Origin of the sequence: Halomonas sp. A020 (assembly GCF_027943625.1) — a bacterium.
GTDB classification, from domain to species: Bacteria; Pseudomonadota; Gammaproteobacteria; order Pseudomonadales; family Halomonadaceae; genus Vreelandella; species Vreelandella piezotolerans.
Genome location: NZ_AP022850.1, coordinates 1,492,676 through 1,545,040, shown reverse-complemented (window position 1 = coordinate 1,545,040; position 52,365 = coordinate 1,492,676). Strand labels below are relative to the sequence as shown.

Annotated in this window: 70 protein-coding genes and 1 riboswitch (2 of these 71 only partly in view); of the genes, 26 read left to right on the top strand and 44 right to left on the bottom strand. The window is 57.4% G+C overall.

Annotated elements, in window-relative coordinates; translation table 11 throughout:
* Together ugpE and FRH_RS07205 are read left to right on the top strand one after the other, a co-directional pair.
* Nucleotides 1-7 carry the final stretch of a sn-glycerol-3-phosphate ABC transporter permease UgpE gene (ugpE, locus tag FRH_RS07210; protein ID WP_139527907.1) on the top strand. 836 nt of this gene lie to the left of the window's left edge, so 7 of the gene's 843 nt are visible here — the last part of the coding sequence; its start codon lies beyond the left edge, outside the window; it ends in the stop codon at nt 5-7.
* A gap of 2 nt (nt 8-9) precedes the next feature.
* Nucleotides 10-1,065 (top strand): sn-glycerol-3-phosphate import ATP-binding protein UgpC, encoded by a 1,056-nt coding sequence (locus FRH_RS07205; RefSeq protein WP_239286498.1) that lies wholly within the window; start codon nt 10-12, stop codon nt 1,063-1,065.
* Nucleotides 1,066-1,101: 36 nt separating this feature from the next.
* On the opposite strand, the gene FRH_RS07200 is transcribed toward FRH_RS07205, so the two are convergent.
* The gene (locus FRH_RS07200; RefSeq protein ID WP_281998009.1) at nt 1,102-2,736 is read right to left on the bottom strand and encodes a 5'-nucleotidase C-terminal domain-containing protein; all 1,635 of its coding nucleotides are present in this window, start codon (nt 2,734-2,736) and stop codon (nt 1,102-1,104) included.
* Nucleotides 2,737-2,913: 177 nt separating this feature from the next.
* Between FRH_RS07200 and phnD the strand changes: the two genes are divergently transcribed.
* The 3 genes from phnD (at nt 2,914) to phnE (ending at nt 5,541) form a co-directional block, all read left to right on the top strand.
* Nucleotides 2,914-3,789, top strand: a complete 876-nt coding sequence (phnD, locus tag FRH_RS07195) for a phosphate/phosphite/phosphonate ABC transporter substrate-binding protein (protein ID WP_281998008.1) — start codon at nt 2,914-2,916, stop codon at nt 3,787-3,789.
* A gap of 143 nt (nt 3,790-3,932) precedes the next feature.
* Nucleotides 3,933-4,736: a phosphonate ABC transporter ATP-binding protein gene (locus FRH_RS07190; protein ID WP_239286501.1), complete on the top strand. Its 804-nt coding sequence runs from the start codon at nt 3,933-3,935 to the stop codon at nt 4,734-4,736.
* Nucleotide 4,737: 1 nt separating this feature from the next.
* Entirely contained in the window at nt 4,738-5,541 is an 804-nt protein-coding gene (gene phnE, locus FRH_RS07185; protein ID WP_281998007.1) for a phosphonate ABC transporter, permease protein PhnE, read from the top strand.
* 27 nt (nt 5,542-5,568) lie between these two features.
* Here the strand turns inward: phnE and FRH_RS07180 are convergent, their stop codons facing one another.
* Nucleotides 5,569-6,234, bottom strand: a complete 666-nt coding sequence (locus tag FRH_RS07180; protein WP_139527901.1) for an SDR family oxidoreductase — start codon at nt 6,232-6,234, stop codon at nt 5,569-5,571.
* A 141-nt stretch (nt 6,235-6,375) separates the two neighbouring features.
* Nucleotides 6,376-7,383: a porin gene (locus FRH_RS07175; protein ID WP_153843218.1), complete on the bottom strand. Its 1,008-nt coding sequence runs from the start codon at nt 7,381-7,383 to the stop codon at nt 6,376-6,378.
* Nucleotides 7,384-7,787: 404 nt separating this feature from the next.
* On the opposite strand from FRH_RS07175, the gene FRH_RS07170 reads away from it, so the two are divergent.
* Together FRH_RS07170 and FRH_RS07165 are read left to right on the top strand one after the other, a co-directional pair.
* Nucleotides 7,788-8,951, top strand: a complete 1,164-nt coding sequence (locus tag FRH_RS07170) for a glycosyltransferase family 1 protein (protein WP_281998006.1) — start codon at nt 7,788-7,790, stop codon at nt 8,949-8,951.
* A complete protein-coding gene (locus FRH_RS07165) occupies nt 8,914-9,453 on the top strand; it encodes a phosphatase PAP2 family protein (protein ID WP_219862417.1) in 540 nt (179 codons plus the stop codon). Before FRH_RS07170 ends, FRH_RS07165 begins: the two co-directional genes overlap by 38 nt.
* 131 nt (nt 9,454-9,584) lie before the next feature.
* On the opposite strand, the gene FRH_RS07160 is transcribed toward FRH_RS07165, so the two are convergent.
* On the bottom strand, nt 9,585-9,716 hold the full coding sequence (locus tag FRH_RS07160; protein ID WP_255303963.1) for a hypothetical protein: 132 nt from the start codon (nt 9,714-9,716) through the stop codon (nt 9,585-9,587).
* A gap of 693 nt (nt 9,717-10,409) precedes the next feature.
* On the opposite strand from FRH_RS07160, the gene FRH_RS07155 reads away from it, so the two are divergent.
* From FRH_RS07155 to FRH_RS07140, 4 genes are all read left to right on the top strand, one after another.
* Nucleotides 10,410-10,541, top strand: coding sequence for an entericidin A/B family lipoprotein (locus FRH_RS07155; RefSeq protein ID WP_139527897.1), 132 nt, complete (start codon nt 10,410-10,412; stop codon nt 10,539-10,541).
* 5 nt (nt 10,542-10,546) lie between these two features.
* Nucleotides 10,547-11,077: a YqiA/YcfP family alpha/beta fold hydrolase gene (locus FRH_RS07150; protein ID WP_139528004.1), complete on the top strand. Its 531-nt coding sequence runs from the start codon at nt 10,547-10,549 to the stop codon at nt 11,075-11,077.
* Between the two features lie 74 nt (nt 11,078-11,151).
* Nucleotides 11,152-11,328, top strand: coding sequence for a DUF6435 family protein (locus tag FRH_RS07145; RefSeq protein WP_139527896.1), 177 nt, complete (start codon nt 11,152-11,154; stop codon nt 11,326-11,328).
* A 4-nt stretch (nt 11,329-11,332) separates the two neighbouring features.
* Nucleotides 11,333-12,202, top strand: coding sequence for a ChaN family lipoprotein (locus tag FRH_RS07140; RefSeq protein ID WP_281998005.1), 870 nt, complete (start codon nt 11,333-11,335; stop codon nt 12,200-12,202).
* On the opposite strand, the gene ntrC is transcribed toward FRH_RS07140, so the two are convergent.
* The 4 genes from ntrC to glnA all read right to left on the bottom strand — a co-directional run bounded on the left by ntrC (nt 12,199) and on the right by glnA (nt 16,929).
* Nucleotides 12,199-13,629 carry a nitrogen regulation protein NR(I) gene (gene ntrC / locus FRH_RS07135; protein WP_281998004.1) on the bottom strand — a complete coding sequence of 477 codons (1,431 nt, stop codon included), beginning with the start codon at nt 13,627-13,629 and terminating at the stop codon, nt 12,199-12,201. The genes FRH_RS07140 and ntrC overlap by 4 nt on opposite strands.
* Nucleotides 13,626-14,684, bottom strand: coding sequence for a nitrogen regulation protein NR(II) (gene glnL, locus FRH_RS07130; protein ID WP_139528002.1), 1,059 nt, complete (start codon nt 14,682-14,684; stop codon nt 13,626-13,628). The genes ntrC and glnL overlap by 4 nt, the downstream gene beginning before the upstream one ends.
* Nucleotides 14,685-14,890: 206 nt before the next feature.
* On the bottom strand, nt 14,891-15,433 hold the full coding sequence (locus tag FRH_RS07125; protein WP_281998003.1) for a DUF4124 domain-containing protein: 543 nt from the start codon (nt 15,431-15,433) through the stop codon (nt 14,891-14,893).
* Nucleotides 15,434-15,522: 89 nt separating this feature from the next.
* Entirely contained in the window at nt 15,523-16,929 is a 1,407-nt protein-coding gene (gene glnA, locus FRH_RS07120) for a glutamate--ammonia ligase (RefSeq protein WP_139527893.1), read from the bottom strand.
* Nucleotides 16,930-17,483: 554 nt separating this feature from the next.
* Here glnA and FRH_RS07115 point away from each other — a divergent pair.
* Nucleotides 17,484-18,077: a hypothetical protein gene (locus FRH_RS07115; protein ID WP_153843223.1), complete on the top strand. Its 594-nt coding sequence runs from the start codon at nt 17,484-17,486 to the stop codon at nt 18,075-18,077.
* Nucleotides 18,078-18,136: 59 nt separating this feature from the next.
* Here FRH_RS07115 and FRH_RS07110 read toward each other — a convergent pair whose 3' ends face one another.
* Nucleotides 18,137-19,162 carry an acyltransferase gene (locus FRH_RS07110; RefSeq protein WP_153843224.1) on the bottom strand — a complete coding sequence of 342 codons (1,026 nt, stop codon included), beginning with the start codon at nt 19,160-19,162 and terminating at the stop codon, nt 18,137-18,139.
* 199 nt (nt 19,163-19,361) lie between these two features.
* Here FRH_RS07110 and FRH_RS07105 point away from each other — a divergent pair, with 199 nt between their 5' ends.
* Nucleotides 19,362-20,261, top strand: coding sequence for an alpha/beta hydrolase-fold protein (locus FRH_RS07105; protein WP_281998002.1), 900 nt, complete (start codon nt 19,362-19,364; stop codon nt 20,259-20,261).
* On the opposite strand, the gene FRH_RS07100 is transcribed toward FRH_RS07105, so the two are convergent.
* Nucleotides 20,210-21,844, bottom strand: a complete 1,635-nt coding sequence (locus FRH_RS07100; protein WP_281998001.1) for a sensor domain-containing diguanylate cyclase — start codon at nt 21,842-21,844, stop codon at nt 20,210-20,212. The genes FRH_RS07105 and FRH_RS07100 overlap by 52 nt on opposite strands.
* 146 nt (nt 21,845-21,990) lie before the next feature.
* On the opposite strand from FRH_RS07100, the gene FRH_RS07095 reads away from it, so the two are divergent.
* The 6 genes from FRH_RS07095 (at nt 21,991) to FRH_RS07070 (ending at nt 27,117) form a co-directional block, all read left to right on the top strand.
* Nucleotides 21,991-22,302 (top strand): hypothetical protein, encoded by a 312-nt coding sequence (locus FRH_RS07095; protein ID WP_139527890.1) that lies wholly within the window; start codon nt 21,991-21,993, stop codon nt 22,300-22,302.
* A gap of 289 nt (nt 22,303-22,591) precedes the next feature.
* Nucleotides 22,592-23,257 (top strand): hypothetical protein, encoded by a 666-nt coding sequence (locus tag FRH_RS07090; protein ID WP_281998000.1) that lies wholly within the window; start codon nt 22,592-22,594, stop codon nt 23,255-23,257.
* Between the two features lie 282 nt (nt 23,258-23,539).
* A complete protein-coding gene (locus tag FRH_RS07085; RefSeq protein WP_281998155.1) occupies nt 23,540-24,274 on the top strand; it encodes an ABC transporter ATP-binding protein in 735 nt (244 codons plus the stop codon).
* Complete coding sequence (locus FRH_RS07080) at nt 24,258-25,148, top strand: metal ABC transporter permease (protein WP_281997999.1); 891 nt, start codon at nt 24,258-24,260, stop codon at nt 25,146-25,148. Before FRH_RS07085 ends, FRH_RS07080 begins: the two co-directional genes overlap by 17 nt.
* Nucleotides 25,149-25,190: 42 nt before the next feature.
* Complete coding sequence (locus FRH_RS07075; protein WP_281997998.1) at nt 25,191-26,300, top strand: zinc ABC transporter substrate-binding protein; 1,110 nt, start codon at nt 25,191-25,193, stop codon at nt 26,298-26,300.
* Nucleotides 26,301-26,439: 139 nt separating this feature from the next.
* Nucleotides 26,440-27,117 carry a cupin domain-containing protein gene (locus FRH_RS07070; RefSeq protein WP_153843228.1) on the top strand — a complete coding sequence of 226 codons (678 nt, stop codon included), beginning with the start codon at nt 26,440-26,442 and terminating at the stop codon, nt 27,115-27,117.
* Here the strand turns inward: FRH_RS07070 and FRH_RS07065 are convergent.
* Both FRH_RS07065 and gloA read right to left on the bottom strand, forming a co-directional pair.
* Nucleotides 27,114-27,479 (bottom strand): DUF6164 family protein, encoded by a 366-nt coding sequence (locus FRH_RS07065; RefSeq protein WP_153843229.1) that lies wholly within the window; start codon nt 27,477-27,479, stop codon nt 27,114-27,116. The two genes, FRH_RS07070 and FRH_RS07065, sit on opposite strands and share 4 nt — an antisense overlap.
* 2 nt (nt 27,480-27,481) lie before the next feature.
* Entirely contained in the window at nt 27,482-28,015 is a 534-nt protein-coding gene (gene gloA / locus FRH_RS07060; RefSeq protein ID WP_139527884.1) for a lactoylglutathione lyase, read from the bottom strand.
* 191 nt (nt 28,016-28,206) lie between these two features.
* Here gloA and FRH_RS07055 point away from each other — a divergent pair, with 191 nt between their 5' ends.
* From FRH_RS07055 to FRH_RS07025, 7 genes are all read left to right on the top strand, one after another.
* Nucleotides 28,207-28,581 carry a DUF2237 domain-containing protein gene (locus tag FRH_RS07055; RefSeq protein WP_139527883.1) on the top strand — a complete coding sequence of 125 codons (375 nt, stop codon included), beginning with the start codon at nt 28,207-28,209 and terminating at the stop codon, nt 28,579-28,581.
* 124 nt (nt 28,582-28,705) lie between these two features.
* Nucleotides 28,706-29,050: a hypothetical protein gene (locus tag FRH_RS07050; protein WP_281997997.1), complete on the top strand. Its 345-nt coding sequence runs from the start codon at nt 28,706-28,708 to the stop codon at nt 29,048-29,050.
* Nucleotides 29,051-29,099: 49 nt separating this feature from the next.
* A riboswitch (TPP riboswitch) is annotated at nt 29,100-29,191 on the top strand.
* Between the two features lie 24 nt (nt 29,192-29,215).
* Nucleotides 29,216-30,025, top strand: coding sequence for a hydroxyethylthiazole kinase (gene thiM / locus FRH_RS07045; protein ID WP_153843232.1), 810 nt, complete (start codon nt 29,216-29,218; stop codon nt 30,023-30,025).
* The gene (gene thiE / locus FRH_RS07040; RefSeq protein WP_281997996.1) at nt 30,015-30,629 is read left to right on the top strand and encodes a thiamine phosphate synthase; all 615 of its coding nucleotides are present in this window, start codon (nt 30,015-30,017) and stop codon (nt 30,627-30,629) included. The genes thiM and thiE overlap by 11 nt, the downstream gene beginning before the upstream one ends.
* Nucleotides 30,626-31,546 (top strand): LysR family transcriptional regulator, encoded by a 921-nt coding sequence (locus FRH_RS07035; protein ID WP_281997995.1) that lies wholly within the window; start codon nt 30,626-30,628, stop codon nt 31,544-31,546. Before thiE ends, FRH_RS07035 begins: the two co-directional genes overlap by 4 nt.
* Nucleotides 31,547-31,636: 90 nt before the next feature.
* Nucleotides 31,637-32,044: a DoxX family protein gene (locus tag FRH_RS07030; protein ID WP_281997994.1), complete on the top strand. Its 408-nt coding sequence runs from the start codon at nt 31,637-31,639 to the stop codon at nt 32,042-32,044.
* Nucleotides 32,045-32,100: 56 nt separating this feature from the next.
* Entirely contained in the window at nt 32,101-32,838 is a 738-nt protein-coding gene (locus tag FRH_RS07025) for a class III extradiol ring-cleavage dioxygenase (protein ID WP_281997993.1), read from the top strand.
* A 3-nt stretch (nt 32,839-32,841) separates the two neighbouring features.
* On the opposite strand, the gene FRH_RS07020 is transcribed toward FRH_RS07025, so the two are convergent.
* The 32 genes from FRH_RS07020 to fusA all read right to left on the bottom strand — a co-directional run.
* Entirely contained in the window at nt 32,842-33,717 is an 876-nt protein-coding gene (locus FRH_RS07020) for a DMT family transporter (protein WP_153843237.1), read from the bottom strand.
* A gap of 104 nt (nt 33,718-33,821) precedes the next feature.
* Complete coding sequence (locus tag FRH_RS07015; RefSeq protein WP_281997992.1) at nt 33,822-35,213, bottom strand: serine hydrolase; 1,392 nt, start codon at nt 35,211-35,213, stop codon at nt 33,822-33,824.
* Between the two features lie 196 nt (nt 35,214-35,409).
* Nucleotides 35,410-35,796, bottom strand: coding sequence for a 50S ribosomal protein L17 (rplQ, locus tag FRH_RS07010; protein WP_044628819.1), 387 nt, complete (start codon nt 35,794-35,796; stop codon nt 35,410-35,412).
* Nucleotides 35,797-35,835: 39 nt separating this feature from the next.
* The gene (gene rpoA, locus FRH_RS07005) at nt 35,836-36,831 is read right to left on the bottom strand and encodes a DNA-directed RNA polymerase subunit alpha (RefSeq protein WP_016915790.1); all 996 of its coding nucleotides are present in this window, start codon (nt 36,829-36,831) and stop codon (nt 35,836-35,838) included.
* Nucleotides 36,832-36,956: 125 nt separating this feature from the next.
* Nucleotides 36,957-37,577: a 30S ribosomal protein S4 gene (rpsD, locus tag FRH_RS07000; RefSeq protein ID WP_044628820.1), complete on the bottom strand. Its 621-nt coding sequence runs from the start codon at nt 37,575-37,577 to the stop codon at nt 36,957-36,959.
* A gap of 12 nt (nt 37,578-37,589) precedes the next feature.
* Nucleotides 37,590-37,976, bottom strand: a complete 387-nt coding sequence (gene rpsK / locus FRH_RS06995; RefSeq protein WP_009099028.1) for a 30S ribosomal protein S11 — start codon at nt 37,974-37,976, stop codon at nt 37,590-37,592.
* Between the two features lie 52 nt (nt 37,977-38,028).
* On the bottom strand, nt 38,029-38,385 hold the full coding sequence (gene rpsM / locus FRH_RS06990) for a 30S ribosomal protein S13 (protein WP_062363022.1): 357 nt from the start codon (nt 38,383-38,385) through the stop codon (nt 38,029-38,031).
* A gap of 121 nt (nt 38,386-38,506) precedes the next feature.
* Nucleotides 38,507-38,620 carry a 50S ribosomal protein L36 gene (rpmJ, locus tag FRH_RS06985; RefSeq protein WP_009099023.1) on the bottom strand — a complete coding sequence of 38 codons (114 nt, stop codon included), beginning with the start codon at nt 38,618-38,620 and terminating at the stop codon, nt 38,507-38,509.
* 28 nt (nt 38,621-38,648) lie between these two features.
* On the bottom strand, nt 38,649-39,980 hold the full coding sequence (gene secY / locus FRH_RS06980) for a preprotein translocase subunit SecY (RefSeq protein ID WP_054640906.1): 1,332 nt from the start codon (nt 39,978-39,980) through the stop codon (nt 38,649-38,651).
* Complete coding sequence (gene rplO, locus FRH_RS06975) at nt 39,981-40,415, bottom strand: 50S ribosomal protein L15 (protein ID WP_089674586.1); 435 nt, start codon at nt 40,413-40,415, stop codon at nt 39,981-39,983.
* 3 nt (nt 40,416-40,418) lie between these two features.
* Entirely contained in the window at nt 40,419-40,601 is a 183-nt protein-coding gene (rpmD, locus tag FRH_RS06970; protein WP_139527875.1) for a 50S ribosomal protein L30, read from the bottom strand.
* A 6-nt stretch (nt 40,602-40,607) separates the two neighbouring features.
* Nucleotides 40,608-41,108, bottom strand: coding sequence for a 30S ribosomal protein S5 (gene rpsE, locus FRH_RS06965; protein ID WP_044628824.1), 501 nt, complete (start codon nt 41,106-41,108; stop codon nt 40,608-40,610).
* Nucleotides 41,109-41,119: 11 nt separating this feature from the next.
* Nucleotides 41,120-41,470 carry a 50S ribosomal protein L18 gene (gene rplR, locus FRH_RS06960; RefSeq protein WP_139527874.1) on the bottom strand — a complete coding sequence of 117 codons (351 nt, stop codon included), beginning with the start codon at nt 41,468-41,470 and terminating at the stop codon, nt 41,120-41,122.
* Nucleotides 41,471-41,479: 9 nt separating this feature from the next.
* Nucleotides 41,480-42,010, bottom strand: a complete 531-nt coding sequence (gene rplF / locus FRH_RS06955) for a 50S ribosomal protein L6 (RefSeq protein WP_139527873.1) — start codon at nt 42,008-42,010, stop codon at nt 41,480-41,482.
* 9 nt (nt 42,011-42,019) lie between these two features.
* Nucleotides 42,020-42,412, bottom strand: coding sequence for a 30S ribosomal protein S8 (rpsH, locus tag FRH_RS06950; protein WP_009723892.1), 393 nt, complete (start codon nt 42,410-42,412; stop codon nt 42,020-42,022).
* 32 nt (nt 42,413-42,444) lie between these two features.
* Nucleotides 42,445-42,750 (bottom strand): 30S ribosomal protein S14, encoded by a 306-nt coding sequence (rpsN, locus tag FRH_RS06945; RefSeq protein WP_044628827.1) that lies wholly within the window; start codon nt 42,748-42,750, stop codon nt 42,445-42,447.
* A 10-nt stretch (nt 42,751-42,760) separates the two neighbouring features.
* Entirely contained in the window at nt 42,761-43,300 is a 540-nt protein-coding gene (gene rplE / locus FRH_RS06940; RefSeq protein WP_139527872.1) for a 50S ribosomal protein L5, read from the bottom strand.
* 18 nt (nt 43,301-43,318) lie between these two features.
* Nucleotides 43,319-43,633: a 50S ribosomal protein L24 gene (rplX, locus tag FRH_RS06935; RefSeq protein ID WP_009723895.1), complete on the bottom strand. Its 315-nt coding sequence runs from the start codon at nt 43,631-43,633 to the stop codon at nt 43,319-43,321.
* A gap of 14 nt (nt 43,634-43,647) precedes the next feature.
* The gene (gene rplN, locus FRH_RS06930) at nt 43,648-44,019 is read right to left on the bottom strand and encodes a 50S ribosomal protein L14 (RefSeq protein WP_009723896.1); all 372 of its coding nucleotides are present in this window, start codon (nt 44,017-44,019) and stop codon (nt 43,648-43,650) included.
* A 50-nt stretch (nt 44,020-44,069) separates the two neighbouring features.
* The gene (gene rpsQ, locus FRH_RS06925) at nt 44,070-44,330 is read right to left on the bottom strand and encodes a 30S ribosomal protein S17 (RefSeq protein ID WP_009723897.1); all 261 of its coding nucleotides are present in this window, start codon (nt 44,328-44,330) and stop codon (nt 44,070-44,072) included.
* 1 nt (nt 44,331) lies between these two features.
* The gene (gene rpmC, locus FRH_RS06920) at nt 44,332-44,523 is read right to left on the bottom strand and encodes a 50S ribosomal protein L29 (RefSeq protein ID WP_027337514.1); all 192 of its coding nucleotides are present in this window, start codon (nt 44,521-44,523) and stop codon (nt 44,332-44,334) included.
* Nucleotides 44,523-44,936, bottom strand: coding sequence for a 50S ribosomal protein L16 (rplP, locus tag FRH_RS06915; protein WP_007112000.1), 414 nt, complete (start codon nt 44,934-44,936; stop codon nt 44,523-44,525). Before rplP ends, rpmC begins: the two co-directional genes overlap by 1 nt.
* 15 nt (nt 44,937-44,951) lie before the next feature.
* A complete protein-coding gene (gene rpsC, locus FRH_RS06910; RefSeq protein WP_018917731.1) occupies nt 44,952-45,656 on the bottom strand; it encodes a 30S ribosomal protein S3 in 705 nt (234 codons plus the stop codon).
* 11 nt (nt 45,657-45,667) lie between these two features.
* A complete protein-coding gene (rplV, locus tag FRH_RS06905; protein ID WP_044628831.1) occupies nt 45,668-46,000 on the bottom strand; it encodes a 50S ribosomal protein L22 in 333 nt (110 codons plus the stop codon).
* Between the two features lie 18 nt (nt 46,001-46,018).
* Nucleotides 46,019-46,294, bottom strand: coding sequence for a 30S ribosomal protein S19 (gene rpsS, locus FRH_RS06900; RefSeq protein ID WP_009098993.1), 276 nt, complete (start codon nt 46,292-46,294; stop codon nt 46,019-46,021).
* 33 nt (nt 46,295-46,327) lie between these two features.
* Nucleotides 46,328-47,158 (bottom strand): 50S ribosomal protein L2, encoded by an 831-nt coding sequence (rplB, locus tag FRH_RS06895; RefSeq protein WP_044628832.1) that lies wholly within the window; start codon nt 47,156-47,158, stop codon nt 46,328-46,330.
* A 17-nt stretch (nt 47,159-47,175) separates the two neighbouring features.
* Nucleotides 47,176-47,472: a 50S ribosomal protein L23 gene (gene rplW / locus FRH_RS06890; RefSeq protein WP_009723902.1), complete on the bottom strand. Its 297-nt coding sequence runs from the start codon at nt 47,470-47,472 to the stop codon at nt 47,176-47,178.
* Entirely contained in the window at nt 47,469-48,074 is a 606-nt protein-coding gene (gene rplD, locus FRH_RS06885; RefSeq protein ID WP_139527871.1) for a 50S ribosomal protein L4, read from the bottom strand. The genes rplW and rplD overlap by 4 nt, the downstream gene beginning before the upstream one ends.
* A 15-nt stretch (nt 48,075-48,089) precedes the next feature.
* A complete protein-coding gene (gene rplC / locus FRH_RS06880; protein ID WP_044628835.1) occupies nt 48,090-48,728 on the bottom strand; it encodes a 50S ribosomal protein L3 in 639 nt (212 codons plus the stop codon).
* Between the two features lie 148 nt (nt 48,729-48,876).
* Nucleotides 48,877-49,188, bottom strand: a complete 312-nt coding sequence (gene rpsJ / locus FRH_RS06875) for a 30S ribosomal protein S10 (RefSeq protein ID WP_009098983.1) — start codon at nt 49,186-49,188, stop codon at nt 48,877-48,879.
* Between the two features lie 159 nt (nt 49,189-49,347).
* The gene (gene tuf, locus FRH_RS06870; protein WP_139527870.1) at nt 49,348-50,541 is read right to left on the bottom strand and encodes an elongation factor Tu; all 1,194 of its coding nucleotides are present in this window, start codon (nt 50,539-50,541) and stop codon (nt 49,348-49,350) included.
* Between the two features lie 29 nt (nt 50,542-50,570).
* Nucleotides 50,571-52,365, bottom strand: the 3' portion of a protein-coding gene (fusA, locus tag FRH_RS06865; RefSeq protein ID WP_139527869.1) for an elongation factor G. Its footprint extends 329 nt past the window's final position; the window shows 1,795 of its 2,124 coding nt (coding positions 330-2,124); its start codon lies off the right edge, out of view; its stop codon occupies nt 50,571-50,573.

Genomic DNA, 52,365 nt, shown 5'->3' with positions numbered 1-52,365 from the left:
GAAATAACCATGGCCAGCATTACCTTGGAAGGGCTAAAAAAAACCTACGCGGGCAACGTGGCAGCGGTCAAAGGCGTCGATTTACATATCCAAGATGGCGAGTTCGTGGTGCTGGTGGGGCCTTCTGGCTGCGGTAAATCCACGCTGCTGCGCATGGTGGCAGGCCTGGAGAGCATCACTGAAGGCACGTTAAAGATCGGCGAGCGAGTGGTGAACCAACTTGAGCCCGCCGAGCGGGATATCGCCATGGTGTTCCAAAACTATGCCCTCTACCCCCACATGACGGTGTACAACAACTTGGCCTATGGCCTGAAAAATCGCGGCTTCAAGAAAGACGCTATTGAACAGCGGGTGCGCGCAGCGGCCAAGATGCTGGAAATTGAGGATTTTTTAGAACGCAAGCCGCGCAAACTTTCTGGCGGCCAGCGCCAGCGTGTGGCCATGGGCCGTGCATTAGTGCGCGAGCCCGCCGCGTTTCTGTTTGACGAGCCGCTCTCTAACCTGGATGCCAAGCTGCGCGTCCAGATGCGCGTCGAGATCAAGCAGCTTCAGCGGCGGTTAAAAACCACCAGCCTCTACGTGACCCACGACCAGCTCGAAGCAATGACGCTGGGGGACCGGCTCGTGGTGCTCAATGCCGGACAGATCGAGCAGGTAGGCACCCCGATGGAGATCTACGCCCGACCCGCCACCATGTTCGTGGCGGAGTTCATCGGCTCCCCCGCCATGAACATGCTGCCGCTGGCCTACCTGCAGCAGCAGGACACCCAAGGCGTGCTAAGCCAGTTGCCAAAAGAGACCGATACCGTCGGCATACGCCCAGACGATATGCAGCTCACCCTACCAACAGTGCCTTACGTCACACTAGACACGACCTTGATGCTGTTCGAGGCTGCTGGTGCAGAGAGCCATCTCTACGTTAACTTGGCGGGTAGCGAACAGCCTACGGTGATTCGCACGGCAGGCCAGCCGCCGGTGCGTGAAGGCGAAACGCTGCAGGTATATGTTACCGGTGATGCGCTGCATCCGTTCAACAGCACCACTGGCAAGCGCACCTTTCATTAGTACGTAAGTACCTAGCGCCTTCGGCGGGTGGCCAAGCTACTCGCCCTGGGCAAGATCGGTAATGCGTCCTTCAGGTTGGTAAAACACCTCACCAAGTGCCGCGATGTGGTCACGCAGCATTTCCCAGTCCGTATTGCCCACGATGGTGTTACGACCATCATCATAGGCGGCCCCTAACGCCGCGTGGCTGTCGCCGCCCGCTGCAGTAAAGTTATTGGTTGCCACGGTATAGGTGGTATCGGGATCAATGGTCTGCATCGCGCCCTCTCGATTCACCTTCAAGCTCACCACCCGCTTCCCCACCGGCAAGCGACTGTCGAAGACCAACTCTGTCCCAGCGGAGACCTGCAAAAAGCCACCGTTCTCTTCTGGGACGTTGGCGAGCGCAATTTCAAAAGTCTCCAGCAGTTCAGCGCCCGTCACCTCTAGCAGCGCGAGGCGATTGCCAAACGGCTGCACGGCAATCAGATCGCCCACCGTGACCTCGCCTTTGGGCAGCGCTTCACGGATACCGCCGCTATTTTGAAACGCCATGATGGTGTCTGGCGCCACCCGCTGTGCGGCGTAAAGCTGACCATCGGCAATCAAGTTACCCAGCGCCGTTTCATTTGCACGCACGCTCATGGCATCGCCCTGACCGTGACGAGGGTTCGGCAACGCAAGGATAGCCGTTGCGCCCACCTGCTGATCACGCAGGGTTTCAATCGCTTCCGTAAACGGGGCGAGCTGTGCCAACGCAGCCTCATCCGGCGTGCGCTCTTCGGTGGCAAGTAATTCACCGCTTACCGTTTGAACCACGCCTTCTGCATCGAACGTCACCTGCATCACACCTAGATACTTTCCATACTCACCCGCTTGGCCGATGGCCGTCGGTGCTTTCGCATCACCCGCTGAGGAGTGGCTCACCAGCGTCGGCGGCGTTACCTGCGTGTGACTATGGCCGCCGATGATGATATCGATACCCTCAACATGCCGAGCCAACAGACGATCATTGCCGACGCTGGGGTCGCTGTCATAGCCTAAGTGCGTGAGGGCAATAATCTTATTGACCCCTTGCGCTTCAAAGGCCGCCACCATGGCGTCCGCCGCTTCACGGTAATCGCTAATGGTGACCTCACCAGGGCTGGAAATCGTTTCACTGTCCTGTGTGCTCAAGCCGAAAATGCCGATCTGCTCGCCATCTTGTTCCACAATGATGCCGTCATAGAGATAGCCCGCCTGCGGTGAAGCACTGACCGATTCACCCAACCGCTCAGCGAACTCAGGGGCAGCAGTAAAATCCAGGTTCGCGCCCAGAATGGGGAAATCAGCCTCCGCGAAAAAGGCCGCCAGCGCCTGATGGCCGCCCTCGGGGCTCCCTAAATCAAACTCATGGTTACCGGGCACAAAGGCGTCGTAACCCATTGCGTTCATAAAGGCCAATGCGTCTTGGCCCTGGAACTCGTTGAAATAGAGCGTGCCGGAAAAAATATCGCCTGCGTCCAGCAGTAGGCCATCGCCATAGGTGGCTTTCGCCTCATTGAGCGTGGTAATCAGTGACGGATAAGCATCGGTGCGACCATGCAAATCGTTAGTATGGTAAAGGGTGAGGGTAAACGACTGCGCCAATGCTGCTGGGGTAACTGCCCACAGCGCTGTCCCTAGCGTGATACCTGTTCGTAACGCATCCATAACCATGCTCCTTGTCGAGTGAGGGGGCTAGGCCATTAGTCTGTCATCTGCACGTGATCATACCGTCACCTTGACTACACCTAAGTGTCACAGTGAACTGCCACCCTACTGCTGATCATAACGAGCGACTACCGCTAGGTAGTCACCGCAAAAAAAACAGCTGAAGGGAACATGACCATGACGAGAACACTGTTAACGATGGCGATAGCCGCCGCAACCTTTACCGTGTCTACCGCCCACGCCAATAGCGATTTAAGCAACGTATGCCCCACTCCTATCCGCATGGCCGATACCGGCATTGAAGGAATGGGCCCGCTCGCAGAAGCGTTTGGCCCCTTTGCTGAAGCGTTTGAGGAGACCACCGGCCTCACGCTTGAGATGTTTAGTCTGAGCAACCGCACCGCCGCAGGCACTGCGCTGCAGTATGATGACGTAGACCTCGTATTTGCAGGTCCGTCTGAGTTCGTCTTGTTCGACCGCGAAAGCGACATTGAAATTCTGTTTGCGATTGAACGCCCCCACTACGGCAGCAGCTTTTATGTTCCCGCCGATAGCGATATTCAGTCGCTGGAAGACCTGGCAGGCCACCGGGTCGCTTTGAAAGACGTGGGCTCAACCAGCGGCCATATTTTCCCAAGCCAGATGCTGGTTGATGCGGGGCTGGATATTGATCGCGACCTTGAGATTATTATGGCTGGCGATGCCCGTATTGCAGCGCTGGTTAACGGCGATGTGGATGCCATGGGCGGCGGTAACCGCGATATCGAAGAGATTCAAGCGATGGACCCGAACGGCGAGTATCGCGTGATTGCCACCAGCGACGTACTGCCTGGCGACCCAGTGGTGATGCGCGGATCGCTAGACGACGCCTGCAAAACAGCACTGCGCAGCACTCTGGAAGAGAACAGCGAAACCCTGTGGAACGCGCTGATTGCCACCGACCGCAACGAAGATAAGTTTTTAAACCGCGACTCCTCGCTGGGCTTTGACCGCACCAATGAAGATTACGATGTCGTGCGCCAAGCCTACGAAGCAGCAGGCATTCCGCTCTAATTCGTTTTCCACCGCTCCCTTTATCGTGATCGCACAGGGACGTGCGTTGATCGAGCAAAGGCTCTTTGAGTACCAAGACACGGTAGGTCTCTCATGTCTGTCGTTCCACTCTCCCTCCTGGCATCTGCGCAGGAGGTTTTTGTATGAATGCCATCGATCTTTCTAACGTTCACAAACATTACGGCAGCTTACATGTCCTGCGTGGGCTAACGCTCAGCATCCCCAAAGGGGAGTGTGTCATTTTGCTGGGGGCCAACGGCTGCGGTAAGTCCACGCTGATGCGCTGTATCAATGGCTTAGCCCCCCACGATCAGGGCGACATTCACATTTTCAACGAATCGCTTTCGCAGATTTCCAAACCGCGTTTGCGCACACTGCGTCAAAAAGTTGGCGTGGTTTTTCAGCAGTTTAACTTGGTACAGAACGTCAGCGTGTTTCAAAACGTGCTGTATGGCGCACTGGGCCAGCAGCGTCTTGGCTTACTGTCGACGCTCTCTTGCACCGCGAGCCAAACGCTTCGCGAGCGCGCCATGCAGTCGCTGGACCGGGTGGGTTTGGCCCATAAGGCCCTGGCAAGCTGTCGCGAGCTATCAGGCGGTCAACAGCAGCGCGTCGCCATTGCCAGAACGCTGATGCAGGACGCCCACATCATCATCGCGGATGAGCCCATCGCCAGCCTGGACCCGAAAGCGGGCCGCGAGATTATGGATCTGCTGCTAGAGGTAGTGAGCGAACGTGGGCTCACTGTGCTGTGTACGCTGCATCAGCTAGAGCTAGCGCAACAGTACGGTGACCGTATTGTGGGCATGAAAGCGGGCACCGTAGTGCTTGATACGCCTCGCGAGGCGGCCACGCTGAGCGATATGCAGGCGCTCTATCAAGGTGACACCCGTGTCGAGCAAACGCCCTCATCCTCCACGACCCACCAACCGCTTAGGGCGATCTAACATGCCATCGAAGCTACCGCCAACTGGCAGCCTGCCTCCCCGTTTTCGCCGCCCTTCCCTGTTTGTTTGGGGCATCAGCCTCGGCTTTTTAGCGCTGTTTATACAAGGCGTCATGGCCACCAATGTCACACTCGAGCGTTTGATACGCGGGGCGACGAACCTAGGTCACTTCATAGGGCGGGCTTTCCCTCCGGATCTCAGCAATTTAGACGTACTGGCATGGTCGATGTATGAAACCCTCAACATTGCCATTGTCGGCGTAACGCTGGGCGTTATCCTCAGCGTGCCGTTTGCTCTGCTGGCGGCGCGCAATACCTCCCCCGCCCCATGGGTGCGCTCCATCACGCGGCTGATGATTGCCACCATGCGCACTATTCCCGACCTTATCTGGGCACTGATCTTTGTGGTCGCGGTGGGGTTAGGGCCAATGGCGGGCGTGCTGGCCATCGTGATGGATACGATTGGTTTTGCCGCCCGCTTTTTCTCAGAACGGATCGAGGAAGTCCACCCCGGTCCCTCCGATGCGCTAACCGCCACCGGGGCCAGCAGGCTATCCGTGATTGGGGGTGCGATTTTGCCAGAAACCCTCGCCTCCATGACGGCCACCAGCTTATACAGCGTCGAGAAAGCGCTGCGTTCAGCGGTCACGCTAGGGCTGGTGGGCGCAGGCGGCATTGGCGTCGAACTCGCCGCCGCCATGCGGCTGTTTAACTACGACCGCGCGCTCACCATTATTCTGGTGATCCTTGTGGTGGTGATTGGTTTTGAGCAGCTCTCGTCGCAAATCCGCAAGCGCGTGATTTAAGGCATGCCCAGTCGGCTCAAGGCACGTCTACCAAGGCAACTGTTCGCCATTGGAGTGCCAGAAGCCGCCGCTATTCTCTAAGTTGAGCGCTGTGATGCAGGCGGCAATGCCCGTTGCGGCTTCCTGGGGGCTGATGTGGCCGCCAAAGTTGACCATCCGGGTTTTCACATAGCCCGGATGCAGCTGTGCCACGGCGATGCCGCGAGGCTTAAGATCGATGGCCAGCGATTTACCAAAGGCGTTCAGCGCCGCTTTTGACGCGCGATAGCCGTAGCGGCCGCCTGAGTCGTTGTCCGCTAAAGAGCCCATCCGGCTGGTAATATTGGCGATTTTACTGCCCTTTTTCATCAGCGGCAGCAGCGCTTCGGATACTCGCAGCGGTGCATAGGCATTGATTTCCATTTGCTGGCGTAGGCTGTCGATCTCGATATCTCCCAGCACATCATCGCGCAGCAGACCCGCGTTGTTGATCAACAGATCAATGGTGTGCCCGGCTAACGCCGCAGAAAGGCGCGCGATATCGTCGTCCTGGGTCACATCAATGTCTTCTATCACGTTGACGGCGACACGATCTAACTCATCAGACGTTTGGCGACATACGCCGATGACTTTCCATCCCTCCTGTTGATAATGCTCAGCCAGGGCTAACCCTACGCCCCGATTTGCGCCTGTAATCACAACGATGGACGACATACTCTCTCCTTAAACACACGATTAAATAATAAAACAGCATAACGCAAAAAGCCGATGTGTCATGAACACATCGGCAAAAACGATCTTTCAAAGCTTAAAACATTAAGGAACCTAGGGCATGAATTAAACCCAGACGCTCACTTAAAAGTGATAACGCGCACCTACCGCGTAATACAGGTCATCTTCGTAGCTATTCACCGCATCTTCGTTGGCATCGTTCAACTCCACGAAGACATCGAAGTTGTTGGACAGATCGTAATGCGCGGCAGCGGCCCAGGCATCGCGGCTGTCGGAAACATTGTCCAGCTCGATGTTGTAGTAATCGAGGTAGAACGTCCATGCGCCAGTAGCGAAGGTGCCACCCAGACCAACGGTGTCAAAGCCGCCGCCCTGAGTGTCACTGTCACCGCGGGTTTCGTAACCCAGGCGTGCCGAGAAAGCGTCATTGATGGCGTATTCAGCGGTCGTACCCACGCGTGTTTCACCATTGCCACCGCCACGAACGGTATCTTCGACGTAACCCAGCGCCAGGCGCAGCGGGCCAGTGGCATAAGTTACGCCCCCTTGAGTAGCGATCACGTTCCCTTCGCTGGTTTGATCAGACGGCTCCAAACCACGCTCTGAAAAATGCTTAGCGGCAATGAATGCTTGGAACCCATTCAGGTCCGGCGTCATATACGCCAGAGAGTCACCCCGTGCTTGCAGGCCACCACCTGCAAACTCGTAGCCGCGCTCGACATACACGTCGAATACACCCATCACTTCGCTGTCGTAGAAGCTATCGAAGTTACCTGCAGTAAAAGTACCGTACTGCTCACTATCCAGCCCAATGTAGCTGTTACGCACTTCGTCAAAGCCAGACGCTTGATTCCGCTCATCGCCCGTGAAACGCCACTCTACGCGGGCAAACGCGCGCAGATCAGAGGTGATTTGATGGCCAGCAGTAATGCGTAAACGAGAGCCAAAGTTGCGAAACTCTTCACTATTATCAACGTTGTTTTCTTCTGCGCCGCCACCTTCGAACCCCATGGCAATACGGCCATAGATATCCAGCGTAGTGCCATCCTGATCGTAAACCATCGCCGCTTGGGCAGCAGAGGCACCCAGTAAACCACTAACGGCCAGAGCAAGTGTCGTTTTCTTAAACATGATGGATCCCTTTAGATTCGCCCGTGCTTGTTGTCAGCACTTATTGAGCTAGAGTAAAGCGTTAATTCGCCATTCAAGTCATTAAGACTATACATTGTAAAGTCACGACCGAAGCATTGACTGCTTCGTCATCGGCTACCTTAGAGAAGGTATATGTCATTCTTCTTAAAGTTTTATTTTATTTATGTCTACTTCATCAATAAAAACTTAAATAAAAATGTCCTCAAAAATTAACATTTATCTGTTATCCGAAATAAACGTTTCAACTTATAGTGAGACCTACAATTAAACGTCGAACACGCTGCGCCCAGCCGCGCTGTCATCGCTTGTTCACCTACCTGACTCGTCAATGTCATTGTGGCTGCGCACTATGTTCGCAAACGTGATAAAGGGATGAATCGCACATGCGGCTCTGTATCGTTAGCGAAACATGGTCACCAGAAATCAACGGCGTTGCCCACACGCTCAGCCGGTTGTGCCGTGAATTACAGCGCCTGGGGGTCACAGTGGATGTGATTCGACCGACGCCTAAAACCGCTGGCGCTGCCCAAGACGCCGGGCACGAGCTACAGGTGAATCGCTGTTCGATTCCCGGCTACCGTGACGTGCAGGTGGGCTTTGCTCGCCCCGCCACGGTGCGTCGCTTTTGGCAACAGCATCGACCCGACGTGGTCTACCTGGCCACCCAAGGCCCGCTTGGCTGGGCAGCACGGCAGGCCGCCTTGCAACTCCAGCTTCCGTTAGTCGCGGGATGGCACACCAATTTCGACCACTATTGCCACGATTACGGGGTTTCTTGGCTGTCGTCCGCCACACGCCGCTATTTGCGTTACTTTCATAACGGCTGCGCGCTGACGCTAGTCCCCACCCAGCAGCAGGCAACGTTACTGCGCCAGCAGGGCATCCGCGACGTGCAGGTGCTGTCTCGGGGTATCGATGGCGAACACTTCTCGCCCGCCTCTCGTGATGACGCACTCCGGCTGCAGTGGGGCGTTAGTGAACACCAGCCAGTGGCCCTCTACGTAGGGCGCATTGCACCAGAAAAAAATCTCACCTTACTTCAGGAAACACTGCAAGCCATGCGCGATGTGCGCCCCGACATGGCGCTTGTGGTGGTCGGCGATGGTCCAGGGAGATCACAGTTAGAAAAAGCACTACCTGACGCGTATTTCACAGGCTTCATCGATAAGCAGGCATTGGCTCGGCACTATGCCAGTGCGGATATGTTCGTGTTTCCATCACTGTCGGAAACCTGGGGAAATGTGATCACCGAAGCCATGGCCAGCGGGTTAGCGGTGGTGGCATACCGTCATGCCGCCAGCGCCGAACTGATCCAGAGCGGGCACAACGGTATCACGGTCGAACCCAACGATGCCGTGGCGTTTCAACAGGCGGCCGTCGCGCTTTGCCAGCATCCCGCCGAATACGCACGACTAGGAAGAATTGCCCGTTTACGCGCCCTAGAACAGAGCTGGTCGGGCATCGCGGAGCAATTTCTGCGCTACCTCAACGAGGCCCAGGAGGCTAATCATGCGAGCTCGCCCGCTTGTCGTATTCGATCGTCTTGATCTATGGGAGTGGCGGTTTTGCCAACGAGTCACTCACCTCTCGCTCTATCGCCCCTGGCGGCTGACCCTGCAAGCGGCCAGTAAACTGGGCGATTGGCCCGTTTGGGTGCTACTGATTACAGCGCAGCCCTGGCTACAACCCAATGGATGGGGGCGCATTTTGCAGTACACGCTGATCGCGCTCATAGCCATTACGGTCTACAAACTGGTCAAAACGAAACTGTGCCGCGAACGTCCTTTCATTACGTATTTGGGCGGCGTGCACTGCGGTGAGCCTGCCCGAGACCGCTACAGTTTTCCTAGCGGCCACACCATGCATGCCGTCATGTTTAGCGTCTTGGTGGCTGCCCATACGCCCTGGTTACTGCCCATCGTTTTACCACTTAGCCTGCTGATTGCCATTTCTCGCGTAGGACTTGGGCTGCACTACGTCAGTGACGTTCTGGTTGGCGGTGTCATGGGCTATGGCTTTGCACTGTTGAGCCTTTACTGGATGGGCTAGCCTCGGCCGGTACTACGACAAGACGCCATCACCGCTCTGGGGCTACGCACAAAAAAAGCCGCGCGCTCTATCGCTCATGAAATAGCGATGGAGCGCGCGGCTTTGTGATGCGAACGGTCAACGTGGCGGTACTACCTATCGGGCGGAATATCGTCACGTTCTTCGGTCGCCGCCATCAAGGATGTCTTGAACATCATGTATACGCCGACCCCGGAAAATCCCAGAAACAGGACGAACATGCCCAACATCAGTACCATCGCCATAGCGCTTGTCCCTGAAAGTACGCGGTTGCTACGTTGACGTCTTCTAACCGCTGAATTTTGGTTTAACCGAAAGGATAGACCAAAACCCCTTCTTCATCTGTACAAGTGCTGTTCAAATAACGCTGTAAATATTAAAAAATAGACAAATCAGAGAGTTACTCGTTAAAAAATTGACGCAAAAAAACCATCCCGCCGAAGCGAGATGGCTGTTTTGCACCGCTGCCACTCCCTGGCGTCGATGACCAACACATCCTGTGTTGATAAGAGTGAGCAGGCTGAGTGTCCTTTCACTTCCCTGGTGCTGATTGGGCGTCCTGCCCTCCTTGATTGCTTGTCAGCCTGCTCACGCTGTTAAAGGGTGATACTGACGTCATACTCTTCATAACACTCAATGTGTTGCAGACTCTAGGCCATCGTTCGAAAAAACAAAAATAAAAACATACAAAACAATAACTTAGAAAAAACACTCACTGCCAAGTTAAGCACAGAAGCGCCCACGAGGGCGAATCTTTATGTATCGAACTGACACATGCGACAAATTCGCACGAGCTGCCCCCATCCTTTGGCACATGAGACGTTAGCTCATCGTGACAAAATCCCTCGCTTCACGGTAGCGGTCGATGACAACAACGCTTATGTTACTTATCACACTCTCACGCTCGCATGGGCATACTTAGGCACGAGGAAAGGCCGATGAAACGTACCGTCGCACTGGGCATTTTGCTGCTGGCAACGCTGTTGGTGCTGGGTGGCTGCAATACCGTTCGCGGAATGGGGCAAGATATCGAACAAGGCGGTGAAGCCATTCAGCGGTCGGCGGATTGACCATGATGATGACTGTCTACCTTTCGCATGGCTTGGAAAGTGGCCCGGGCGCACTAAAGATGCAAGCGCTCAAGGGCATTGCCGAACAGCTAGATGACTGTGAGCCAGTCGTCATGGATTACCGGGGCATGGACGAGCCAGCCCAGCGGCTGGCTCATCTACAGCAGGCGCTTCAGAAGCGCGGCGATGATCCCTCACGTTGCGTCATGGCAGGGTCTAGCCTTGGTGGCTGGTTAAGCGCCGCCGTCAGTGCTCGGACACCAGTCCTGGGCTGTTTTTTGCTTGCCCCTGCGCTTGGCTTACCCAAATACCCCGAAACATCCCCCACCATTCAAGCGCGGCACACGCATATCATTCACGGTTGGCAGGATGATGTGGTACCTCCTGGCCCCGTTATTGAACGCGCCCAGGCACAGCGATTGTCACTCAGGATGATCGACGACGATCATCGTCTGCATAACAGTTTGGAGACGATCTTAGTTGATTTTCGTCGTTTTTTAACGCTATGCGCGACGAGTGAGCGCGGCGCTACATAAAATAAGAACGATTAAGAGTCGACATTGTCACCTCATGGCTATACAAATAGTGTACACACAAAAGGAGAGTGATCATGTTCGGTCTATTTAATCGCGACCCTCAAAAAAAGCTTCAGCAAGCCTATGAGCGTAAGCTTCAAGCGGCGATGGAGGCGTCCCGCAACGGTGATATGCGAGCCAACGCCACGCTGACCGAAGAAGCAGAAGCACTTTTGGCCGAGATCAACCGGCTCAAAGCTCAGAAGGGCTAACACAATGCGCCCCACGTGGCCATGGATTCTGCTGACGATGGCACTTGCCACGGGACACGCCTATGGCGATTGCCCGTCACCAGGACAGTGGTGGCAAGCAGACGGTGCCGTGGGCGCACCAACGCTGCTTGCCCAGGCCGCTCGACAGCAGGTCGTACTACTGGGCGAACAGCACGACGTCGAGGATCATCACCGCAGGCAGCTGCACACGCTCGCAGGGCTGCATGCTCTCCGCGAAGATATGGTGGTTGGCTTGGAGATGCTGCCAAGAAGCGCTCAGCCGGTGTTAGACCGCTGGGTAGCGGGCGAGCTGACCGAGACAGAGCTGCTGGCCGAAAGCCGCTGGGATGACGCGTGGGGATTCGATGCCGAGCTCTACTTGCCCATTCTTCACTTCGCGCGACTGCAAGCGATTCCGCTGGTGGCTCTCAACATCACGCCAGAATTGCGCCAACGGCTCGTTCAAGAAGGCTTTGATCGTGTCCCCGCTGACCAGCGCTACGGGATTCCTACCCCACTGCCCGCCAGTTCAGCCTATCAGCAGCGTTTGACCGAGGTATTCGAGCAGCATGGCATGGGGCAAGGGGACCCTGCCATGCTAGCCCGCTTCACCCAAGCGCAGCTCACCTGGGATACCGCCATGGCCCACGGGCTTGCAGGCGCCGTCAAAGAGGGTGCGTTAGCCGTTGGCTTAATGGGCCTTGGTCACGTCACCTATGGCCACGGCGTAGAGCACCAGCTCGAAGGGATGGGGATTCGACACACCCTCAGCCTACTGCCGTGGGATCAGGCAGAGTGTCGCCTCCCAGACCCCGCGCTTGCCGATGCCGTCTTTGTTCTACCTCCAGCCCTTACCCACGAGCCCACGAATTAGGCGTCATCCGCCAACGCAGGCAGCAGCGTTTTAAGCTTGCGTGTCAAGGTGTTGCGCCCCCAGCCCAGCAGCTCGGCGGCTTCGCCTTTACGCCCGCCGGTGTGCTTGAGCGCCGTCTCGATCAAAATGCGCTCGAAGTCAGGAACGGCCTCTTCTAGCAAATGGGTATGCCCTTCGGCCAGCGCATGATCGGCCCAATCACGGAACGCCGAGCGCCAGTCGCCATGGACGCTGCTCTCTGACGTGCCGACGGTGCGTAGCTCCGGAGGCAAATCTTCGACCAGAATCTCCCGACCGGAAGCCATCACCGTTAGCCATCGGCAAATGTTCTCGAGCTGACGGACGTTACCGGGCCACGGCAGGCGGGTCAGATGCGATTCTGCTTCGGGGGTCAATACTTTAATGTCGGTGGACAACTCCTTGGCGGCTTCGGCCAAAAAGTGCCGGGTGAGGCGTGGAATATCCTCGCGCCGCTCGGCCAAACGCGGAAGATGGACACGAATCACGTTCAGGCGGTGAAACAAGTCTTCACGAAAGCGCCCATCGTCGACGAGTGATTCAAGGTTCTGGTGCGTTGCCGCGATGATCCGTACATCGACGTTCACCGGCGTATGCCCGCCCACCCGATAAAACTCGCCATCGGCCAGCACGCGCAGTAGGCGGGTTTGCGTTTCGGCGGGCATGTCGCCGATCTCATCGAGAAACAGCGTGCCGCCATTGGCCTGCTCGAAACGCCCCTGGCGCTGCTGCGCAGCACCAGTAAACGCGCCTTTCTCGTGGCCGAACAGTTCTGATTCGATCAAATCGCGCGGAATCGCCGCCATATTCAAGGCAATGAACGGCTTTCCCGAGCGCGGACTATGCTGATGCAGCGCCTGGGCCACGCGCTCCTTGCCCGTACCCGACTCACCGTTGATCAGTACCGTGATATGCGAATGGGAGAGCCGTCCAATCGCCCGGAAGACCTCTTGCATAGCCGGCGCTTCACCGATGATCTCGGCGCTAAGACCTTCCGGCACACTCACCGGCCGCTGCCGTTCACGCGCATGGGCAACGGCCCGGCGCACCAGCGCGAGCGCTTCATCCACATCGAACGGCTTGGGCAAGTACTCGAATGCCCCGCCTTGATAGGAGGCGACAGCGCTGTCGAGATCGGAGTGCGCGGTCATGACGATCACAGGCAAATCCGGATGGGCATCACGCACCCGTGCCATTAAATCCAACCCGTCGATGCCCGGCATACGGATATCGGTGACCAGCACATCCGGCGGGCTCTCCAGCAAGCGTGCGAGCGCCGTATCGGCACGCTCGATACACTCGACCTCCAGATCGGGTTGCGCCAGAGCGCGCTCCAATACCCAGCGGATAGCGCGGTCATCATCGACAATAACCACTCGTGCAACATCGGTACGTGTCGCCTCAGTCATGACGCTTCTCCGGTGCAATTAATGACCAATGGAATCAGTAAACGAAATTCGGTGTGTCCGGGACGAGAGTCGCATTCGATCAATCCTTGATGTTGGTGCAGTATTGACTGGGCAATCGATAGCCCCAGACCGCTCCCTTCTGCGCGGCCGGAGACCATCGGGTAAAAAAGGGTGTCGCGTAGCGACTCGGGGATGCCAGGACCGTTATCGATGATGCCGACTTCGCTCACCAGGCGGTGCCGCTCGGCTCCCAAAGTGAATTGGCGGCGCGCACGGGTACGCAGTGTCAGTTCGGGCGCGGGCGTACCTGCATCGCTCATGGCTTGCACCGCGTTGCGGGCCACGTTGAGCACTGCTTGGATCATCTGCGCCTCATCACCGGACAGGTCCGGTAGGCTCGGGTCATAGTCGCGGCTGACGACCACATGAGGATGCTCGGCGATCAGCAGCGCCCTTACGCGCTCCAACACTTTATGAATGTTGACCGGCTCATGCTTGACGATACGGTTCGGCCCTAGCATGGAGTCGACCAAGTCACGCAAGCGGTCAACTTCTTCCACGATGATATGGGTAAACTCGCGCAGGGCCGGGTCATCCAGGTCTCGCTCTAACAGCTGCGCGGCACCGCGAATGCCCCCTAGCGGATTTTTCACCTCGTGGGCCAACCCCCGCGCCAGCACTTTGATGGTTTCTTGGCGGGTGGTAAGGGCCTCCTCTCGGGAGATTTGCATCAACCGATCCCGCGGCTCGACTTCCAACAGCAGCTCGTCGGCCGACAGCGGTGTCACGGTGTAATCGACGGTCAGCGGCTCGCTATTTAGCGGCGTGATACGCGCTTCACGCTGTGTATAGGGATGAAACGCATCGCGTGCTTTGGCCAGCACGTCGTCGATGCTTTCGTCACCGCCCAGCAGCGTATCGAGACTGATCCCCTGTACGCGGCTAAAGCTCACGGCCAGCAGCGCTTCCGCCGCTGGGTTCATCCAGCGAACGCGGAGCTCACCGTCGAGCAGCAGGACTGCTGTGGTGAGGTGTTCGAGTAAGCGCTGATACATGGCGTGTCCTGAAACGTCGCTTCGATCAATACACATGGCACTGATCCATCAAAAGAGGTATGCGAGAGGATCTGCAAAAAGCGCGCCAATTCGGCGCAAGCGGCCGCATGCACGGCTTGTGGGCAGATAGCGGGGGTATGGCGGGCGTTAATAGCGCAATGAACCGATAAACGCGCCGCCTCAATGCACCATTATAGTGCACTCGATTAGTCAGTGATAAAAATAGTCACCGGATCGGTGCGGTGCTGCACACGGCCCTGGCTATCCAACAGCTCCGCATGAATATGGTGCGCTCCCACAGGTAACCCCGCCAGCCAGAAGGCGTCGCTATGCAGGGCGGATTGGCTCAGCTCGCCATTCACCCTCAGTTGAATTTGGTGGTCGTCCCGCAGTGGCGGCACCACCTGCACTTCCACGGGCGTCATGCCGCCCCGAACGGCGCTGCTGTTCGCCGGGTTGACGATGGTAAAGCGGTCATAAGGCATAAACGGTTGCCCAGGATGGCTCTGAGTGCGGCTCGGGGTTCGGCTGTCAGGTGGGGCAGAGCGCACCGTCGTCACGCTGGGCAGCGGTGCCAACGTGACGGCTTCACCGCCACGTTCTGGGTTGTCGGTAAACGTCACCTTGCCCTGGGCGTCCACCACGCGATACACCGTTTGCCCCAGCGCCGCGCTTACCCACAGCCCCAATAGCAGCGCAGCACCTGTGGACAATCCTCTTGCATAGCGCACGTGCCAGCGACGGATCATGACGTCTTCCTCCCTTTTCCTTTCCTCGCCTCAACGAAAAAACCCCGCCGAGGCGGGGTTTTCAGGCTAACGACACCTCAAGGGTGATCTTAGCAGCTGTAGTACATGTCGAACTCGATCGGGTGAGTCGTCATGCGAATACGCTCGACGTCTTCCATCTTCAGTTCGATGTAGGCATCGATCATGTCGTCGGTGAACACGCCGCCTTCGGTCAAGAACGCACGGTCAGCGTCGAGCGCTTCCAGGGCTTGATCCAGGCTGTTGGCCACGGTCGGGACGGACTTGCCTTCCTCGGGCGGCAGGTCGTACAGGTTCTTGTCCATGGCATCGCCAGGATGGATCTTGTTCTTGATACCGTCGATACCCGCCATCAGCATCGCCGCGAACGCCAGGTAGGGGTTGGCGGTCGGGTCGGGGAAGCGCGTCTCGACACGCTTGCCTTTCGGGCTAGCGGTGTACGGAATACGGATGGACGCAGAACGGTTACGGGCGCTGTAGGCCAGCATGACCGGCGCTTCGAAACCCGGCACCAGACGCTTGTACGAGTTGGTAGAGGCGTTGGTGAAGGCGTTCAGCGCGCGAGCGTGCTTGATGATACCGCCAATGTAGTACAGCGCCATTTCGGACAGGCCCGCGTACTCGTCGCCAGCGAACTGGTTCTGGCCATCTTTCCAGAACGACTGGTGGACGTGCATGCCCGAGCCGTTGTCGCCCACCAGCGGCTTCGGCATGAAGGTCGCGGTCTTGCCATAAGCGTGCGCCACGTTGTGGATCACGTACTTCATTTCCTGAACTTCGTCGGCTTTCTTCACCAGCGTGTTGAACTTCACGCCGATTTCGTTCTGACCGGCGTTCGCCACTTCGTGGTGGTGAACTTCGACGGTCTGACCGATCGCTTCCAGGGTGTTACACATCGCACCACGGATATCGTGGAAGCTGTCGACCGGGGGTACCGGGAAGTAGCCGCCTTTCACGCGCGGACGGTGGCCCAAGTTGCCGCCTTCTACCTGGTTGCTGGTCGCCCATGCGCCTTCGTCAGAGGTGATTTTGTACATGGCGCCTTGAATGTCGGCTTTCCAGTGCACCTCATCGAAGATGAAGAATTCCGGCTCCGGACCGAAGAAGGCAGTGTCACCCAGGCCAGTCGACTGCAGGTAGGCTTCGGCGCGCTTGGCGATGGAGCGCGGGTCGCGATCGTAGCCCTGCATAGTGGCAGGCTCGATGATGTCGCAACGCAGAATCAGTGTGGCATCTTCGGTGAAGGGGTCGAGGAAGGCGGTACCGTCTTCCGGACGCAGGATCATGTCAGACTCGTTGATGCCCTTCCAGCCGTTGATGGAAGAACCATCGAACATCTGGCCGTTTTCAAAAAACTCTTCGTTCACGTCGCGTGCCGGTACGGTGACGTGCTGCTCTTTACCGCGCGTGTCGGTGAAACGCAGATCTACCCACTTAACATCATGTTCTTCGATTAGCGCGAGAGTCTTGGCTGACATAGTGTCCTCCGGTATGAGCGTGGCTTAAAGCGTGTAACTGTAAGCGATCGATAAAGGTGTTATTCAACAAATCGTTCAACACGCGGCTGCATGTGGCGCGTTTGTCTTTTTTGTTCGCTCAACGTTTGTTCGACGATGGATAACAACCGCCCAGCGATCATTTCAGACCGGCTATCGTTGTAGCACGCCTGGAGGCGTCTGCCTACGCTTCAATAGCCGCTGATGAAACTACCTATGGCTTACAAGCACAGAGCATGCCAACTCTGCACCATAATGGAAAAAAATATCAACAACTCTTTGTTTTAAAATATGAAAAATGACTCATCCCATGCGTCTTAATGCAGCAAGGGAGTGGCAATTGCTTTTTCAAACGCCTAGACCGTCATTTCCTTGCACGCATTTGGTGCAAATAACACTCAAGACGCACCAAAATGAATAACTCGCCAGCCTCACTGTTTTTTTCGTTAAAAAACTTTCTCTTGCTACGTAAAGAAACCCACATCTACAATCAATTACAAACAGAGATGCTTTCATAACAAAAGGAAGCCGCGTGCATGGGTACGGTCTGCTTTATCGTTGATGCTTCAGTGACAGGAGCTTTGCTACCCCGCCACCTGCGCTCGATTCGCCAATCCGGTCTTGCTGACCATGCCCTACCCATTATCGTGACCTGTGCTCACTCGGATGAACGGCTAACCGATCTCGAAAAGCGTTACCACGCGCACGGCTTGGTGACACCTGCCCATACCCTAGGTGCACGCCTCAACCAAGCGGCGTATATTAGCCAGGCAGACTGGCTGCTGATTGCGCTGCATAAAGAACCCATGGCGGCGCAGCTTTGGTACCTACTCTATCCACAGCTAGACACGGCGACGGATGCGCTGCTCATCAACGCCGCCACTCCCCGCTTTTCGGAACGTCTGTTGCTGCACTTTCTCAGCTCGGCGGTGACCGTTCCCCCCTACATTGCCATTCGCCGTGCGTGGTTGGAGCGAATCGGAGGCTTCGATCCAGAGCTCGATGAGCCAGCACTGCTCGACTTTTTACAGCGCCTATACGCTTGCCCTACGCGTTTAAAAACGCTAAGCGGCGAGTCGCTTGGGCTTGCTCGAGGCTCGCCACAAAGCCGCTCACCCACCTCCTCTTAGCGCCTGCCCCTCTTTGACTCTTAACGCCAACCTGCCAGCTCACCAACCCGTCGAACCGTTCATATTTTTAAACGCTTACCCAGCAACATGGCACCCAATGTGGTGGTATTGGCTACTTTGTTGAGCAGAATCGATCCCACACTACCCACCATGATGAGCAACAGCGCATAAACCGCCAGGGGCAGCGTAGAAATGCCCACTAGCGTATCGGTGAGCGTAAAAAACATAGGATGCGCTAGATAAATACCAAACGAGTAAGCATTGATATAGCGCACCCATCCAGGCGCTTTACGCCCTTTTAAGCCACGCATCAATGCCAGCGTGAACAGCACAAAAAAGGGAATGACCCACACCTCTTTCGAGGAGAACGACAGCCGATACTCGAACGTGGCCAGCACGATCAAGCCAACGAACAACAAGAGCCAACGTGGTTGCGAGAGGGTTTGTAGCCAAACGGGCCGTTCGATCAACTGGCTAGAAGGCGTTAAGGGGTAATAGCGCACCAGCACTAGCGCCAAGAAGAACAGATAGATCCAACCCAACGGAGCCACCCAAAGCAAATAACCCGGCGGCTCAATAGCCAACGCATACGCCAACCCCCAATATGCCATACTCACCAAGCAAGCTCCCCATAGCCAAGGAACCGGATGCAAGCGCCATAGCTGCCAACGAGTAAAGGCCCAATAAGCGGCATAGAACTGCATGGCGATGATCAAAAAATAGCCATGCCAGCCCGCATAAATAAAGTAGGCTTTTGCGTTCTCCCAAACATTCACGGAGCTGTCGCTGCCCGCCAGTTGCCACCACTGGGCAGTGGAATAGATGAACCCGTACGTTAAATAGGGCAGCATGACGTACTTCACTCGCTGCCATAGAAAACCTGGCGGTACTTGCTTGTCATAGCGGACGGCAAACACAAAGACCGAAATGAACAGGAATACAGGCGTGCCCAGCACCAGCGGTATGCGCATGAGATCGGTAACGACGTTGTCCACGCGCTGATTCAGGTGATCTAGCCAATGAAAGAGAAACACAGCGACACAGCCGTACGCGCGCAGCCAGTAAATTTCCTCGATTTTCTGCATCGAACCTCCACCAAGCCCCGCTGCTAAGCTGATGTAGGGGCTTACGACAATGAACAGGCTGGCTTACAGCGTTGTCCGACCTTTTAAACGACGGTAAATTCCTGGAGGCCTCGTGTTCGAACAGTCGCTCAGATTCCCGCTTTTACACGCTCTCGGACGCACTGTCTCTGAATGCCTCACCGGCTGGATGCGCGCGATCATGGTCGTTTTGGGTGGGTTGGCACTGAGTAGCGTTGCCCTGGCGGGCGATGTCTCACGGGCACAGTTCTTTTCACCCACCCTGGGTTATGACTACCCGTATACGATCTATTTACCGGACGCTTATGACCCTCAGGCCTCGGCGCCTTACCCAGTGGTATACCTGCTACACGGGTCATTTGGTAACGAGTTTGACTGGGCAACCAAAGGCAACTTGCCACAAACGGCTGATCGTTTGATCGAGGCTGGGCATCTACCTCCAGCGGTATTCGTCATGCCCGGCAGCCGCAGTTGGTGGGTCGATGGGCATAACGAAGCTGCCCGTAGCGCTTTTTTCAACGACCTGCTGCCGCATATCGAAGCGACCTATCATGTGGGAACGACGCGCGAGCAACGTGGCGTAGCGGGGCTCTCTGCTGGTGGCTATGGCGCGGTGAATTTCGCCCTCGAACGTCCAGAGCTGTTTGCCGCTGCCGCTGCCCTCAGCCCCGCCAGCTATATCCCTGCGCCACCCAAAAACTCTTCCGCTCACCGACATCCAGCGTTTTTGAATGCGCAGGGCGAGTTCGATCAAGCGCTTTGGGAGCAGCTTAACTACACAGCCCACTTAGAAAGCTACCGCCTACGCGTCACGCCGCGCCCAGAGGCTGAGCAAGGCGACACGCCCCCTGTCCCGTTCTATATCAGCGCCGGACGCCGTGATATCTATGACGCCGAGTTCCATGCACGCCAGCTGCGCCAAGCCATAGAACGTATTCAACCTGGTGACGTACGGCTCGACCTCTACCCTGGTGGCCATACTTGGCGCGTCTGGAGAGCCAGCCTACCCGCGGCGCTAAACTTCATGTTTCAGTCTGTCGATGCAACGCCCGCAGTCTTGCCTGATTCACAAGCAGAGTAAAGGATAGCGCGATTACGCCCTTCCGCTTTGGCGCGATACATCGCCTGATCCGCGCAGTGAATCAGGGTGGCCTCATCCTTTGCGTGTAGTGGAAAGAGCGCCACGCCAATACTGGCGGAGACGCATACCTCGCCCACCAACAGCGCAAACGGCTCGGCCAGCGCTGAACAGAGTTGATGCGCGACCGCTAACGCGTCCTCTTTCATGACCGAACCACCCAGCAGCGCCACGAACTCATCGCCGCCGATTCGCCCTACCATATCGGTGCCTCGCAGCCGGGCGCGCATGCGTTGTGCCGCCGCTTTTAACAACTGGTCGCCAACGGCGTGGCCCCAGCGATCGTTCACCGGCTTGAAGTTGTCCAGGTCAATGAACAAGAAGGCCAACTGGCCCCCCGAGCGCAGCGCCTTGGTCAGCTCGCCAAAAAACATCGCTCGATTGGGCAGGTCGGTCAGCGTATCGTGCTGTGCCAAATGCAGCACCCGCTGCTCCATTTCGTGTCGTGGCGTAATATCGTGAGAGATGCCCATAAAACTGATCACGTTGCCCTGCTCATCCAACAACGGCGCACCGTTGGTAAAGTGCCAGCGCCACTCGCCGTTGGCATGCTGCACACGGTACTCGATCAGCCCTTGCGGCTCGGCCGTCACAAACACGTTTTCGATATAACGACGGCACGCTTCTAAGTCCTCCGGATGCAGAACGAGGCTCATATGCCGCCCGAGCACCTCGTTCACCTCGTGCCCCAATATGCGCGGCCAGTTAGGCGAGATATAGGTCAGCATGCCATCGGCATCGAGGGTGTAAATGATGTCGTTTGCCTGCTCCACCAGTTGGCGAAAGCGCTGCTCGCTGGATTTCAGCGCCGCTTCGAGCGCTTTACGCTGAGTAATATCGTTGGCATACCCCGTCCACAGCACGCTGCCATCGGGCTCGCGGCGGGGTTGGTCACTGGCTTCCACCCACAGCATCTCGCCGTGACGATGAAACATCCGAAACTCCTGTTTCCCTGGCGTCAGCGTGCGAGCGCTTTCCAGCGAGCTTGCGATGACGGTATCGCGGTCTCCAGGATGAATGTTGGCCAGCAATGTTTGCGCATCGGCCAGCGCCTCTTCGACGCTCACCCCAAACATTTCTTCTACCCGCTGGCCAACGTAGGTGTAACGCCAGTGACCCGACAGCGAGTAGTGCAACTGGTAGATGAATCCCGGCAACTGAGACAGCAGCGCATCCAAAGATTCGCCAAATGGCAGAACCAGCTCATGAAGTGCCCCATACACTGCGCGATACTCGCCCTCTACCACGGGAGAAAGCTGCAGTTGCCAACGCCTTGAGGCATCTGCCCAAGTCACCATCAGCTCCTGCACGGTCTGTTGCTGATCGCAGGCATATACGGCGGCCAGCACGTTATTCACGTCCAATGGAAAACAGCTGGCCAGCGCCATGTCGCTATTATCGTCAACCCAGCCCACCGCGTGCCGAAAGGCCGCGTTTGCATACACGTTCATCGCCTCGTGCGCTGAACGCTCCACCACGAACAGCGGCGTGCTCGACTGCTCAAATAGCGCACGGTACGGATGCATGGCGCCTTCTCCTCCCACGTTCCCCTAGAGGGTTAAGTTAAGCGCATCGACTAGGCGTGTCCACGCACATTGGCCGAGTGCTGCTAACGCACACTACACTGAATGTGCTGGCTTATTTTCTAACGACTCCTGTAAGGACACTGACCATGCATCAACATGTCGAATGGGATGAACCCGGTAGCGCAAGCGTCGCCGCCTTTTTCAAAAACGACCCCGACCACACGCCCCCTTACCCCGGCGCGATTCTCTCCGCTCGCTATCAGGGCCGCATCGTCCGAGTCAAAGTCGAAGCCTACCGGGAAGAAGACGCCGTCAGCATCGGCAGCGTCGCCGCCATTCTCGACCAGCACGGCCACCGCTTTCAGTCGCACAAAAAGCTCAACATCGGTGACATGGTCCGCCTACCCGACGACAAACGCGCCATGGAGCGCTGGGAAGAGGATGAGGAGAAGGAGTAAGTAAGAAAGGCATCGGGGTAGGGGTTCACTTGCCCCGCCCTTGCCTTTCAATGAAAGCTGCCAGAGCATGAGCGAAGCTCACGATGATGCTAGTAGCCCTACGACAATCGAAACCGGCCGAGAACCTCGGGAGTTTCCTGAGCAGTGCCTATACGGCTTTGGAGGAACCATGAGGTTTCAAGTCAACGAGCGTTAGCCAGGACGCTGCCTGCTCCCGCTCTTTTTACAAACGCGTACTCTCCCCATGCTACGCTTAACACTCATTTCTCAGTCTTTCAGGCGGTTCTCCATGCAATTATCCCTTTATTTACGCGTGCTTTTTGCAGCAGTTCCGCTGATGCTGGCACTGCCCGCCCAGGCGCAGCCAGCGGATGACTGGGCGGCTTACGATGAGGTATTCGAAAGCGGTGCCCAACAGGCCAACGTTTGGCAGTGGGGATGGACGGGTGTTTATGCCACGAGCCTGGCCTATAACGCCTACCAATCGAGCGAGGCCAGTGATCCGGACGACCGTTTCGATGCCCGCGTTGGCGTGGTGAAATCCGCGTTAGCGCTAGGGGGTATGCTGACTGACCGCCAACCGCATCCGGCGGCGCTGGCGGAGTACGAACGCTTGAAAGCGCAGGGCGATCTGAGCGGCGTACAGGCGCTAGGGCTGTCGCTTGCCCAGGCGGAACGGGAGCGCCGCGGGCTCGAGGCGCGGGTTGGCTCGTTGGTGGTGAATACCGTAGCGGGCGCGGTCATTGCCGCCGACGGTCGTGAGCGCGATGGCGCGATGAACTTTGCGACGGGCATGCTGATCAATGAGCTACAAATTTGGACGCAGCCCCACCAGGCGACCCGCGCTATCAATCGCTTCCAACCCGCCCGCGTATCGCTTGGCCCACTCACGCTGGAAGGCGAGTACGCGCTGGTGGTATCCCCTGAGCAGATTGGCGCCGTTTGGCGTTACTAGGATCACTTGGTATATCTCTCAAACATAAGCTCGCTCATCGTTGTCAGCACGCGATGAGCGCGTAAAATATTCGCCACTTTTTTGGTTTCACCAAACGTTATGTTATAACTTATTTATTGGTAAGTGAGGTTGCTCGATGAGTGAGCACATGCATCGCCATAACAAGGAAGGTCCTTGTCATTTTTCATTGATGTCGCTGTCGGCCACGAAGCGGCTCGGGCTGATGGCGCTGCCGTTGTTGGCCTTGTGGGGGCTGGTGGTATGGGCCAGCGGGTGGCCGCTATGAGCGAGCGTTCACCATCGCGCTTGCAGCTTCACGATCTGCATTTGGCCCAGGGTCGCCGCACGGTGCTGGAGCATGTGGATGGCGATATCAAACCCGGTGCGATTACCGCGCTCATCGGCGCGAACGGGGCCGGTAAAAGCACGCTGATCCAGGCCATCATGGGCGAACTTCGCCCTATTAGTGGCAAGGTGGTGTGTACGGTGGATAACGCTCGCCGCGCTTGGCTACCCCAGCAGTTGGCGCTGGATCTGACCTTTCCGATGAGCGTGGAAGAGCTGGTGATGACTGGCAGTTGGCCAAGCCACGGGGCGCTGAAAGGGTACTGTGCCGCCCATTACCGCAAGGGCCGTGAGATCATGGCGCGCTTGGGCATTTCTCACTTGGCGCACCGCCCCCTGGGCGAGCTGTCCGGTGGCCAGCGCCAGCGGGCGCTGATTGGCCGAACGCTGATGCAAGAGGCAGAACTGCTGCTATTGGATGAGCCGTTTGCCAACGTGGACAGCGACACGGTGGATATCTTGATTCGCATTCTGCGCCAAATGGCCGACGACGGCGTCACGATCATCATCGTGCTGCACGATATGGATCACCTCCGCCGCCTGGCCGATGAGGTACTGATGCTGAGCGCTGGCCACGGCCGCTGGGTCGCCCCCAGCGCGCTCAACCAGCAGCATGCACCCGCCCAAGTGGTGCCGTTTACGCTGGGAGGGCGTCATGCTGGAACTGCTTAATACCTGGTTCGTCAGCCCGTTCGAGTACGGTTTCATGCGCCGCGCCGTGGTCGGCGGGCTCGCGCTCTCCCTGGCCGCCCCGCCGCTGGGGGTGTTTTTGGTGCTGCGTGGCATGAGTCTGATTGGCGATGCCATGGCCCATGCGATTCTGCCCGGCGTGGCGCTGGGCTTTTTGCTGGCGGGCTTTTCGCTACCGGTGATGAGCGTGGGTGGCGTGCTATTTGGGGTGATGGTGGCCTTGCTGGCGGGAGCGGTCTCGAAAATGGGTGGCCAGCGGGAAGATGCCGCCATGGCGAGCTTTTTCATCATTTCCCTGGCCGCTGGGGTCATGCTGATCTCCATGGGGGGCAGCAGCGTGGATTTAACCCACGTACTGTTTGGCTCCATTTTGGCGATCAACTCCACGGCGCTGCTGTTGATTGCGTCGATCAGCACCCTGATCGTCATCACCCTGGCGATCATTTTCCGCGCCTTGGTGGTGGAGTGTTTGGACCCGCTATTTTTGCGCGGTCAGCACCGTCGCAGTAGCTGGGTACATAGCGTCTTTTTAGGGCTGCTAGTGCTCAACTTGACCGCTGGCTTCCAAACACTGGGCACGCTGATGGCCGTTGGCTTGATGATGCTACCCGCCACGGCGGCACGGTTTTGGAGCAAGCGCTTGGAAGGATTGATGGGGATTGCCGTGGTGTTAGCGATGCTGGCCAGCACCGGCGGGCTGCTGCTGTCGTTTCATTTAGACACACCGTCGGGGCCGAGCATTATCTTGCTGGCCGGGGCGGCGTATTTATTTTCGGCGCTGTTTGGCCGCTACCACAGTTTGGCCGCGAAGTTACGGCGTAAAACGACACCACTGGCAATGGAGCATTCTCACTAGCGGGCCGTCGTTTCCATTTTCTTTCATTCTTAGGAGCATGTTATGTCGTTTTTCTCTTCATCGCGTTGGTTAGTGGGCGTGTCGGCCATGTTGGCGCTGCCTGCGGCCATGGCGAACGAGCGGGTTCAAGTCGTCACCAGTTTCTCCATCTTGGCGGATATGGTCGAGAACGTCGGCGGAGAGCATGTGGAGGTCAGCGCCCTGGTTGGCCCGGATGGCGATGCTCACGTTTACTCCCCAAGCCCCGGCGATGCCCGCGCACTGGCAGGGGCAGACCTAGTGGTCTTCAACGGTTTGCTGTTCGAAGGCTGGATGGAGCGCTTGATTGACTCCAGCGACTACGACGGCCCATTGGTCACCGCCACCGACGGCATCGCACCCCGCGCTTTTGCGTCGCACGGCCACGATGACCACGCGCACCATGACGAGCACGATCATGCGCATGAAGAACACGGTCATGAAGAGCATGAACATGAAAAGCACGGCCATCATGAACACGGTCACGACGATCATGCGCATGATGACCATAGCGGTCACGAGCATGGTGATGACGACCCTCACGCTTGGCAAGATCTACAGCAGGCGAAGGTCTACGTCACCAATATTCGCGATGGCTTGATCGAGGCGGATAGCGCCAATGCGCAGAGCTACCAAGCCAACGCCGAGCGTTATCTGGCAGAGCTGGATAACGTTGATGCCGAGATTCGTGAACTGCTCAGCGAGATCCCCGCGTCGGCCAGCGTCATCACCGGCCATGACTCCTTTGGCTACTTCTCCAGCGCCTACGGCGTGAATTTTCTTTCACCGGTCGGTCTGTCGACCGAAGCCGATCCCAGCGGTGCCAGCATGGCCGCACTGATCGATGTGATCGAGCAGGAGAACGTACAGGCGCTGTTCCACGAGAACATGACCAACCAAGCGATCATTACGCAGCTAGCGGAAGAGACCGGCCTGCCCATCGCTGGCACGCTGTATGCCGATGCGCTGGCCAGTGAAGGTGATGCCAGCACCTACCTTGGCATGATGCGCCATAACGCCCGGGTGCTGCACGATGCCCTAGCTACTCCGGGCCATGAAGCTCATGGTCATGACGACCACGACCACGACCACGACCACGACCACGACCACGACGATCATGGTCATCGCCACTAGACCAGGCCGGCAAGGCCCTATACCGCCCCATTAGGGCGGTATTTTTTTGCATTGCATTTTGCTGGCGGGATGGGGAGACTGACACCCACAGCGCCGCTGCCACTGTTCACTGTTTACTTCACCGCAAAGAGCCACGACCATGCGCCTAAACGCCGACTTTAGCCACTTTGCCTGTGTCACGCCGGAACAGTATCACTGGGTGGCCTCGCCTAGCGCAGGTGTCGAACGTATGATGCTGGATCGCATTGGCGATGAGGTGGCCCGCGCCACGAGCCTGGTGCGCTACGCGCCCAACAGCCAGTTCAGCCGCCATACCCACGAAGGCGGTGAGGAAATTTTGGTGCTCGAAGGCGTGTTTGCCGATGAGCATGGCCGTTACCCAGCGGGCAGCTATCTACGCAACCCCATCGGCACGGGACACACGCCGCGCATTGGCGACGAGGGTGCGCTGATCCTGGTGAAACTTCATCAGTTCGATGAAAACGACCTGCTCCAACTCGCCATTCCCGCCCACCGCCTGCCCTGGCAGCCCGACCGTCGGCCAGGCATCACCTACAAAATGCTGCACACCTATCAACATGAACGCGTCAGCCTAGAGCGTTGGGAAGGCGAGGTCATTATCGACTATCCGGCGCTGCCGGGCGGCTTGGAGCTGTTCGTACTGGAGGGCTCGCTACGCGACGCAGACACCGAGTACCCGGCAGGTAGCTGGTGCCGCTATCCCCCGGGGGCTGCCCCGCGGCTTAGCGCTGGACCCTCGGGGGTCATGATGTACGTCAAACGCGGACACCTATCTAACGCGCTGTGCGACGTTTAGCGGGCGAGTCCTACGAACGGCAGTAAGGTCAGCAGAGCGATCATCAGCACCGCCACGATCACTAGCGTGACTTGAAGCGGATGGGCCATGAAGCGTCGCCACAGCGTAGGGGCATCATCACGCGCCAGCGCCTCTTCGTGTTCACGGCGCACCTTGGCTAATCGCTCGGCCTGGTAACGCGCCAGCACCGCCTCGGCATCGTCTTGCTGTGCTGGGTCGCGCAGCCAGATGGCATCAACTCCCAGGCGGAAAAAGCCCGCCTGGGTTTCGTACACGTCGAAACCATGTTCTTCCAGCAGTTGGCGGACTTCCATGGCTTCTTCATCGGTCACATGGCGCAACCGAAACAGCAGATGAGCCATCGTTAATCGCCCATGCCTGCCATACGGTCGGCTTGAATCACTTCGATCCAGTAGCCATCGGCGTCTTTGACGAAGATCACGTCTTTCATTTTGCCTTGGTCGGCACGCTTCACGAAGGTGACGTCGTGCTCATCGAACCACGCTTGGGCGGCTTCCAAGTCCGGCACGCTAAAACAGATGTGCCCGAAGCCTTGCGGCTCGGCATTACCGTCGTGGTAGGCAAAGTCCTGCTCGTTTTCGGTGCCCCAGTTATGGGTCAGCTCTAGCAGGCCTTTCTGGCTGAAGGTCCAGGCGGTGCGCGCTTGGGTCTCTTCCGGCACGTGATCGCTCTCCTCGACATTGGCCAGAAAGTAGAGCGAAAACTGCATCTCCTCGAAGTCCAGACGGCGCAGCACCTGCATGCCAAACACCTTGGAGTAAAACGCGAGCGCACGCTCAGGGTCTTTGACCCGCAGCATGGTGTGGTTCAAGCGAAAGCCCTGGGTTTGCGAAGCGGCCGGGGTCACCCCCGGATGCTGTTCACCTTGATACGACATGACACTCTCCTGGTTGGATGATGCTTGTGTTGACGCGATGCAAAATCTTTGACGGACGTATGACTTTGTACAAGGCTTAGGCGACAGCGTCGTGCTTCCCGCTGCCTGTGCATCACTGCCTTTGAAGGCGTTATTTCCCATGTTATGAGGGCGAGGAACGCAGAATTCCAGCCTGCCCCCGAGGAGTCTTTATGTCCCGTGATCTAAACGTATTGGGTGAACCGCTCACGCCCTGCTGCCACTCGCCGAAAACCGGTTTCTATCGCGATGGTTTTTGCCGGGTAGGGCCAGACGATGTCGGCATCCATTCGGTGTGCGCCATGGTGACCGAGGAGTTTTTGGCCTTCTCCAAGGCGCAAGGCAACGACTTGGTGACACCGCGGCCGGAGTTTGGCTTTCCCGGTTTGAAACCCGGGGATCGCTGGTGTCTTTGCGCGCACCGCTGGGCCGAAGCGGCACAGGTAGGACTCGCGCCGCCGGTCGTTTTGTCCGGTACGAACGAGCGAACGCTGGACATCATTCCACTGGTCAAACTCCAGCAGCATGCGCTAGATGCCGTGCATTAATACCTGGGCAAAGGCGCCCCCGAATGCCCCTGGAAAAATGATGCAAATCTTCTACACTTCTATTTCGACAATTTTACATAGTGACCCGTGATGCCCCGCGAATGGCGTCCGATAGGAGCACGTCATGACAGCTATCGATATGACCCTTGGCGATCGCCTGACATTGAAGCAGTTGAACAATGCGATTCAGAATGGCTTCTCCCCCATCGTCGAAGTCGAGTCCATGGATGGCATCTACAAAGTGCGTTTTCACCATGCTAATGGCGTCTCGGACCTATGTGACGCTCAAGGTCGCGTCAGCACCTTTCTGGGAACCGGTGAAATTCGCGATGCCCTGGGCCAACTCGGCTTAACCCATGGCGTGCTGACCTTTGCCGATCAGTGCGGCGACGAAATGATTGGCGTGCAGGGCCGAGCCATCACCCCTGACGAAATGCTCACGTACGGCACCCGCATCGCGTTTCGTTGACGCGTTGTTGACCGGGCTTTACAGCGCCGTCCAAGGCTAGGATAGTACCCACCAACGACAGGGGCGCCGTTCAACGGCTGAGAAGCACCCTTTGAACCTGAACCGGATAACGCCGGCGTAGGGAGTCGTGGTGCTTACCACCACCTCCTTACCCGGGAGGAAACCATGACTTACCACCCACTTGGCGATATGCTCGCTGCCCTGCGCGAGTCCACGCCGCTCGTTCACTGCATGACCAATTACGTGGCCATGAACAGTACCGCCAACCTGCTGCTGGCCACGGGCGCATCGCCTGCCATGCTGCACGCCGCCGAAGAAGTCGCTGAATTTACCGCGATGGCAAACGCGCTCTCCATCAATATTGGCACGCTCTCTGCTCCCTGGGCCGAGTCGATGCAGCTGGCGGCGCGCACGGCCGATACGACCGACACCCCCTGGGTGCTGGACCCCGTCGCCGTCGGGGCCACCGAGTTCCGCCAGCGGGTGTGCCAGGCGCTGCTGTCCCATCGCCCCAGCGTCATTCGCGCCAATGCCTCGGAAGTGATGGCGCTGGCCGGCTTGGCCAGCCAAGGGCGTGGGGTCGATGCCACGGCCTCCGTCGATGACGCCACTCACGCCGCCATGACGCTCGCCCAGCGGCAACGCTGCATCGTTGCCATGACCGGCGAGACCGATGTCATCACCGATGGTAGCCACCACGTCCGGCTAACCGGGGGCCATCCGCTGATGCCCCGCGTTACGACGCTGGGCTGTGGCTTGAGCGCCTTGGTGGCTGGGTTCGTTGCCGCCAACCGCGAGCACCCGCTGGCCGCGACGCTGGCCGCCTTGGCGTGCTTTGGCATCGCCGGGCATCGTGCGGGTCAGCAGGCCAAGGGGCCGGGCAGCTTTCAGGTCGCGTTTCTGGATGCACTTTACCAGCTCACTCCAGAGGATCTTTCGTCGCAAAGCCAAGTGGAGACGCTGCATGCCGTGTGATCTTTCGCTCTATTTGGTGACCGATGCCGCTCTGTGCGCGGAAGCGGGCCTCGAAGCGACGGTGGAAGCCGCCGTCAAAGGGGGCGTGACCGTGGTGCAGCTACGCGACAAGCATGCCAGCGACGAGGCGATGATCGAACAAGCCAAGCGCCTCAAAAGGCTGCTGGCGGGCACCCACGTGCCGCTGATCATCAACGACCGACTCGCCGTGGCCGTCGCCAGCGGCGCCGACGGCCTGCATGTTGGCCAGAGCGATACCGCGGTTCTAGAGGCGCGGGAGGCGCTGGGGCCGCAGGCCATTCTAGGACTGTCGATCAACACTCTCGCGCAGCTTCGTGACGCGCCCATCGCGCTGTTGGACTACGTCGGGTTAGGCCCCATTTTCGCCACTGCCAGCAAGCAGGATCATGCTCGGCCCATCGGCTTCGAGGGCCTGGCCGAGCTGGTGCGCGCCTGCCCGTTGCCCAGCGTGGCGATTGGCGGCTTAAAGGCGCAGCACGCCGCCCAAGTGAGTGCCGCCGGTGCCCAAGGGATGGCGGTGATTTCTGCGATCTGCGGCCAGCCCGACCCTTACCGGGCGGCGCTGGCGTTTTGCGCCCCATGAGTCGACTCGACCAGCTGACCGCCTTCGTCAAAGTGGCGGAGCTTGGCAGCTATACCCGCGCTGCCGAGGCACTGGATCTTTCACGTACGCGGGTGTCGCGGCAGGTCATGGCGCTAGAGGAGACGCTGGGCGCGCGATTGATCCAGCGCACGACGCGGCGGCTGCATCTTACCGATGCGGGAGAGCGCTATTTAGCCCATGCCCAGGCCATTTTGCTGGCGTTGGAGGAGGCCGCTGCCGATGTCGGCAGTGGCACTCACACTGTGAGCGGGCGGCTGCGTATCAATGGTCCCATGAGTTTCGGCACGCGCTATCTCGCGCCTCAGGTAGCGAATTTCATGCAGGCGCACCCCGCACTCGACGTACGCCTCGATCTCAACGACCGCCGCGTAGACTTGTTGGAGGAGGGCTATGATGTCGCCATCCGCATCGGTAGCCTGCCCGACTCCAGCCTAATCGCCAGACGGCTAGCCCGCTGCCAGCTCGTGCTGTGCGCGTCACCCGGCTATTTAGCGCAGCACGGCACGCCTTTGCGCATCGAAGACCTTACCCAGCACCACTGCCTGCGCTACCGCAGCGGGCAGAACAGCGGCGACTGGCGCTTCGGCCAGCAGTACGTTAGCGTCACGGGGCCGCTGGAGAGCAATAATGGGGATATGTTGACCCATGCCGCAGAAGCGGGATTAGGCATCGCCCAGCAACCCAGTTTTCTGATTCATGAGAGCATCCAGCGGGGACACTTGGTGCCGCTTCTATTAGACCTACCGCCGACCTACCTAGACATACACGCCCTCTACCCCGCACGGCGTTTTCTACCCGCCAAGGTAGCGCACTTCATCGATCAGTTGGCCGATGCCTGGGGCGACCCACCCATATGGGAACAGGGGCTTGGATTATCGCGTATATCGCAACAGTAAAGTGCTCATCGGTTAGATTATCTTCTTCTCTTGCTGGCCTACAGTAGCATCATCGCATCCATGGTGATGCTCAAAACGCGAGAGAGTGCTATGACGACGTTATCTACCCCGACGACAATCCTTCATGCGACCGCCCTACTGCGCGTTAGCCTAGGTGGGATGGCCCTGGCTCACGGCCTGATGAAAGTGTTCGTGTTTACGCTTCCTGGCACGGTGGGCTACTTCGAATCGCTTGGCCTGCCCGGTTTCATGGCTTACTTGACCATTGCCGCCGAAGTCGGCGGAGGCTTGGCCCTGGTGCTGGGCCTATACACCCGCTGGGTGAGTCTGGCGCTAGTACCGGTGCTGCTCGGCGCCGCCTGGGTACACCTCGGTAACGGCTGGGTCTTCTCCAATCCCGGCGGCGGCTGGGAGTTCCCAGTGTTCTGGGCCGTGGCCCTCCTGGTGCAAGCCGGCCTGGGCAGCGGAAGCTTCGTCATCAGCCGCCGACTGTCATAATCCAATGGCCTGCCGAGAATCACACGTTGGCAGGCCCATTGACTGGAGCGTATCCTATGTTACCGAGTCTCTTCATTTCCCATGGCTCTCCCATGCTGGCGCTCACCCCCACCCCAGCCCATCACTTCTTGAAGGAGCTGGGCCGCACTCTGCGACCCAAGGCCGTCGTGGTGGTTTCAGCACACTGGGAGACCGAACGGTTGCAGGTGAGCCGCAGCGCGACACCTACGACTATCCACGATTTTGGCGGTTTTCCCGACGCCCTGTTTGCCGTGCAGTACCCAGCGCCTGGGGAACCCGTCTTGGCCAAACGTTTGGCCCAACAGCTAGGCGCCACGGAGACGGAGCGCGGACTTGATCACGGCGCGTGGGTGCCACTGTCACTGATGTATCCGGATGCCGATATACCGGTGGTATCGCTATCGCTGCCCAGCCACTGGGGTGCTAGCGAGTTGATCGCCCTGGGCGAGCAGCTCGCACCGCTGCGTCAGGAGGGTATCCTGGTGATCGGTTCGGGCAGCTTGACCCACAATCTCTACGAGCTGCAGGCTCAGGGCAGTCAAGTGCCGGCTTGGGTCGAGCGTTTCGCCGAGTGGGTGCATGCAAGGCTGCGAGAAGATGACCGCGATGCACTCATCCACTGGCAACGCGGCCCCGATGCTGAACGTAATCACCCCACACCCGAGCACTTTCAGCCGCTTCTGGTAGCCATGGGGGCGGGCGGACAGGCAACACTGCGTCATCACAGCGTCGAACACGGCGTGCTGGCCATGGATGTCTATCAGTTTGCCTAACGTCTACGCCGTTGGGCGGCGTTTCAAGGTAGTGCGTCGATCGTGGTAAGCGATAGCTAAGCCGCTCAACATGATCAGCGCGCTGCCGACCCATACCCAAAGGTCCGGCAGCTCTCCCCAGAACCACCAACCCAACAGCACCGCCCAGAGCATGGCCGTATAATCGAAAGGGGCTGCAATGGCCGCAGGCGCATAGCGAAAGGCCAGAGTAATGAATGCCGTGGCACCAACACCCAACACCCCAGATACCAAAAATCCAAGCCAATGCCACGGCTGTGGGGTTTGCCATACCCAGGGCAAACTCACGGCCGTCACGACCAGCGGCACCATGGTCATATAGAACACCATCGCCCATAGGTGCTCGTTGGCGCCATAGCGCCGCGCCGTCACCATCATGAGCGCATAGAACACCGCCGCCGCAAGAACGATCATTGCGCCCAGCTGGAAAGCATCACCGCCAGGGCGCACGACGATCAGCACTCCTAAGAAGCCTAGCAGCGACGCCACCAGCACCGGCGGGTCGATACGCTCACCCAGCAGCGGTACGGAGAGTAGCGTCACGAACAGGGGTGCCACGAAGGCAATCGCCGTGGCCTCGGCCAAGGGCAGCAGGGTCAAGCCCCACACGAAGCAGACCATCGTGGCGGTGTAAATCAAACCGCGCAGCAGATGCACGCCTGGACGCCGAGTACGCAGCTTGCGTAATCCGCCGCTTACGTAAGCCAACAGGGCAATCAGCGGCAGCGATACCAATGTGCGGAAAAAGATGATCTGTAAGGGCGAGTGGACGGCTCCCAGCCATTTAGAGACCGCATCGCCAAGCGCCAAAAACAGCACGCCTAAGCACATGAATAAAATGCCTTTTAGCGAGGGCGTCATCCGTTGTCTCCTCTTCTACGTTTATTATTGTGGCTGCGCACCCAGACGCACAGCATAAAAAAGCCCCGCCAACCGGGGATTGGCGGGGCAGCGTGTCATGCGGCTCAAAGACTCGCGTTGACCACCATGCAGTCCATGCCCTGCGCCTGTAGCGCTTGGCACGCTTGGCGTGCCTGCGATTCGTTCAATGAGACGACACGGGCGCGAAACACTGTCGTGGGCCCCTGAAGCGGATCGATGGCAACGCGGCCTCCCACGCTCGTTGGCAACCGCTGTGCGGCTTGGCGAGCAAACTGCTCTGCCTGTGCCGCTTGGCTAAATGCTCCGACTTGTATGCCCCAACTCGCCGAGGCTGCTTGCCCCTCAGGCGACGCACTGGCCAGTACCTGCTCCCGCTCGATAAAGGCCTGCAGCGGATCTGGAGACGCGGAGGGCGGCGTACGGTCTGCCTCAGCAGCATCGATGAGTTGAGATTCGACGGCCTGCGCGGGCGTTGTTCGTGTAGCGCTCGGTGTCGGGGAGAGGGACGTTGCCGAGACATTGGCTACCATCGGCTGGGTAGAGGGACGAACAGGCGTTGACTGTCGCAGCGGTTGCGCAGGCCCGGCAAAGCCCATGAACTCACTGGAAAAGCTCGTGTTCGCCAACCAAGTGCGCTGATCTCTGAGCGAGGCGCGCATAAAGCTACGGTCCAGCAGATCCGCCATGTGGGTATCCCGCGAGGAGGAGCTAAATCCGCCCATCACCACGGCCACCATCCGCCGACCGTTGTGAACGGCGGTGGTGGCTACGTTAAAGCCCGAAGCACGAATAAAGCCGGTTTTCAAACCGTCGGCCCCCGGGTAGTCGCGCACCAAGCGATTGTGGCTGGTATGGCGCGTGCCACGATAGGTGAACTCCTGCAACCCGAAGTAGTGATAGTATTGAGGAAAGTCCTGCATGACTCGTACCGAGAGCGTCAGCATGTCACGCGCGGTCGTCCTTTGCTGGTCATCGGGCAGCCCAGAGGCGTTGCGGAAGGTGGTGGCGTTCATCCCCAGTTCACGGGCTTTCACTGTCATCAGGTTAGCAAAGCGCTGCTCGCTGCCACCTAATGCTTCCGCCACGACCACGGCCACATCGTTGGCAGAGCGCACGGCTAGCGCACGAATCGCCGTATCCACAGGAATGGAGCTACCGGCCGACAGCCATAGTTTGGTCGCCGGCATGGCAGCCGCCTGAGCAGAAACGGGCAACGGCTGATCGAGGCTTAGCCTTCCCTCCTCCAGCGCTTCGAATGTTAGGTAGAGTGTCATCATTTTCGTGAGCGACGCAGGATAGCGTGGCTCGTCAGCATTTTCAGCGTATAGCACTTCGCCGTTTTCGAGATCCACAACGATGCCTGCATAACGAGGATTCGCCTGGGCGTTGGCGCTACCCATCAGCGTCATCATCAGCATGACCAGTAGCCAGTGCGCCGCCCAAACCGCTGTGCTCACTCCTCGTGTTGTTGCCATACCGACCTCTTACTGATTGATCACACTGCCCGACGCTTGGCCGTTCATACGGCTGCTGCATTAGCCTAGCATGCCTTATCGTTAAATTGATCTTCCCTTAGAGCATTCATCTCGATAAAGCAGCGGAAAAAGCGCAGATATAAAAAAACCGACCCAAAGGGTCGGTTTTCATTGTGCCTACCAGAAGGAGCAGCGCTTATTCAGCGACGGCTTCTTCTTCAGCCACCGGGCGGTCTACGAGCTCAACGTACGCCATGGGCGCGTTGTCGCCGGTGCGGTAACCGCACTTGAGAATACGGATGTAACCACCCGGACGCTCGGCGTAACGCGGACCCAGCTCGTTGAACAGTTTGCCGACGGCTTCTTTGGAGCGCGTACGAGCAAACGCCAAACGGCGGTTTGCAACGCTATCCTGCTTTGCCAGGGTGATCAGCGGCTCGATAACGCGACGCAGTTCCTTGGCCTTGGGCAGGGTTGTCTTGATGACTTCATGTTCGACCAGCGAGACAGACATGTTCTTGAACATGGCCTGACGGTGCGAGCTGGTACGATTCAGATGACGACCACTCTTACGATGACGCATGGTTGTGATTCCTTACCAAACTGGGACTCAAGTCGACGCTTACGCGGAAGCCTTGTCGTCCTTCAGGCTAGCGGGTGGCCAATTTTCCAGCCGCATGCCGAGGGACAAGCCGCGCGCTGCCAATACATCCTTGATTTCATTCAAGGACTTCTTACCGAGGTTCGGAGTCTTCAGCAGCTCCACTTCCGTGCGCTGAATCAGATCACCGATGTAGTAGATATTCTCGGCTTTGAGGCAGTTAGCGCTGCGTACGGTCAACTCGAGATCGTCTACGGGGCGCAATAGGATCGGATCGACGTGATCCTCTTCCTCTTCGACTTCCTGCTCTTTATCAGCTTCCAGGTCGACGAAGGCGGCCAGCTGCTCTTGCAGAATGGTCGCACTGCGACGGATAGCCTCTTCCGGATCCAGGGTACCGTCGGTTTCCAGGTCGATAATCAGCTTATCGAGGTCGGTACGCTGCTCGACACGAGCGGCTTCGACCGAGTAGGAAACACGGCGAACAGGGCTGAAGGTGGCATCCAGCTGCAGGCGTCCAATCGCACGGGTCTCTTCATCAGAGCCACGAGCGTCAGCCGGTTCGTAACCACGACCCAGCGCGACCTTAAGCTGAATTTTCAGCTCGGCACCTTCATTGACGTGTGCAATGACATGGTCCGGGTTGACGATTTCGACGCTATGATCAAGCGCAATGTCGCCAGCGGTGACGACGGCTGGGCCCTGCTTGTTCAGCGAGAGCACCGCCTCATCGCGGCTGTGCATCTTGATCGCAACATCTTTCAAGTTCAGGAGGATTTCGATGACATCTTCCTGCACCCCTTCGAGCGCACTGTATTCGTGCTCTACACCGGCAATTTCAGCCTCTACCACAGCGGCGCCGGGCATGGATGAAAGCAGAATGCGACGAAGTGCATTCCCCAGGGTGTGACCAAAGCCGCGCTCGAACGGTTCGAGGACGATTTTGGCATGATGTGCGCTGATTTCTTCGACCTTGATGTCGCGAGGACGAAGAAACTCTGTCACTGAACGCTGCATATGAACACCTTTCAGGCTGCCAAACGGATACTGAGTACTCTAAAGCACAATACTCAAGAGCATCTGGGCGGTTAGCTTTGCTATCCCGCCCAGGCCTCAAGAAGCAGAAACGTACATCAAACTGCTTACTTGGAGTACAGCTCGACGATCAGGTTTTCGTTGATGTCGGCAGTCAGGTCACCGCGTTCAGGCAGAGCCTTGAAAGTGCCTTCCATCTTCTTGGCGTCGATGTCAATCCAAGCGATGTCGCCACGGTTGGCCGCAATGGTCAACGCGTTTTGAATACGGGCTTGGTTCTTCGCCTTTTCACGGATAGCGACCACGTCACCGGGCTTCACTTGGTAGGAAGCAACGTTAACGGTGCGGCCATTCACGGAAATCGCCTTGTGGCTGACCAGCTGACGCGCTTCAGAGCGAGTCGAGCCGAAGCCCATGCGGTAGACGACATTGTCCAGTCGGGATTCGAGCAGCTGCAACAATACTTCACCGGTCGCACCTTTGAGGCGAGCGGCTTCTTTGTAGTAGTTGCGGAACTGCTTTTCGAGTACGCCATACATACGGCGTACTTTCTGCTTCTCACGAAGCTGCAAGCCGTAGTCGGAAAGACGCTGACGACGCTGGCCGTGTACACCCGGGATCTGCTCGGATTTACACTTCTTCTCGAAGGGAGTCACGCCACTCTTCAGGAAGAGATCGGTGCCTTCACGACGAGACAATTTGCACTTAGGTCCAATATAACGAGCCATGAATCTGTCTCCTTAAACGCGGCGTTTCTTAGGCGGACGGCAGCCATTGTGGGGAATGGGCGTCGCGTCTACGATGCTTTGCACGCGGAAGCCGGCGGCATTCAGTGCGCGCACGGCGGATTCACGGCCGGGACCGGGGCCTTTGACCAGCACGTCTACGTTTTTCACACCATACTCGGCTGCAGCAGTCGCTGCACGTTCGCTTGCTACTTGCGCAGCGAACGGGGTGCTCTTACGAGAACCACGAAAACCCGAACCACCGGCAGTTGCCCAAGAGAGAGCATTGCCCTGGCGGTCTGTGATCGTCACGATCGTGTTGTTAAAAGAGGCATGGATATGCGCAACGGCATCCACTACCTGCTTTTTAACCTTTTTACGGTTACTACGCGGGTTAGCCATGTTGATGTCTATTCCTGTCTATACGCTGGCTCTCTATGAAAGAGCCTGCGTGTTATTTGCGGATCGGCTTACGCGGGCCCTTACGGGTACGCGCGTTAGTCTTGGTCCGCTGACCACGCAGCGGAAGACTACGACGATGACGCAGACCACGGTAGCAGCCTAAGTCCATGAGACGCTTGATGTTAAGCGTGACATCACGACGAAGGTCGCCTTCTACGGTGAACTTACCAACTTCAGAACGCAGGGTATCCAGCTCATCGCTGGACAGGTCTACGATCTTGGCAGTCGGCGCGATACCGGCAGCAGCACAAATGTGCTTAGCGCGAGTACGGCCAATCCCGAAGATATAGGTCAGCGAGATCGCCGCATGCTTGTTGTCCGGGATATTGACGCCTGCAATACGGGCCATCAGCTTACTCCGAAATTTGAGCGGCTTGCTCGTTTAATCATCTACAAAAGGCGCAACAGCATACCCCTTTATAAGCCCTAAGGCAAGGGGTATGCCGGCACCCGCTTAATACAGCCCAGGTTTAGCCCTGACGCTGTTTGTGCCGCGGTTCGATGCAAATGACGCGAACAGCGCCATTGCGACGAATGATCTTGCAGTTACGGCACATCTTCTTTACGGAAGCTCGAACTTTCATCGTTCTCTCCAATTCGCAACGGCGCGCCTCAGCGCATGATGCCGCCGCTACCGTAGCCTTTCAGGTTGGACTTCTTCATCACTGAGTCATATTGATGCGACATGAGATGCGACTGCACCTGGGCCATGAAGTCCATGATGACCACTACCACGATCAGCAGCGACGTACCGCCAAAGAAGAACGGGACGTTCCACGCTACGATCAGGAACTGGGGCATCAGGGAAACCGCAGTGATATACAAGGCACCGAACAGAGTGAGACGCGTCATCACTTTGTCGATATAGCGAGCGGTCTGCTCGCCGGGGCGAATGCCCGGCAGGAAGGCGCCTGACTTTTTCAAATTGTCAGCCACATCCTTGGGATTGAAGACCAGCGCTGTGTAAAAGAAGCAGAAGAATACCACTGCCGCCGCGAAAAGCAAGATGTAAAGCGGTTGGCCAGGGCCTAACGCTTGTGATGCACGCTGCAACCACTCCATCCCTTCGCCAGCCCCTACCCACTGACCGATCGAAGCCGGAAAGAGGAGGATGCTAGAAGCAAAGATGGCTGGAATAACACCGGCCATGTTCACCTTCAAAGGCAAGTAGCTGCTTTGGCCTGCATACATCTTATTGCCGACTTGGCGTCGCGGATAGTTCACTTTGAGGCGGCGTTGACCGCGCTCGATGAACACCACGAACGCAACGGTGGCAATACCTAGCACTGACAGCGCTAACAGCGGAAGAACATTCCAGGCCCCTTCATTGCGAGCAAGCTCGAACGCTTGCCCCACGGCACTGGGCAGCCCAGCGACGATCCCCGCGAAGATCAGCAGCGAAATACCGTTGCCAATCCCCTTCTCGGTGATCTGCTCACCTAGCCACATCATAAACACCGCGCCCGACACGAACGTGATGATCGCAGTGAAATAGAAGCTGAAGTCAGCGCTGTAAGCGATGCCTTGGCTAGCCAGACCCACGGACATGCCGGTAGCCTGGACAAGTGCCAGTATCACCGTGCCGTAGCGGGTGTACTGGCTGATCTTGCGGCGGCCAGCCTCGCCCTCTTTCTTGAGCTGTTCAAGATGAGGGGAGACCGCAGTCATGAGCTGCATGATAATCGACGCCGATATGTAGGGCATAATGCCCAAGGCGAGGACGCTCATGCGCTCCAGGGCGCCACCCGAGAACATGTTGAACATGCCTAGGATGGTGCCCTGTTGCTCCCTAAACAAGGCAGCAAGCTGGTCAGGATTGATACCGGGAACGGGAATGTGGGCACCGATACGGTACACCACGATGGCGAGGAGCACGAAGCGCAAACGCGCCCACAGTTCACTCAGACCGCTGCCCATCGCCGGCATATTTCCTGACTTGGCCATTTAGTCCTCTACCTTGCCGCCAGCGGCTTCGATCGCTTCACGGGCACCTTTGGTGACCTTGATACCACGAACGGTAACCGCCTTGTTCAGTTCGCCAGAAAGGATGATTTTCGCGTGTTGCGTTGCATCCTTCAGCACGTTGGCTTGCTTTAAGGTTTCCATGGTGACCTCGTCACCGGCAACCTTGGCAAGCTCGGCCAGGCGGACTTCTTCAGATACCAGCGATTTAGCGGACGTGAAGCCGAACTTCGGCAGACGACGCTGCAGCGGCATCTGACCGCCTTCGAAACCTGGCTTGACGCTACCGCCACTGCGAGATTTCTGACCTTTGTGGCCACGGCCACCGGTCTTACCAAGACCGGAACCGATACCACGACCAACGCGCTTTTCAGCGTGCTTGGAGCCCGGTGCCGGGCTCAGGGTATTGAGTTTCATGGATTACTCTCCCTCAACGCGCACAAGGTAGGTCACCTTGTGGATCATGCCGCGTACGGCAGGGGTGTCTTCCAGCTCAACCGTATGACCGATGCGACGCAGGCCCAGGCCCTTCATAGTAGCCTTGTGCTTGGGCAAAACGCCGATGGTGCTGCGGATCTGGGTAACCTTGATCGTTGCTGCCATGGTGCCTTACCCCGTGATCGCTTCGACAGACAGACCGCGTTTGGCGGCCACGTCTTCCGGTGCTTGCATGGAGGAGAGACCTTTGACAGTCGCCCGCACCACGTTAACCGGGTTGGTGGAACCGTAGCACTTGGCCAGTACATCGTGGACACCGGCCAGCTCTAGTACAGAGCGCATGGCGCCACCGGCGATGATACCGGTACCTTCGGAGGCTGGCTGCATGTACACCTTGGAAGCGCCGTGACGGGCTTTGACCGGGTACTGCAGCGTGTTGCCTGCAAGGTTGACCTTGACCATGTTGCGACGAGCTTGATCCATCGCTTTCTGGATTGCGACCGGCACTTCACGCGCCTTGCCACGACCGAAACCGACACGACCTTTACCATCACCAACGACGGTCAGTGCGGTGAAGCCGAAAATACGACCACCCTTGACCACCTTGGCGACGCGGTTGACCTGCACTAACTTCTCTTGCAGATCGCCGCTTTGCTGTTCGTTCTTCGCCATCGTAAAACCCTTTAGAATTCCAGGCCGCCTTCACGAGCGGCGTCGGCCAGAGCCTTGACGCGACCGTGATACTTAAAGCCAGCACGGTCGAAGGCCACCTGGGTGATGCCTGCTTCTTTAGCGCGCTCGGCAATCAGAGCACCGACCTTAGTAGCCGCGTCTGTGTTGCCGGTCGCACCCTCGCGCAGTGCCTTGTCCAGCGTAGAAGCACTGGCCAGCACTTTGCCACCATCCGGCGAGATAATCTGCGCGTAGATGTGACGCGGGGTACGGTTGACGCACAGGCGATACACGCCCAGCTCGCGGATCTTGGCGCGAGCGCGGCGGGCACGACGGAGACGAGATTCTTTCTTCGCGTTCATAACCCTGCCTTACTTCTTCTTGGCTTCTTTGCGACGCACCTGCTCGTCGGCGTACCGTACACCCTTGCCTTTATACGGCTCAGGCGGACGGAAGGCGCGGATTTCCGCGGCGCACTGACCGAGCATCTGCTTGTCCGCGCTTTTCAGCACGATCACGGTGTTTTTCGGCGTTTCCGCCGTAACACCCTTAGGCAGTTCGTAGTCGACCGGGTGCGAGAAGCCCAGTGAAAGATTGAGCGTCTGGCCCTTAGCTTGGGCACGATAACCGACGCCAACAATTTCGAGAGTTTTTGTGAAACCCTCAGATACGCCCGTGACCAGGTTCTGAACCAAGGCGCGGGTAGTACCGGCCATTGCCCAGCTCTTGGCAGACTCACTCGGGGCGAAGGTCAGCTGGCCGTCTTCTTGAGCGATCACCACGTCTTGGTGAACGGTCATAGACAGCGTGCCCTGGCCGCCTTTGGCGGTCAGCTGGCCAGCGTCGATTTTGATGTCGACACCAGCAGGCACTTTAACCGGATATTTCGCTATGCGGGACATTCCAGCCTCCTAGAATACGGTGCAGATGACTTCGCCACCGACGCCTGCTTGGCGCGCGGCACGATCGGTCATGACACCATTAGAGGTGGTGACAATCGCGATACCCAGACCATCGGCGACCTTAGGCAGGTTGTCTTTGCCTTTGTACTGGCGCAGAGACGGCTTGGAAACCCGCTGAATGTGCTCGATAACCGGCTTACCCTCAAAGTACTTGAGAGTAACGGTCAGCTCGGGTTTAACGCCTTCAGCCACCGTAAAGTCGGTAATGTAGCCTTCTTCCTTTAGCACGCGGGCCACTTCGACTTTCAGCTTGGAGGACGGCATGGTAGCCGTCTCCTTGGTGGCCATCTGCGCATTGCGGATACGGGTGAACATATCCGCCAGAGTGTCTTGCATGCTCATTTAATGTGCGCTCCTGATGATTCTACGTGGCGTTACCAGCTGGACTTCTTCAGACCAGGGACGTCGCCACGCATGGCGGCTTCACGCAGCTTGTTACGGCCGAGACCGAACTTGTTGTAAAAACCGTGCGGACGGCCAGTCACGCGGCAGCGATTACGCTGACGCACCGGGCTTGAGTCGCGCGGCAGTTGCTGCAGCTTCAGCGTCGCCTCGAAACGATCTTCTTCAGAAGCGTTCACGTCCGAGATGATTTTCTTGAGCTCTGCGCGCTTAGCCGCATACTTCTCGACTAGCTGAGTACGCTTGAGCTCACGCTCTACCATACTTTTCTTAGCCATGATCCAACCCTTATTTCTTGAACGGGAAGTTCAGTGCAGCTAGCAGCGCACGGCCTTCCTCGTCGGTGTTGGCGGTAGTAGTGATGGTGACGTCCAGCCCCCGAACGCGATCGATCTTATCATACTCGATCTCCGGGAAGATGATCTGCTCACGCACACCCATAGAGTAATTGCCGCGACCGTCAAAAGACTTCGGGTTAAGACCACGGAAGTCACGCACGCGGGGAATCGCAATGTTTACCAGGCGGTCCAGGAAGTCCCACATACGCTCTGCGCGCAGTGTCACTTTGATACCGATCGGCCAACCTTCGCGCACCTTGAAGCCCGCGATGGACTTGCGTGCCTTGGTCACCAGCGGCTTCTGACCAGAGAGTTTCTCCAGGTCGCCGATGGCGTTGTCGATCAGCTTTTTATCACTGACCGCTTCGCCGATACCCATGTTCAGAGTCACTTTCGTGATCCGGGGTACCTGCATTACGTTGGCGTAGCTGAACTGCTCTTTGAGTTGAGCCACCACCTCGTTTTGATAACGTTCTTTCAAGTTCGCCATTTTGCTACCCGACTCGCGTTAGGCGTCGATCTGCGTCTGCGTCGACTTGTAGATACGTACCTTGGTACCGTCTTCCTTAACTTGGAAGCCGACGCGATCCGCCTTACCGGTCTCCGAATTGAAGATGGCTACGTTGGACGCGTGAATCGGAGCCTCACGCTCGACGATACCGCCCTGATTACCCGCCATGGGATTGGGCTTGGTGTGACGTTTGATCATGTTCACACCAGACACCACGAAGCGGTTTTCTAGTACCCGCTTAACGGTGCCGCGCTTGCCCTTATCCTTCCCGGCGATGACGATGACTTCATCGTCACGTTTGATCTTTTGCATATCCGCCTCGCTCCTTACAGCACTTCAGGCGCTAGGGAAATGATCTTCATGAACTTCTCATTACGAAGTTCACGAGTTACCGGCCCGAAGATACGCGTGCCGATCGGCTGTTCGTTGGTGTTGTTCAACAAAACTGCCGCATTTCCATCGAAACGGATCAGCGAACCGTCACTACGACGGACGCCACTACGGGTGCGAACGACCACCGCTTTCAGCACTTGGCCTTTTTTGACCTTACCGCGCGGAATCGCTTCTTTCACCGTTACCTTAATGACGTCACCAACGCGGGCGTAACGACGGTGAGAACCGCCTAGCACCTTGATGCATTGCACCCGGCGCGCTCCGCTGTTGTCGGCGACATCCAGCATTGTCTGAGTCTGAATCATCGGTTTTCTCCAAACCTAATCTGACTGCACTGGTTGGACAGACGCAGGGGTTAACCTTTGGCCTGCTCGACCACCTCGACCAGCGTCCAGGCTTTCTTCTTGGAAAGCGGACGGCACTCCTGAATGGAAACCGTATCGCCTGCCTTTGCCTGGTTCGCCTCATCATGGGCGTGCAGCTTGGTGGAGCGCTTAACGTATTTTCCGTAGATCGGGTGACGCTCACGACGCTCGATCATAACGACGATGGACTTGTCCATCTTGTCGCTGACCACCTTGCCGGTCAGCGTACGTGTTTTTTTCTCTTCGGCCATCTCAATCACCTGCCTTCTCGTTGAGCACAGTCTTAACGCGGGCGATATCCCGACGGACCTGCTTGAGCAGATGAGTCTGGCTCAGTTGGCCAGTGGCCTTCTGCATGCGCAGGTTAAACTGCTCGCGGAGTAGCTCGAGGAGCTGCTCTTTGAGCTCTCCTGCGGACTTTTCACGAATTTCCTGGGCTTTCATCACATCACCGTCCGTTTCGCAAAGGTGGTGGACAGGGGCATCTTCTGTGCGGCTAGCTCGAATGCTTCACGGGCCAGCTCTTCGGACACACCTTCAATTTCGTACAGGACCCGACCCGGCTGGATCTGGGCTACCCAGTACTCAACTGAACCTTTACCCTTACCCATACGAACTTCGAGCGGCTTCTTGGAGATCGGCTTGTCCGGGAATACGCGGATCCAAATCTTACCGCCACGTTTGACGTGACGTGTGATCGCACGACGGCCAGCTTCGATCTGACGCGCAGTGATGCGGCCACGACCGGTTGCTTTGAGACCGTACTCCCCGAAGCTGATCTTGCTTCCGCGATGCGCCAGGCCACGGTTGCGGCCTTTCATCATCTTGCGGAATTTCATACGCTTGGGCTGTAACATCGACTCGCTCTCCCCTTACCTGGAACCTTTCTTCTTGGGCGCGTTGCCGGCAGGCTGCTGTTGCTTCGCCTTGGCACGTACTTCCTCGATACCGCCGAGGATTTCACCCTTGAAGATCCACACTTTGACGCCGATGACGCCGTAGGTGGTGTGAGCTTCGTAAGTGGCGTAGTCGATGTCCGCACGCAGAGTGTGCAGCGGAACGCGACCTTCGCGGTACCATTCGGTACGTGCGATTTCGGCACCACCCAGACGACCTGACAGCTGAATCTTGATGCCGCCAGCGCCAAGACGCATTGCGTTCTGTACCGCGCGCTTCATGGCACGACGGAACATGACGCGACGCTCCAGCTGACCCGCTACGTTGGCAGCGACCAGCTTGGCATCCAGCTCCGGCTTGCGAACTTCTTCGATGTTCACATGAACCGGGACACCCATCATCTCGGTCAGATCGCGACGCAGACGGTCGACATCTTCACCTTTTTTACCAATCACGATACCCGGGCGGGCAGTGTGAATGGTGATGCGGGCGTTGTTAGCCGGACGCTCGATGTGGATGCGGCTTACGGAAGCGTTTTTCAGACGCTCTTCCAGGAAGCTGCGCACTTCGAGATCGTTGTTGAGCTTATCGGCATAGGCGCCGCGCTCGGCATACCAGACAGAAGCATGGTCTTTGACGATGCCCAGTCGAATGCCTGTTGGATTGACTTTCTGACCCATCTGGTCGACTCCTACTTCTCGGCTACCTTGACGGTGATGTGGCAGGTGCGCTTCAAGATACGGTCCGCACGGCCTTTGGCGCGCGGCTTGATACGCTTGAGCGTCATGCCCTCATCGACGCAGATGGTCGAGACACGCAGCTCGTCGATGTCCATGCCGTTGTTTTCTTCCGCATTCGCGATGGCGGACTGAAGCACTTTCTTGACCAGTTTGGCAGCCTTCTTCGGGGAGAAGGTCAGCAGATCAAGCGCTTCGGCGACCGGTTTACCGCGCACCTGGTCAGCCACCAAACGGGCCTTCTGTGCGGATAAAGCAGCGCCACTCAGCTTAGCTGTGACTTCCATCTCTTAATCCTCTCTGGCTTACCGTTTGGCTTTCTTGTCCGCCGCATGCCCGCGATACGTGCGAGTGGCAGCGAATTCGCCCAGTTTGTGGCCAACCATTTCCTCGGAAACATGCACCGGGACGTGCTGGCGACCGTTATGGACAGCAATGGTGAGGCCTACCATGTTTGGCAGGATCATCGAACGACGCGACCAAGTCTTGATCGGTTTGCGGTCGTTCTTCTCCACTGCAGCCTCTACCTTCTTCAAAAGATGAAGGTCAATGAAGGGACCTTTCTTAAGTGAACGTGGCACAGCCGTTACCTCTTAATGTCTTGGCAATTTAGATCAACGTGTCTTATTACGACGACGAACGATCAGCTTGTCGGTGCGCTTGTTCTTACGCGTCTTATGACCCTTAGTCGGTACGCCCCACGGGGATACCGGGTGACGACCACCACTGGTGCGGCCTTCACCACCACCGTGCGGGTGATCCACCGGGTTCATCGCGACACCGCGAACAGTCGGACGCACACCTCTCCAGCGCTTCGCACCGGCCTTGCCAAGTTGACGCAGGCTGTGCTCGGAGTTGCTCACTTCACCCAAGGTTGCGCGGCACTCTGCCAACACTTTGCGCATTTCGCCAGAGCGAAGACGCAGCGTGGCGTAGTTACCTTCACGAGCAACCAGCTGAGCGCTAGTACCGGCACTGCGAGCAATCTGCGCGCCTTTACCCGGCTTCAGTTCGATACCGTGAACGGTAGAACCCAACGGGATGTTGCGCAGCGGCAAGGCATTGCCTTTCTTGATGGGCGCGTTGACACCAGACTCCAGCACGTCACCCGCGCTGACACCTTTCGGTGCAATGATGTAACGACGCTCGCCATCGGCATACTTCAGCAGTGCAATGTGCGCACTGCGGTTCGGGTCGTGCTCCAAACGCTCAACGGTGGCCGGAATGCCATCTTTGGTGCGTTTGAAGTCGATCAACCGATAGTGATGACGGTGCCCACCGCCCACGTGGCGGGTGGTGATGCGACCGTAGTTGTTACGGCCACCGGACTTGGACTGCTTTTCCAAAAGCGGTGCATAGGCACGGCCTTTGTACAGTTCCTCACCAACGATCTTGACGACGTGGCGACGACCGGCGGATGTGGGTTTGGTCTTGACGATTGCCATTATCCGTACTCCTGCCCTTATTCGGCGCCAGAGAAGTCTTCGAGCGTTTCACCCGCAGCCAGGGTCACATACGCTTTGCGGTAACCCTTACGCAGGCCAACGCCGTGAGCAGTACGCTTAGTTTTACCCTTGACGTTCAGCACCTGAACGCTGCCGACCTTCTTGCCGAACAGTGCTTCAACGGCTTTTTTGATCTCGGGCTTGGTAGCATCGCTTGCCACCTTGAAAACGTACTGGTTGCGCTCGGCTGCCATCGCGGCCTTTTCGGTCACGTGCGGTCCAAGCAGAACCTTGAATACGCGTTCCTGGTTCATGCCAGCTTCTCCTCGAATTTACGCAGGGCGGAGACGGTGACCAGGACCTTATCAAAGGCAACCAGGCTCACCGGATCAGCTGCAGCGACATCCACCACGTCAACGTGGGGAAGGTTGCGTGCGGCCAGATAGAGCGTTTCATCGACTTCTTCAGTGACGATCAACACTTTCTCAAGGTTGAGCTCTTTCAGCTTGGCAGCGACCTGCTTGGTCTTCGGCGCTTCTACGCTGAACTCTTCAACAGCGACCAAGCGCTCTTGACGTACCAGCTCAGACAGGATGGAACGCATCGCCGCGCGGTACATTTTGCGGTTAACTTTCTGGGTGTAGTCCTGTGGACGCGCCGCGAAAGTGACACCGCCGCTGCGCCACAGCGGAGAGCGGATAGTACCGGCACGTGCACGACCGGTACCCTTCTGACGCCACGGCTTCTTACCACCACCACGTACGTCGGAACGGTTCTTTTGAGCGCGCGTGCCCTGACGGCCACCAGCCAAATAGGCGGTAACGACCTGGTGCACCAGCGCCTCGTTGAATTCTTTGCCAAAAGTGGCGTCGGCTACTTCAACGGTACCCGTGCCTGCAGCAAGATTCAGATTCATTGGTAATTATCCCCTTCAGCCAGCTTTCACGGCGCTGCGAACGATAACGTCGCTACCGGTAGCACCCGGTACTGCGCCCTTGATCAGCAGCAGGTTACGCTCGGCGTCGACACGGACGATCTCAAGGCTCTGTACGGTGCAACGGGTGTTACCCATTTGACCGGCCATTTTTTTGCCTTTAAATACACGACCCGGTGTCTGACACATGCCGATAGAACCCGGCGCGCGGTGCGACAGGGAGTTACCATGGCTGTTGTCTTGGGTACGGAAGTTCCAGCGCTTAACAGCACCCTGGAAGCCTTTACCCTTAGAGGTGCCGGTCACATCGATCATTTGACCAGCTTCGAAGAGGGATACGGTGAGTTCGCCACCCACTTCAGGAGCTTCTTCGCCTTCTGCAAGGCGGAATTCCATCAGTGAACGACCAGCCTCAACACCCGCCTTGGCAAACTGACCCGCTTGCGCTTTGGTGAGGTGCTTGGCTTTACGAGAACCTGTAGTCACCTGAACCGCTGCGTAACCGTCAGACTCAATGGTCTTGACGCGTGTTACACGGTTAGGATCAACTTCAATAACGGTCACGGGCACGGATGCGCCATCTTCGGTAAAGACACGGGTCATCCCGGCCTTTTTACCGACTAAACCGATAGTCATACTCAGTCTCCTATAGTGTACGGGGCTATCACCCGCTATGGCTGCCCTTTCCAGAGCATTCCACTAGCACATTGTGTGGCGCCTCACGGCGCGGCGGCTGCTGCTCAAACATGATCGATGAGCGCTGGGCCGCAAAGTGTCTAGTGTATTAGTCGAGCTTGATTTGCACGTCTACGCCAGCGGCGAGATCGAGCTTCATCAGCGCATCAACGGTTTTCTCGGTCGGCTCGACGATATCGAGCACACGCTTGTGAGTACGAATCTCATACTGATCACGCGCATCTTTGTTGACGTGCGGTGAAATCAGGATGGTGTAGCGCTCGCGGTTGGTCGGCAGCGGAATCGGACCACGAACCTGAGCACCAGTACGCTTAGCGGTTTCAACGATCTCCGCTGTGGACTGATCGATCAGGCGATGGTCGAACGCTTTCAACCGAATGCGAATCTTTTGGTTCTGCATTTGCCCTAAACTCCAATGGATGTCGACGGCGCGAGCCGTCTACCCACGCATTCAAAGGATGCGCATTATAGGCACGCCAACAGCACATGTCAAACATTTGCGATTGGTGCGCAGAAAAGGGGGCTCACTAGAGCCCCCTCTTATCATCAAGTAATCAGATTACTTAACGATTTTGGCCACAACGCCAGCACCAACGGTACGACCACCTTCGCGGATCGCGAAGCGCAGACCGTCGTCCATAGCGATCGGAGCGATCAGGGTAACAACCATTTTCACGTTGTCGCCCGGCATGACCATTTCAACGCCTTCCGGCAGTTCACAAGTACCGGTAACGTCAGTGGTACGGAAGTAGAACTGCGGACGGTAGCCTTTGAAGAACGGGGTGTGACGACCACCTTCTTCTTTGGACAGTACGTAGACTTCTGCTTCGAAGACAGTGTGCGGGTTGATGGTGCCCGGCTTCGCCAGTACCTGACCACGCTCAACGTCATCACGCTTAGTACCACGCAGCAGCGCACCAACGTTCTCACCTGCACGACCTTCGTCGAGCAGCTTACGGAACATTTCTACGCCAGTAACGGTGGTTTTGGTGGTGTCGCGGATACCCACGATTTCCACTTCTTCACCAGCTTTAACGATACCGCGCTCTACACGACCGGTAACAACGGTACCACGGCCAGAGATAGAGAATACGTCTTCGATCGGCATTAGGAACGGCTGGTCGATCGCACGCTCCGGCTCAGGGATGTAGTCATCCAGAGCTTTGATCAGGTTAGCTACCGCAGTAGTACCCATGCCGTTCTCGTCTTCACCGTTCAGTGCCATCAGGGCAGAACCAGTGATGATCGGCGTGTCGTCACCCGGGAAGTCGTACTCGGACAGAAGTTCACGAACTTCCATTTCGACCAGCTCGAGTAGCTCTTCGTCATCGACCATGTCCGCTTTGTTCAGGAAGACGACGATGAACGGAACGCCAACCTGACGAGACAGCAGGATGTGCTCACGCGTCTGCGGCATGGGGCCGTCAGCGGCAGAACATACCAGGATCGCGCCGTCCATCTGGGCAGCACCGGTGATCATGTTCTTGACGTAGTCAGCGTGTCCCGGGCAGTCAACGTGTGCGTAGTGACGCACTTCAGACTGGTATTCAACGTGAGATGTCGCGATGGTGATACCACGCTCACGCTCTTCCGGAGCGTTATCGATGGTATCGAATTCACGCCAGTCGCCGCCGAAAACCTCAGCAGACACGCGGGTCAGGGCCGCTGTCAGAGTCGTTTTACCGTGGTCGACGTGACCGATGGTGCCGACGTTGACGTGCGGTTTGGAACGTTCAAATTTTTCCTTAGCCACTGCTATAACCTCTTTACGTTAGCTAACGGTTAACCGTTTTGGTTGATGACGGCTTCAACGACGCTGGAGGGCGCCTCCTCGTACTTCGCGAACTCCATAGAGTAGCTCGCACGGCCCTGGGTCTGTGAGCGCAGATCGGTTGCGTAACCGAACATCTCACCCAGTGGCACCGTTGCACGAATGACTTTACCAGAGGAAGAGTCATCCATGCCCTGCACCAGGCCGCGACGACGGTTCAGGTCGCCCATGACGTCACCCATAAACTCTTCGGGGGTCACGACTTCGACCTTCATCACCGGCTCCAGCAGCACGGCCTTGGCCTTCCTGGCACCTTCTTTCACTGCCATAGAAGAAGCAATCTTGAACGCAGTCTCGTTAGAGTCCACGTCATGGTAGGAACCATCGAACAGCGATACTTTGACGTCGATCATCGGGTAACCCGCGATGACACCATTTTGCAGCTGCTCGAAAGCACCTTTCTCAACCGCAGGTACGTATTCCTTCGGAACCACACCACCTACGATCTCAGAGTTGAACTTGAAGAAGATCTCTTCTTCGCCTTCACCCTTCTCTTCTGCAGTCAGCGGCTCGATACGCAGCCACACGTGACCGTACTGACCACGACCACCGGACTGACGTACGAATTTACCTTCCTGCTCGACGCTGCCACGAATCGTTTCACGGTAGGCAACCTGCGGCTTACCGATGTTCGCTTCTACCTTGAACTCGCGACGCATACGGTCAACGATGATGTCCAGGTGCAGCTCGCCCATACCCGAGATGATGGTCTGGCCGGTCTCTTCGTCGGTCTTGACCTGGAAAGAGGGGTCTTCCTGAGCCAGTTTACCCAGCGCAACGCCCATCTTCTCTTGGTCGGCCTTGGATTTCGGCTCAACGGCAACCGAGATGACCGGATCCGGGAACTCCATGCGCTCGAGAACGATTTTGTTATCGATGTCGCACAGAGTGTCACCTGTAGTGACGTCCTTCAGACCGATACAAGCAGCGATGTCGCCTGCGAGTACTTCTTTGATCTCTTCGCGAGAGTTGGCGTGCATCTGAACGATACGACCAACGCGCTCTTTCTTCTGCTTCACGGAGTTGTAAACACCGTCACCAGATTTCAGAACGCCAGAGTAGACGCGAATGAAGGTCAGCGTACCAACGAAGGGGTCGGTAGCGATCTTGAACGCCAGTGCAGCGAACGGAGCGCTATCGTCTGCTTCACGAGTCGCGACGGTGCCGTCTTTGTCGTCCAGCTCACCTTCGATCGCCTTGACTTCTGTCGGCGAAGGCATGTACTCGATAACGCCGTCCAGTACCGCCTGAACACCTTTGTTCTTGAAAGCAGAACCACAGGTAACCAGAACGATCTCGTTAGCCAGCGTGCGAGCGCGCAGACCCGCCTTGATTTCAGCGACGGTTAGCTCGCCTTCTTCAAGGTACTTGTCCATCAGCTCTTCAGAGGCTTCGGCAGCCGCTTCGACCATCTGCTCGCGGTACTCTTCAGCGGTCTCTTGCAGCTCCGCCGGAATGTCCACGAGATCGAAGTTCATGCCCAGGCTCTCTTCGTCCCACAAGATGGCTTTCATCTCGATCAGGTCGATAACGCCCTTGAAGTCTTCTTCCGTACCCCAGTTGATCTGGATCGGCACAGCGTTGGCACCCAGACGCTCTTTCAGCTGATTGACAACCATGAAGAAGTCAGCGCCAGTACGGTCCATCTTATTGACGAATACCATACGCGGAACTTCGTATTTGTTGGCCTGACGCCATACGGTCTCGGTCTGCGGCTGAACGCCGGAGGAACCGCACAGTACGACG

What these genes read in the sequence shown, in the direction of transcription:
- FRH_RS07205 (WP_239286498.1), top strand. Translation starts at nt 10, where the DNA reads ATGGCCAGCATTACCTTGGAAGGGCTAAAAAAAACCTACGCGGGCAAC.
- FRH_RS07200 (WP_281998009.1), bottom strand. Translation starts at nt 2,736, where the DNA reads ATGGATGCGTTACGAACAGGTATCACGCTAGGGACAGCGCTGTGGGCA.
- phnD (WP_281998008.1), top strand. Translation starts at nt 2,914, where the DNA reads ATGACGAGAACACTGTTAACGATGGCGATAGCCGCCGCAACCTTTACC.
- FRH_RS07190 (WP_239286501.1), top strand. Translation starts at nt 3,933, where the DNA reads ATGAATGCCATCGATCTTTCTAACGTTCACAAACATTACGGCAGCTTA.
- phnE (WP_281998007.1), top strand. Translation starts at nt 4,738, where the DNA reads ATGCCATCGAAGCTACCGCCAACTGGCAGCCTGCCTCCCCGTTTTCGC.
- FRH_RS07180 (WP_139527901.1), bottom strand. Translation starts at nt 6,234, where the DNA reads ATGTCGTCCATCGTTGTGATTACAGGCGCAAATCGGGGCGTAGGGTTA.
- FRH_RS07175 (WP_153843218.1), bottom strand. Translation starts at nt 7,383, where the DNA reads ATGTTTAAGAAAACGACACTTGCTCTGGCCGTTAGTGGTTTACTGGGT.
- FRH_RS07170 (WP_281998006.1), top strand. Translation starts at nt 7,788, where the DNA reads ATGCGGCTCTGTATCGTTAGCGAAACATGGTCACCAGAAATCAACGGC.
- FRH_RS07165 (WP_219862417.1), top strand. Translation starts at nt 8,914, where the DNA reads ATGCGAGCTCGCCCGCTTGTCGTATTCGATCGTCTTGATCTATGGGAG.
- FRH_RS07160 (WP_255303963.1), bottom strand. Translation starts at nt 9,716, where the DNA reads ATGGCGATGGTACTGATGTTGGGCATGTTCGTCCTGTTTCTGGGATTT.
- FRH_RS07155 (WP_139527897.1), top strand. Translation starts at nt 10,410, where the DNA reads ATGAAACGTACCGTCGCACTGGGCATTTTGCTGCTGGCAACGCTGTTG.
- FRH_RS07150 (WP_139528004.1), top strand. Translation starts at nt 10,547, where the DNA reads ATGATGACTGTCTACCTTTCGCATGGCTTGGAAAGTGGCCCGGGCGCA.
- FRH_RS07145 (WP_139527896.1), top strand. Translation starts at nt 11,152, where the DNA reads ATGTTCGGTCTATTTAATCGCGACCCTCAAAAAAAGCTTCAGCAAGCC.
- FRH_RS07140 (WP_281998005.1), top strand. Translation starts at nt 11,333, where the DNA reads ATGCGCCCCACGTGGCCATGGATTCTGCTGACGATGGCACTTGCCACG.
- ntrC (WP_281998004.1), bottom strand. Translation starts at nt 13,629, where the DNA reads ATGACTGAGGCGACACGTACCGATGTTGCACGAGTGGTTATTGTCGAT.
- glnL (WP_139528002.1), bottom strand. Translation starts at nt 14,684, where the DNA reads ATGTATCAGCGCTTACTCGAACACCTCACCACAGCAGTCCTGCTGCTC.
- FRH_RS07125 (WP_281998003.1), bottom strand. Translation starts at nt 15,433, where the DNA reads ATGATCCGTCGCTGGCACGTGCGCTATGCAAGAGGATTGTCCACAGGT.
- glnA (WP_139527893.1), bottom strand. Translation starts at nt 16,929, where the DNA reads ATGTCAGCCAAGACTCTCGCGCTAATCGAAGAACATGATGTTAAGTGG.
- FRH_RS07115 (WP_153843223.1), top strand. Translation starts at nt 17,484, where the DNA reads ATGGGTACGGTCTGCTTTATCGTTGATGCTTCAGTGACAGGAGCTTTG.
- FRH_RS07110 (WP_153843224.1), bottom strand. Translation starts at nt 19,162, where the DNA reads ATGCAGAAAATCGAGGAAATTTACTGGCTGCGCGCGTACGGCTGTGTC.
- FRH_RS07105 (WP_281998002.1), top strand. Translation starts at nt 19,362, where the DNA reads ATGGTCGTTTTGGGTGGGTTGGCACTGAGTAGCGTTGCCCTGGCGGGC.
- FRH_RS07100 (WP_281998001.1), bottom strand. Translation starts at nt 21,844, where the DNA reads ATGCATCCGTACCGTGCGCTATTTGAGCAGTCGAGCACGCCGCTGTTC.
- FRH_RS07095 (WP_139527890.1), top strand. Translation starts at nt 21,991, where the DNA reads ATGCATCAACATGTCGAATGGGATGAACCCGGTAGCGCAAGCGTCGCC.
- FRH_RS07090 (WP_281998000.1), top strand. Translation starts at nt 22,592, where the DNA reads ATGCAATTATCCCTTTATTTACGCGTGCTTTTTGCAGCAGTTCCGCTG.
- FRH_RS07085 (WP_281998155.1), top strand. Translation starts at nt 23,540, where the DNA reads ATGAGCGAGCGTTCACCATCGCGCTTGCAGCTTCACGATCTGCATTTG.
- FRH_RS07080 (WP_281997999.1), top strand. Translation starts at nt 24,258, where the DNA reads ATGCTGGAACTGCTTAATACCTGGTTCGTCAGCCCGTTCGAGTACGGT.
- FRH_RS07075 (WP_281997998.1), top strand. Translation starts at nt 25,191, where the DNA reads ATGTCGTTTTTCTCTTCATCGCGTTGGTTAGTGGGCGTGTCGGCCATG.
- FRH_RS07070 (WP_153843228.1), top strand. Translation starts at nt 26,440, where the DNA reads ATGCGCCTAAACGCCGACTTTAGCCACTTTGCCTGTGTCACGCCGGAA.
- FRH_RS07065 (WP_153843229.1), bottom strand. Translation starts at nt 27,479, where the DNA reads ATGGCTCATCTGCTGTTTCGGTTGCGCCATGTGACCGATGAAGAAGCC.
- gloA (WP_139527884.1), bottom strand. Translation starts at nt 28,015, where the DNA reads ATGTCGTATCAAGGTGAACAGCATCCGGGGGTGACCCCGGCCGCTTCG.
- FRH_RS07055 (WP_139527883.1), top strand. Translation starts at nt 28,207, where the DNA reads ATGTCCCGTGATCTAAACGTATTGGGTGAACCGCTCACGCCCTGCTGC.
- FRH_RS07050 (WP_281997997.1), top strand. Translation starts at nt 28,706, where the DNA reads ATGACAGCTATCGATATGACCCTTGGCGATCGCCTGACATTGAAGCAG.
- thiM (WP_153843232.1), top strand. Translation starts at nt 29,216, where the DNA reads ATGACTTACCACCCACTTGGCGATATGCTCGCTGCCCTGCGCGAGTCC.
- thiE (WP_281997996.1), top strand. Translation starts at nt 30,015, where the DNA reads ATGCCGTGTGATCTTTCGCTCTATTTGGTGACCGATGCCGCTCTGTGC.
- FRH_RS07035 (WP_281997995.1), top strand. Translation starts at nt 30,626, where the DNA reads ATGAGTCGACTCGACCAGCTGACCGCCTTCGTCAAAGTGGCGGAGCTT.
- FRH_RS07030 (WP_281997994.1), top strand. Translation starts at nt 31,637, where the DNA reads ATGACGACGTTATCTACCCCGACGACAATCCTTCATGCGACCGCCCTA.
- FRH_RS07025 (WP_281997993.1), top strand. Translation starts at nt 32,101, where the DNA reads ATGTTACCGAGTCTCTTCATTTCCCATGGCTCTCCCATGCTGGCGCTC.
- FRH_RS07020 (WP_153843237.1), bottom strand. Translation starts at nt 33,717, where the DNA reads ATGACGCCCTCGCTAAAAGGCATTTTATTCATGTGCTTAGGCGTGCTG.
- FRH_RS07015 (WP_281997992.1), bottom strand. Translation starts at nt 35,213, where the DNA reads ATGGCAACAACACGAGGAGTGAGCACAGCGGTTTGGGCGGCGCACTGG.
- rplQ (WP_044628819.1), bottom strand. Translation starts at nt 35,796, where the DNA reads ATGCGTCATCGTAAGAGTGGTCGTCATCTGAATCGTACCAGCTCGCAC.
- rpoA (WP_016915790.1), bottom strand. Translation starts at nt 36,831, where the DNA reads ATGCAGCGTTCAGTGACAGAGTTTCTTCGTCCTCGCGACATCAAGGTC.
- rpsD (WP_044628820.1), bottom strand. Translation starts at nt 37,577, where the DNA reads ATGGCTCGTTATATTGGACCTAAGTGCAAATTGTCTCGTCGTGAAGGC.
- rpsK (WP_009099028.1), bottom strand. Translation starts at nt 37,976, where the DNA reads ATGGCTAACCCGCGTAGTAACCGTAAAAAGGTTAAAAAGCAGGTAGTG.
- rpsM (WP_062363022.1), bottom strand. Translation starts at nt 38,385, where the DNA reads ATGGCCCGTATTGCAGGCGTCAATATCCCGGACAACAAGCATGCGGCG.
- rpmJ (WP_009099023.1), bottom strand. Translation starts at nt 38,620, where the DNA reads ATGAAAGTTCGAGCTTCCGTAAAGAAGATGTGCCGTAACTGCAAGATC.
- secY (WP_054640906.1), bottom strand. Translation starts at nt 39,980, where the DNA reads ATGGCCAAGTCAGGAAATATGCCGGCGATGGGCAGCGGTCTGAGTGAA.
- rplO (WP_089674586.1), bottom strand. Translation starts at nt 40,415, where the DNA reads ATGAAACTCAATACCCTGAGCCCGGCACCGGGCTCCAAGCACGCTGAA.
- rpmD (WP_139527875.1), bottom strand. Translation starts at nt 40,601, where the DNA reads ATGGCAGCAACGATCAAGGTTACCCAGATCCGCAGCACCATCGGCGTT.
- rpsE (WP_044628824.1), bottom strand. Translation starts at nt 41,108, where the DNA reads ATGGCGAAGAACGAACAGCAAAGCGGCGATCTGCAAGAGAAGTTAGTG.
- rplR (WP_139527874.1), bottom strand. Translation starts at nt 41,470, where the DNA reads ATGAACGCGAAGAAAGAATCTCGTCTCCGTCGTGCCCGCCGCGCTCGC.
- rplF (WP_139527873.1), bottom strand. Translation starts at nt 42,010, where the DNA reads ATGTCCCGCATAGCGAAATATCCGGTTAAAGTGCCTGCTGGTGTCGAC.
- rpsH (WP_009723892.1), bottom strand. Translation starts at nt 42,412, where the DNA reads ATGAGCATGCAAGACACTCTGGCGGATATGTTCACCCGTATCCGCAAT.
- rpsN (WP_044628827.1), bottom strand. Translation starts at nt 42,750, where the DNA reads ATGGCTAAGAAAAGTATGGTAGAGCGTGAGCTCAAGCGTACTCAGCTA.
- rplE (WP_139527872.1), bottom strand. Translation starts at nt 43,300, where the DNA reads ATGGCGAACTTGAAAGAACGTTATCAAAACGAGGTGGTGGCTCAACTC.
- rplX (WP_009723895.1), bottom strand. Translation starts at nt 43,633, where the DNA reads ATGCAAAAGATCAAACGTGACGATGAAGTCATCGTCATCGCCGGGAAG.
- rplN (WP_009723896.1), bottom strand. Translation starts at nt 44,019, where the DNA reads ATGATTCAGACTCAGACAATGCTGGATGTCGCCGACAACAGCGGAGCG.
- rpsQ (WP_009723897.1), bottom strand. Translation starts at nt 44,330, where the DNA reads ATGGCCGAAGAGAAAAAAACACGTACGCTGACCGGCAAGGTGGTCAGC.
- rpmC (WP_027337514.1), bottom strand. Translation starts at nt 44,523, where the DNA reads ATGAAAGCCCAGGAAATTCGTGAAAAGTCCGCAGGAGAGCTCAAAGAG.
- rplP (WP_007112000.1), bottom strand. Translation starts at nt 44,936, where the DNA reads ATGTTACAGCCCAAGCGTATGAAATTCCGCAAGATGATGAAAGGCCGC.
- rpsC (WP_018917731.1), bottom strand. Translation starts at nt 45,656, where the DNA reads ATGGGTCAGAAAGTCAATCCAACAGGCATTCGACTGGGCATCGTCAAA.
- rplV (WP_044628831.1), bottom strand. Translation starts at nt 46,000, where the DNA reads ATGGAAGTCACAGCTAAGCTGAGTGGCGCTGCTTTATCCGCACAGAAG.
- rplB (WP_044628832.1), bottom strand. Translation starts at nt 47,158, where the DNA reads ATGGCAATCGTCAAGACCAAACCCACATCCGCCGGTCGTCGCCACGTC.
- rplW (WP_009723902.1), bottom strand. Translation starts at nt 47,472, where the DNA reads ATGAACCAGGAACGCGTATTCAAGGTTCTGCTTGGACCGCACGTGACC.
- rplD (WP_139527871.1), bottom strand. Translation starts at nt 48,074, where the DNA reads ATGAATCTGAATCTTGCTGCAGGCACGGGTACCGTTGAAGTAGCCGAC.
- rplC (WP_044628835.1), bottom strand. Translation starts at nt 48,728, where the DNA reads ATGACTATCGGTTTAGTCGGTAAAAAGGCCGGGATGACCCGTGTCTTT.
- rpsJ (WP_009098983.1), bottom strand. Translation starts at nt 49,188, where the DNA reads ATGCAGAACCAAAAGATTCGCATTCGGTTGAAAGCGTTCGACCATCGC.